Source organism: Amycolatopsis sp. A133 (genome assembly GCF_031082405.1).
Lineage (GTDB): Bacteria > Actinomycetota > Actinomycetes > Mycobacteriales > Pseudonocardiaceae > Amycolatopsis.
Genome location: NZ_JAVHJU010000010.1, coordinates 1 through 54,574, shown reverse-complemented (window position 1 = coordinate 54,574; position 54,574 = coordinate 1). Strand labels below are relative to the sequence as shown.

Here is a 54,574-nt window from a genome sequence, read left to right as displayed (position 1 = left end):
TTCACCCATGCCCAGACCACCACGCCGAGTCCCGACGCCACTTCCTCCCCCACAACCACAACAACCCACACACACACCACCCTCACCAGCCACAACCACGATGAAACAACCCCATTGGGGCGCTTGGGGCGATGGGGAGCGTCGGTCAGCTCGTCGGTCAGTTCGTTGGGCGGGCCGGGTAGCCGCCACGGCGCTGGCCCGGCTGGCGCTGGCCCTCGAAGCCCTGGCCGAGCGAGGTCGCCGTTGCCGTCTGGCCCTCGACCTTGGCCACCACCGTCACGTTCGTGTCGCCCTGCTTCACCTCGCCCGTCTTCTGGGTCGACGAGTCGAGCGTGTACGTCTGCTTGTAGCCGTCCTTGCTGGTCAACGTCACCGAGGTCGCGCTCAGCTCGGTCACGTCGCCCGTCTGCAGGCGCTCGGTCGTGTAGCCGCCGCTGCCGTTCGACACGACGAAGTCGCCGTGCAACGCCTCGCGCAGCGCCGCCACGCCGCCGCCGAAGCCGCCTCCCGGCATCCCCTGGCCGCGGAACTGGCCGCCGCCCGGGCCGCCGAAACCGCCGGGGCCCGGTGCCGAATTGTCGGCGCTGCTCGTGCCCGCCCAGATGGCCGCGCCGCCGCCCGCCGCGATCACCACGGCGATGCCGGCCGCGATCGCCGTCTTCTTGCCGGACCAGGCCTTCTTCGCCGGTGCCGCCGCGGGGTCGCCCCAGTTCGCCGGGGCCGGTTCGCCCCAGGCCGGGGTGTTCGCGGCGGGAGCCGGTTCGCCCTCGGGCGGGGTGTTCGGGGTCGTCATCGTGTCCTCCGGTCGTACCCACACTGGTCCCGCCCAGGTTCACCGCCGCGGCTGTGTTTGAGCTGTGCGGAGCGTCAGCACGCGCTGTGCCTCCCCAGCAGCCTCCAAAGCGGCCCCGAAAGCGGGAACCTTCACAGCGAATGCACAGCCACCGCACAGCGAACACCGACGCCGGGCCGGGAAGGTGGCACCATGACCGCTATGAACGCCACGTCACCGGGCCCTGGCAAGGCCGATCTGCGCCGCGCCGACGGGAGCCCGGTCCGGGTACTCGTCGTCGACGACGAGGCGACGCTGGCCGAGCTCGTGTCGATGGCCCTGCGGATGGAGGGCTGGGAGGTGCGCAGCGCGGGCGACGGCACCGAGGCCGTCCGGATCGCGCGCGACTTCCGCCCCGACGCCGTCGTCCTCGACGTCATGCTCCCCGACTTCAGCGGCCTCGAGGTGCTGCGCCGGATGCGGTCCGAGGCGCCCCACCTGCCGGTGCTGTTCCTGACGGCGAAGGACGCGGTCGAGGACCGCATCGCCGGGCTCACCGCCGGTGGCGACGACTACGTCACCAAGCCGTTCAGCCTCGAAGAAGTGGCGCTGCGCCTGCGCGCGCTGCTGCGCCGGGCCGGCGGGGTCACCGGCGCGAGCGGCTCGACGCTGGTCGTCGGCGACCTCACCCTCGACGAAGACAGCCGCGAGGTGCACCGCGGCGGCGACCTGGTGCCGCTGACCGCGACCGAGTTCGAGCTGCTGCGCTACCTCATGCGCAACCCGAAGCGGGTGCTGTCGAAGGCCCAGATCCTGGACCGCGTGTGGAGCTACGACTTCGGCGGTCAGGCCAACATCGTTGAGCTCTACATCTCGTACCTGCGCAAGAAGATCGACGCCGACCGCGAGCCGATGATCCACACCATGCGGGGCGCCGGGTATGTCCTCAAGCCCGCAGGCTGAACCGAAGCGCGCTTGGATGTCACAGTGGTCGCTGCGGCGGCGGCTGATCGTCCAGCTCGCCGCGCTGCTCGCCCTGGTCTGCGTGGTCGTCGGTGTTGTCACCGAGTTCGCGCTGAGCGAGTTCCTGATCCGCCAGCAGGACGACCGGCTCAAGGCGGCCACCGACCGCGCCGCGCACGGCGGGGAACGGCCGGCGTGGCCGTACGGCGACGCGCCGCCGCCGGACCCGCTGCGCGTGCTCGGCCAGGGCGAGGGCACGCTCGCCGTCGTCCAGACGGGTGCGGTGGTGCAGGCCGGGGTGCTCGACTTCAGCGCGGGGCCGCCGTCGAAGCGCAAGGCGCCGTTCAAGGGCATCACCAAGGACCAGATGCTGGCGCTGCTCGCGCTGCCGTCCGACGGGAAGCAGCGGAGCGTCGACCTCGGCGGCACGCTCGGCGAGTACCGCGTCGTTTCGACGGTGGCGCCGAAGGGCGAGAAGACGGTCATCGGCCTGCCGCTGAAGGACGTCAACGAGACGCTGTGGCAGCTCGGGTTCATCCTCGGCGGTGTTGCGCTCGCCGGGATCCTGCTGGCGGGCGCGGTCGGCGCGGCGACGATCCGGCGCACGATGCAGCCGCTCGACCGGCTGGCCGCGACCGCGACGCGCGTCTCCGAGCTGCCGCTGGACCGCGGCGAAGTCGCGCTCTCCGAACGCGTCCCGGAGGCCGACACCGATCCGAACACCGAGGTCGGCAAGGTCGGCTCGGCGCTGAACCGGATGCTGCAGCACGTCGCGAACGCGCTGACCGCGCGGCACGCGAGCGAGAACCGCGTCCGCCAGTTCGTCGCGGACGCGAGCCACGAGCTGCGCACGCCGCTGGCGGCGATCCGCGGTTACGCGGAGCTGACCCGCCGCGGCGGCGAGCAGGTGCCCCCGGACGTCGCGTTCGCCATGAGCCGCGTCGAGTCCGAGTCGCGCCGGATGACGACGCTGGTCGAGGACCTGCTGCTGCTCGCCCGGCTGGATTCGGGGCGTCCGGTGGTGCACGAGTGGGTGGACCTGTGCCGGCTGGTGGCCGACGCGGTCGCGGACGCGCACGTGGCGGGCCCGGACCACAAGTGGCTGATGGACGTGCCGGGCGAGCCGATCGGCGTCCTCGGCGACGCGGGCCAGCTGCACCAGGTGGTGATCAACGTGCTGGCCAACGCGCGCACGCACACACCGCCGGGGACGACGGTGACGACCACGCTGTCCACATCGGACGGAATCGTCCGGCTCCGGGTGGCCGACGACGGCCCGGGCATCGCACCGGAGATCCTCCCCGACATCTTCGAGCGCTTCGCCCGCGGCGACAATTCCCGTTCGCGCGCGGCGGGCAGCACGGGGCTGGGGCTGGCGATCGTGGCCGCGGTGGTGGGCGTGCACGGCGGCCGGGTCGGCGTGCAGAGCCGGCCGGGACGGACGGAGTTCGCGATCACCTTCCCGGCGGCCCCGGCTCCCTAAGGCCACCCTGGGGGGGATGCACAGGTGACGCACAGCTTCGCCACAAGTTGACCACATGCGGTGCCGACACGGTGGCTCCCATGACGACCACGCTGTCGGCGCCCGAACACGCCCAGCCCCAGCCGCCCGCCGCCGGTCGGGGACCGCGGTGGGTCAAGCCCGCCGTGGCCGCTCTGCTCGTCGGCACCGGCCTGCTCTACCTGTGGGACCTGTCGAAGACGGGCTGGGCCAACGACTTCTACGCCATGGCCGTGCAGGCCGGTACGTGGAGCTGGAAGGCGTGGTTCTTCGGTTCGCTCGATCCGGGCAACGTCGTCACCGTCGACAAACCACCCTTCTCCCTGTGGATCATGGGCTTGTCCGGCCGGATCTTCGGCTTCTCCAGCTGGAGCCTGCTCGTGCCGGACGCGCTCGCGGGTGTGGCATCCGTCGGCCTGCTCTACCTCGCCGTGCGGCGGCTGTCCGGCCCCGGTGCGGGACTGCTGGCCGGGACCGCGCTCGCCCTGACGCCGGTGGCCGCGCTCATGTTCCGCTACGACAACCCCGACTCCTTCCTCGTGCTGCTGCTCGTCGCCGGGGCGTACTGCGTCGTGCGGGCGCTGGCCCACGCGAGCACGACGTGGCTGGTGCTGGCCGGGGTCGCGATCGGCTTCGGCTTCCTCGACAAGATGCTGCAGGCCTTCCTCGTGCTGCCCGCGTTCGTGCTCGCTTACGCCGTCGCCGCGCCGACGTCGCTGGGCCGCCGGATCGGGCAGCTCTTCGCCGCGGCGGGGGCGGTGCTCGTCTCCGCCGGCTGGTGGATCGTGGCCGTCGCGCTGTGGCCGGTCGCGGACCGGCCCTACATCAGCGGTTCGACCGACAACACCGTGCTGGAGCTGGCTTTCGGCTACAACGGGCTCGGCCGGATCTTCGGTGAGGGACGCGGCGGCCAGACCTTCACGCCGCCTGCCGGGATGGAGCTGCCCGCGGGCGGCCGTGGGTTCGGGGGTGGCTTCGGCGGTGAGACCGGCCTGACGCGGCTGTTCGGCGGCGAGTTCGGCGGCGAGGCGTCGTGGCTGCTGCCCGCCGCGGTCATCGGGCTGGCCGCCGGCCTGTGGTTCACGCGCCGCGCGCCCCGCACCGACCGGACGCGGGCGGCGCTGCTGCTGTGGGGCGGCTGGCTGGTCGTCACCGCACTGGTGTTCAGCTACATGAGCGGCATCATCCACCCGTACTACACGGTCGCGCTGGCCCCGGGGATCGCCGCCACGCTGGGGATCTCCGCGCGGGAGCTCTGGCGCGGCCGGGCCAACTTCGCGGCTCGCGCGGTGCTCGCCGTCATGCTCGCGGTGACCGCGGTCTGGGGGTTCGTGCTCCTCGCGCGGACGCCGGACTGGCAGCCGTGGGTCCGCTTCACGCTCTTGGTGCTCGCCGCCGCCGCGGTCGCCGGACTGCTCTTCGGCGCCGACCGGTTCCGGCGGCTCGGTCCGGTCGTGGCCGTGCTGGGCCTGTGCGGGGCGTTGCTCGGGACGACGTCCTTCACGCTGGCCACGGCGGCGGCCGCGCACTCCGGCGGGACGCCGTCGTCCGGCCCGGCCGTCGCGAGTGGACGCGGCGGTCCGCGCGGGTTCGGCGCGGGGGAGACCGACAGCACGGTGATCGACCTGCTGAAGGGCACGACGACGAAGTGGGCGGCGGCGCAGAGCGGCGCGATGCAGTCGGCGGGCCTGGCGCTGGCGAGCGGACGGCCGGTGCTCGCGATCGGCGGCTTCAGCGGCAGCGACCCGGCGCCGACGCTGGAACAGTTCCGGCAGTACGTCGCCGACGGCGACATCCACTACTACGTCGACGGCGGCCGCGGTGGCTTCGGGGGTGGCCGCGGGACCGCCGGCGAGATCCAGGCTTGGGTCGAGCAGAACTTCGCCCCGGTCACCGCCGGGGGGACGACCGTTTACGACCTGACTAAATCTGTCATTTGATCGAAATGCGCGGCACCGGTCGAAATGTTTCGGGCGTGTTAACAGTCGAGGAATCATTCGCGGATCCCGGATCGGTGCGGTATCGGCAGATGCGGACAGGTGTTCGATTCCCGGGGTGGTGACCGGCAGTTCCCGAACGACCGTTCGGATCTGCCGATTCGCACTCGGTGATGATCTCGGCACTCGCTGCGGCCGCGGTGACGATCAGGGGCGATCGGTCGTGCAGTTGCACACGATTGCCGGCCGTGCGCGGGCCCGATTGGCCGGGTGGCCGACAGGAACCAAGGCTCAAGTTGATCTTGAGTGCCCCGGGTCATTGCTGGTTAGCCCAGCTGGTGGTCACTCGTTTGGCTGAACTGGCGGACGTTGTGGGGATCTTGTGCTACTCGCTAGGCTCTCCGCCGGGAGAGGGACAGGGGTGGCTGATCCGGTGCGCTGAGTGCTGGGATTTCACTGGGTGTAGGTACTTCCTGTCCGCGTTCTCTCGCGATGACCCGATCAGGTGCGGCCGGAAGTGAGCAGCGATGACCGTGCGCGGTAGCGCAGCTCGACGTGTTCCCCCTTCCCGTCGTCACCACCGGTAGCCCCGAGCACCGCAATTCCCCCTTTTGGTACGGCACCACTCCACTTCCCCCGCAACCTGGAGTTCGTTGTGATTTCCCGTTCCCGCCCCCGTCTGCTGACGGTGCTCCTGACGTTGCTGACCCTCGCCGGGGTCACCGCGCTTTCGGGGTGCAGCGACAGTTCCGCCTCCGGCAGCGGCAGCAAGATCACCATCGGGTTCAGCGCCTGGCCGGGCTGGTTCCCCTGGCAGGTGGCGCAGGAACAGGGGCTGTTCGCGAAGAACGGCGTGAACGTCGACCTGAAGTACTTCGACAACTACACCGACAGCATCAACGCGCTCTCCAGCGGCGCCATCGACGCCAACAGCCAGACCCTCAACGACACGCTGTCGTCGGTCTCCGGCGGCGCCAAGCTGTCGATCGTGCTGGTGAACGACAACTCCACCGGCAACGACAAGATCATCGCGCGCGACGGCATCACCAGCGTCGCCGACCTCAAGGGCAAGAAGGTCGCCGTCGAGCAGGGTGCGGTCGACCACTACCTGCTGCTGCTGGCGCTGCAGTCGGCGAAACTGACCGAAAAGGACATCCAGCTCGTCAACCTCCCGACCGACGCCGCCGCGGCCGCCTTCGCCGGCGCGCAGGTCGACGCGGTCGCCGCGTTCGCGCCGTTCACCTCGAAGGCGCTGGAGCGCCCGGGCAGCCGCGCGATCTCGACGTCGGCGGAGTTCCCCGGCGCCATCCCGGACCACCTCGTCACGTCGCAGAAGCTGGTCAAGGACCACCCGAAGGACGTGCAGGCGCTGGTCAACACCTGGTTCGAGACGCTGGCCTGGATCAAGAACAACAAGGACGCGGCCGTGCAGATCATGGCCAAGCGCGGTGGTGTGTCCGACGCGGACTACAAGACCTACGACGCGGGCACCACGATCTTCACGCGGCAGCAGAACATCGACGCGTTCACCCCGGGCGTCACCCCGCAGCACCTCGACTTCCAGGCGAACAAGATCATCGACTTCATCGTCGGCACCGGGCTCGCCCAGCAACGGCCCTCGCTCGACGGGCTCTTCGACGACCAGTTCGTGAAGGCCGCGCCCCAGTGACCGGTCCGACCCAGCGCACCACCCCGGCGACCACCGCCGACGCGAAGACCGCCGAGGCACTGGAAGCCGAACAGCAGCTCGCCGAGCGGCAGGAGGCCGGCCGGGCGGGCGGTGGACGACCGGGCTGGTCGCCGCTGCCCCGCCGGGCCGGCCTGAAGCCGTCCGCTTCGCCGCTTTTCTCCTTGCGCGCGCCCATTTCAGCGACGTCCCGCTGGACGCTCGCGGTGCTGTCGTTCGCGATCCCGTTCCTCGCGTGGGTCGTGCTGAGCATCAGCGGGGCCGTCGACTCGACGTTCCTGCCGTCGCCGGTTGCGGTGGTCGAGGCCGGGGCCGACATGGCGAGCAGGGGCGAGCTCTTCGAGGACCTCTGGGCGACGACCCAGCGGGTGCTCGAAGGTTTCGGCCTCGCCGTGCTGGTTTCCGTGCCGCTCGGCATCCTGATGGGCACCTTCACCGCCGGGCAGGCGTTCTTCGAGCCGTTGATCGGGCTGCTGCGCTACCTGCCGGCGAGCGCGTTCATCCCGCTGCTGATCATCTGGCTCGGCCTCGGCGAGCCGTCGAAGATCGCCATCCTGTTCATCGGAACGGTCTTCTTCAACACGCTGATGACCGCCGACGTCGTCCGCAGCGTGCCGAGCTCGCTCATCGACGTCTCCTACACCCTCGGCGCTCGCCGCGGCGAGGTGCTGCGCAAGATCGTCGTGCCGCACTCGCTGCCGGGCATGATCGACGCCGTCCGGGTCAACGCCGCCGCGGCGTGGAACTTCGTGGTCGTAGCCGAGCTGATCAACTCCTCGGCCGGCCTCGGGTACCGGATCGTCCGCGCGCAGCGGTTCCTGCAGACCGACAAGATCTTCGCGGTGCTCGTGGTCATCGGGATCGCCGGGCTCGGAATCGACGTTCTGCTGCGCCTGCTGCGCACGCGGGTCGGGAGGTGGGCGGCATGACGCTGGAACTGCGGAGCGTCGCCAAGGACTACACCGTCCGCGGCCGGGTCACGCGCGCCCTCGACGGCGTCGACCTCGAGGTGCTGCGCGGCGAGTTCGTCTGCGTCGTCGGCGCCAGCGGCTCCGGCAAGTCGACGCTGCTGTCGCTGGTGGCCGGGCTCACCCACCCGACCGAGGGCGAGATCGTGCTCGACGGCGTTCCGGTGACCGGCCCCGGGCCGGACCGCGGGCTCGTCTTCCAGGCCGGTGCGCTCTACCCGTGGCGCAGTGTCGAGAAGAACGTCGCGTTCGGGCTCGAGCTGCTCTCGCTCGACCCGGCCGAGCGCGCCGAGCGCGTCGACTGGTACCTGGCCGAAACCGGGCTCGAAGCCGTGCGCCGGTCGCTGCCGAAGCAGCTTTCCGGCGGTCAGAAGCAACGCGTCGCGATCGCGCGCGCGCTGGCGTGCGAACCGGAAGTTCTGCTGCTCGACGAACCCTTCGGCGCGCTGGACGTCCAGACCAAAGAGGACATGCAGGTGCTGATCCGCCAGGTGTGGGCCGACACCGGCACCACGGTGCTGATGGTCACCCACGACGTCGAGGAAGCGGTGTTCCTGGGCGGCCGGGTGGTGGTACTCGCCTCCGACCCGGGCCGGATCGCCGCCGACGTCGAGGTGGCGCTGCCCGCCGGGCGCGACCTGGCGGTGAAGCGCGAACCGCGGTTCCTCGCGCTGCGCGCCCGGATCGAGGACCTGGTCCGGGAGCAGCACCGCGGCCACGTGAGCCGGGTGGCCGCGGGCGAGTGAGAAGATCGGAAGACGGGGAAGGTGGCGGGATGAGACACGGCAGGTCGGCCGCGGAACGGGCCGGCGGCGGGGGAGTTCTCGCCCGGCTCGGTATTCGCGGCAAGCTGAACCTGCTGCTCCTGCCGCCGCTGGTCGCGGTGGTGCTGGTGTCGGTGCCGTTCGTGCTGACGCAGGCGAACAGCGCCGGCGCGGCGGCGCAGTCGGCCGCCGTGGCGCGCAACGCCCAGCAGCTCGGCGGGCTGATGTGGCAGCTGCAGCGCGAGCGGCTGCTGACGGCCGCGTTCGTGGCGACGCCTTCGGCGAGCCCCGACCAGATGGTCCAGCAGCAGAAGGTGGTCGACAAGACCGTCGCCGACGTCCGCGGTGCGCTGGGGCCCGACGCCCCCGACGAGCTTTCCGCGGCACTGACCCGGATCGGCTCGCTCGGCGAGCTGCGGCAGAACGCCGCTCGCCGCGGTGTCGCGCTCGACAGCGTTGCCCGCACCTACAACGCCGTGGTCGACGCGGTGATCGACTCCGTGCGCCTGGTCCCGCAGCTCACCAGTGACGCCGAGGGCACCCGGGAGCTGACGGCGCTGGACGCGCTGCTGCGGGCGAACGAGGAGAACTCGCTGCGCGCGATGGCCCTCATCGTGACCGCGGTGTCGCCGGAGGCCGGCCGGTCCATCCTGGACGACGCGACCCAGCAGGCACCCATCTTCATCGACCGGTTCGTCAAGCAGGGCGACGACGGTGACGACAGCGAGCGGGCCGCCCTGGTCGTCCGGGTCGAGCAGAGCGACGCCGGACGGCGCGTCGACGAACTCGCCGGCCAGGTCGGCAGCCCGCGTGACGCGGCGGGCACCACGCAGTACGTTTCGGACGTGCTCTCGGCGGCGGACATCCACGCGGGGCAGCGGAAACTCGTGCAGGAACGGGCGATCAACGAGATCGCCGACTCCGCGACCGAACGAGCCGACAGCGCGACCCGGCTGGCCTGGACGGTCGGCCTCGGCGCCGGCGGGCTGTTCCTGCTGGTCGCGTTCCTCGCCGTCGCGGTGTCCCGCTCGATCGCCGGTCCGCTGCGCCAGCTGACCACCGCGGCGACGTCGGTCGCCGACCTCGCCGGCACCGAGCTCGTCCGCGTGACCGACACCGAAGAGGCCGAGGAGCAGATCCCGCGGCTGGCCACCATCGACGTCGTCTCCGACGACGAGCTCGGCAAGCTGGCCGCCGCGTTCAACCGGGTCCAGACCACCGCCGCCGAGCTGGTCGAACGCCAGGCGCTCACCCGCCGCAACACCAGCCTGATGTTCGCGAACGTCGCGAAGCGCACGCAGAACCTCGTCGGCCGCCAGCTCGCCCTGATCGACGAGGTCGAGCGCAACGAGCAGGACACCCGGCTGCTGGCCAGCCTCTACCGGCTCGACCACCTCTCCACCCGCCTGCGCCGGAACGCGGACAACCTGCTCGTGGTGTCCGGCACCCGCGACGAAGCCCGCATCGCCGGCCCGATCGAGCTGTCGACGGCCCTGCGCTCGGCGCTCGCCGAGATCGAGGACTACCAGCGCGTCAAGCTCGGCGTCGTCGCGGAAATCCTGCTGTCGTCGGCGCTCGGCGCCGACCTCGTGCTCGTCTTCGCCGAGCTGCTGGAGAACGCGACGTCGTTCTCGCCGCCGGGCTCGATGGTCGAGGTGGACACCATGCTGCTCGCCGACGGCGCCTGCCTGGTGAGCATCGTCGACCACGGCATCGGCATGACCGCGGAGAAGCTGGCCGAGGAGAACAAGCGGCTCGTCGAGCGCGAACGCCTGGAGCTCGCGCCGACCAGTGTGCTCGGCCTGTTCGTGGTCGGCCGCCTGGCGCGGCGCCACGAGCTGGGGGTCGAGCTGCTCGCGACGCCGACCACCGGCGGCGTGACCGCGCGGCTGACCATCCCGCCGTCGCTGTTCACCCACCGGACCCAGCTGCGTGCGAAACCCGAACAGGCGCCCGCGATCCCGGCGCCGTCGCAGCCCCGGCACGCCGCGCCCAGCACGCTGTCCGACTTGACCGCTTTCCGGCCGCCGGCGCCCGAACCGGCCCGCGACCGGCCCGCCGAACTGCCGGCGCCGGCGATCCCGGCGCTGCTCGGCCACGGCAACGGCTTCCGCTGGTTCCGCGAGCTGGAACCGGTGTGGCCGGCCGCCGAACCCGACGCCGAGCCCGCCGCCGAGACCGAGCCCGAGCCGGAGGTGGTGGCAACGGCGGAATCACGCGGCGGCCTGCGCCGCCGGGTCCGCGGCGCCCAGCTGCCCGAACCGGGCACGTCGGCGCCGGTGGCCGGCAACGACAAGCCGCGTCACGACCCCGAAGCGACCAAGGCCGCGATGGACGGCTTCGCGAGCGCCTTCGCGAAGGCCGCCGAGGTCAGCGCGATGACGACCGAGCCGCCGTCCGCGCCGCCCACCGTCGTGACCGCACCCGTGTCACCTCTCCCGGTCCGCGTCCCCGTAGACGCTGTGGAGGCTTCGCCGGTGGCCACGGCCCCGTTGACGGCCGCCGCGCAGTCGCGCGACGGCCTGATCCGCCGCGTCCCCGGTGCCCAGCTCGCCCCCGGCCTGCGTCAGCAGACCGCCGGGCGGCCGCTCGCCCGCGCCGTCGTCAACCGCACCAAGCGGGACCCGGCGGCCGAGCGGGCGGCGTTCGACGCGTTCGCCGCCGGCCTTGCGAAGGCGGAGGACGTGACGGCAGACAGCCCGCCCCAAGGCGTGGTCGCCGGTCGTGTGATGGAACGAGGAGAAGAGAGCAGGAAATGAGCATCCCCGCACCTGGCGTCAGTGTCGAAGCCCAGAACTTCAACTGGCTGGTGAGCCGCTTCGCGCAGCACACCGCGGGCGCGATAGCCGCCATCGCGGTCTCGGCCGACGGCCTGCTGATCGCGATGTCGACGGAGCTCGAGCGCTCCAACGCCGACCGCCTCGCCGCGATCTCCTCCGCCATGCTCGGCCTCGCCCACGGCGTCTCCGAAAGCCACCCGCTCGGCTCGCCCGACAAGGTGATCATCGAGCTCGAGCACGGGTACCTGCTCGTCTGCACGATCAGCATCGGCTGCTCGCTGGGTGTGCTGGCCAACAAGCAGGCCAGCCTCGGCACGATCGCCTACGAAATGGCGATGTTCGCCAACCGCGCCACTGAGGTTCTGACGCCCGGCCTGATCGAGGAGCTCAAGAACACTGTGGGGTCGTGATGTCCGAAGAACCGGACATCTCGCTGCTGCGGCCGTACCTGATGACCTCGGGGCGGGCCCAGCCGGTCGACCAGAGCCTCGAGATCGAGGCGCAGGTCATGACGTCCCGCCTCGGCGCGGCGTCGCACCCGAAGCTCACGTTCGAACGCCAGGAGATCGTGTCCCTTTGCCGGAACACGATGTCGGTCGCCGAGGTGGCCGCCATGCTCGGCCTGCACATCGGCGTGGCCAGGGTGCTGGTGGCCGACCTCGCCGAGCTGGGTTACGTCGTCGTCCGCCGTCCGGGCACCCACAACTCGCACGACCTCGGCATGATCGAAAGGGTCATTCGTGGACTCGAAGCCATTCACTGAACCGGGCGCCCGGCCGCCAGCCCCGGTCAAGATCGTCATCGCGGGCGGCTTCGGCGTCGGCAAGACCACGGCGGTGTCGTCCATTTCGGAGATCAAGCCGTTGACGACCGAGGCCGCGATCACGTCGGTGGCGGCCTCGGTGGACAGCACCGGCCACGTCCCGGCCAAGACCACGACCACGGTGGCACTGGACTTCGGCTGCATCACGATCGACGAAGAGGTCAAGCTGTACCTGTTCGGCACACCCGGCCAGGACCGCTTCGGCTTCATGTGGCAGGACCTGGTCCACGGCGCACTGGGCGCACTGGTGATCGTGGACACCCGCCGCATGGACGACTGCTACCCGGCGGTCGACTACTTCGAGAACGCGGGCCTCCCGTTCGTGGTGGCGGTGAACATGTTCGACGGATCGCTCGGCCACAACCTCGAAGACGTGCGCTGGGCACTGGCGGTGAGCGACGACGTCCCGCTGATCACGTTCGACGCGCGCCAGAAGCTGTCGGTGCGCGACGCGCTGCTGGCGGTGCTGCACAACACGTTCAAGAAGGCCCGCGCCCAGGCCGGCGCGGGAGCCTGAGCGGGGCCCGGTACACTGATCCACGGACCCCGCGCGGCGTCCACCCTGTGAACCTCCCCAGGGCCGGAAGGCAGCAAGGATAAGCAGGCTCTGACGGGTGCGCGGGGTCCCCTTCTTTTCGGCTCCGGGCTTCGGGGCTTCGCCCCTTCGCCGGGCCTTCACTTCGTTCTTCTGCCCGGGGGCCGAGCCCCCGGACCCCCACGGTGCCTCCGTCGCGACCTGCGAGGTCTGCCGCGGCTTCCTCGCGGCCTGCGGGATCTGCCGCGGCTGCCGCCGTGACCTGGGGGAGCTGCCGCGGCTTCCTCGCGGCTTGCGAGCTCTGCCACGGCTGCCGCCGCGCCTGCGAGGTCTGCCGTGGCTGCCGCGGCGGCCTGGGTGATGCGCCCCAATGTGGCGTTGGGTGCGTTGGATGCACCCAATGTGGCGTTCGGTGCGTTGGATGCACCGAACGCCACATTGGGGCGTTTGAGGTTGGGCTAGAACAGGCCCAGGACGTCCTTTGGGGGCTGGGGCGGTGGGGGTGTGTCCGTGTCCGTTATCGGGGCCGCTCGGCCGGCCAGTTTTTGCAGCTCCGGGCCGTGTACGCACCTTGCCGGGAATGCTGCCGAGGCCGTCCTCCGGGCGATCTCCGCTGTGGGGAGGTTGCTCGCCGAGGCCGCCAGGACCAGGTTGCCGAAGCGGCGGCCGCGCAGCACCGCCGGATCCGCCAGAAGCAGGACCGCCGGGAACACCTCGTGCAGCGTGGCCAGGAAACGGCGGGCGAACGGCAGGCCCGAGCCGTCCGTGATGTTCGCCAGGTAGACGCCGCCGGCTCGCAAGATGTTCGCGATCGCCCTCGTCGCCTCCAGGGTTGCGAGGCCGCCGGCCAGCGTGGCGCGCTCGAACGCGTCGACCACCACCAGGTCCGCCGAATCGTCGCGGCGCGTCGACAGGCCTTCGCGGCCGTCCGTCACCCGGACGCGCAGGCCCGGTACCCGCAGCCCCAGCTGCGTGCGGACCAGCTCCACCAGCTCGCCGTCGGCGTCGAACACCAGCTGCCGCGAGCCCGGCCGCGATGCCGCCACGTACCGCGGCAGCGTGCACGCCGCCCCGCCGATGTGGAGCGCGTCCAGCTGTCCCGGCGGCAGCCGGTCCACCACGTCCCCGAACCGGCGGACGTAGTCGAACTCCAGGTGGGCCGGGTCGTCGAGGTCGACGTACGACTGCGCGACCCCGTCCACCGACACCAGCCACGCGTTGCCGCGGCCGGTGTCGCGGACCAGCTCCGCCGTGCCGAACCGCACCGGGTACCGCCCGGGCACCGGCTCGGCCTTCCGCATACGGCTCACGAAGCCCGAGGTTATCGGAAACATTCCGACCACCCGCGCGATAAGGGAACGGAACGATCATCGATCGAGGGGGTTTTTCCTTGCGTGCGAACGCAGTAATCGTCGCCGCGGCACTCACCGCCGCCGTCTTCGCGACGCCGGCGGCCGCGGACGTCCTGTCCGACCGGGCCCAGGCCGTCTCGCTCCTGGAGACCGGCGGCCCCGGCGTGGCCCGGGCCGCCGAAACGGCGTTGCTCGGCTCATCCGCCGACCTGCAGACCTTCCTGACCACCGGCCGTCAGCGGGCCCAGGACGACGACGACCGGGTCCGCGTCGCCCAGGCCATGAGCACCGGTGGCCCGGTCACCAAGCGCGCCGCCCAGAAGGCGCTCGACGGCACCCAGGCCGACATCCGCGAGTTCCTGGCCACCGGGCTGGCCCAGGCCCGGATCGCCGACGACCGGATCGCCGTCGCCCAGGCCACCAACACCGGCGGCCCGACCGTCAACGCCCGGGCGCAGAAGGCGCTCGACGGCACCCCCGCCGACGTGCGCGCCTTCCTCGAGACCGGCCTGCAGCAGGCGCAGGAGCTCGACGAGCGCATCGCGGCGAACCAGGCTCTGGCCGCCGGCGGTCCCGAGGTCAAGGCCGCCGCGCAGACGGCCCTCGACGGCACCCCCGACGACGTCCGGTACTTCCTCGCGCTCTGGCGGCAGGTCGCCGCGAACAACGACACCGAGCTCACCGCGGTGCAGGGCCGGCTCGACGGGGCCAAGGCGGCCGCGGCCGCCCACCGTCCCCTCGTGGTGAAGCTCGCCGCGGAACAGGCCGCGAAGATCGCTTCGGACGCGCGGAAGGCGAACGCCGACCGGCTCGCCGCCCAGGAGGCCGCGGCCCAGCAGAGCGGCCAGGCCGCCGCGGGTGCCGAGGCCGCCGCGCAGCAGCAGGCCCGCGAAGCCGCGGCACGCGCCGCGCAGGCCAAGACGGACAACAACAAGCTGCTCGCCGACGCGGCCGACCCGGCGCTGACCGTGCCGAACGGCCGTCGCGCGGCCGTCTACCTGCTGCGCAACGGCGGCGCCGCCGTCAAGGACGCCGCCCGCGCCGCGCTGAGCGGATCCGATGACGACGTCGTCGCGTTCGTGCGCGGTGGCCTCGCCGTCGCGCAGGAGTCCGACGACCGCGCCGCCGTCGCGGCGATCGCGGCGGACCCCCAGGCCCGCCCGGGCCTGCGCCAGGCGGCTCGTGACGCGCTCGCCGGGCCGTACGCCGGTGTCGCCGCGCTGCTGCGCACCGGTGACTACCCGGGCCGGGACACCGACGACCGCGTCGAGGTCAACCAGATCATGGCGGCCGGTGGCCCGGCGACGAAGTCGTGGGCGCAGCAGGCCCTCGACGGCAGCGTGGCCGACGTCCGCGCGTTCCTGGCCACCGGCCAGTACACCGCGCACCTGATCGACCTGCGGGTCGAGGTGACCCGGACGCTGTCGGACGGCCCGGAGGTCAACGCCGTCGCGCAGGGCGTCCTGGACGGCCCGGAGTCGGGTCTGGCGCCCTACCTGGAGAAGGACCTGGTCAAGGCCCGGGCGCGGGACGCGTTCACCGCGGAGCACGTCGCCAAGGTGAACGCGCTGCTGGCCCAGCTGCCCTGACCGCACGGCGAAGGTTGTCGGACGTGCCCGGTACTCCATCCATGCCCCCGCCACCGCCCTCAACGGAGACGCTTCGCGTCGCGGTAGATTCACGGGCGTGGCTCTAGCGCTGTACCGCAAGTACCGTCCGGCGACCTTCGCCGAGGTCGTCGGTCAGGAGCATGTGACCGAACCCCTCCGCACGGCGTTGTCCGCCGGGCGGATCAACCACGCCTACCTCTTCTCCGGTCCCCGCGGCTGCGGCAAGACGTCCAGCGCGCGCATCATGGCGCGCTCGCTGAACTGCGCCAAGGGGCCGACGCCGGATCCGTGCGGCGAGTGCAACTCGTGCAAGGCCCTGGCGCCGGAGGGGCCGGGCAGCGTCGACGTCACGGAACTCGACGCCGCCAGCCACGGTGGTGTCGACGACGCCCGCGAGCTGCGCGACAAGGCGTTCTACGCCCCGGCCGAGTCGCGCTACCGCGTGTTCATCATCGACGAGGCGCACATGGTCACCACGCAGGGCTTCAACGCCCTGCTGAAGATCGTGGAAGAGCCGCCGGAACACGTCATCTTCATCTTCGCCACCACCGAGCCGGAGAAGGTGCTCACCACCATCCGCTCGCGCACGCACCACTACCCGTTCCGGCTGATCCCGCCGAGCTCGATGCGCAGCCTGCTGGAGCGCAACATCGCGGCCGAGGGCGTCGAGGTCGAACCGGCGGTGTACCCGCTGGTCATCCGCGCGGGCGGCGGGTCGGCGCGGGACACGCAGTCGGTGCTCGACCAGCTGCTCGCCGGGGCCGGCCCGGAAGGCGTCTCGTACTCGCGGGCCGTCTCGCTGCTGGGCGTCACCGACGTCGCGCTGATCGACGACATGGTCGACGCCCTGTCGACCGAGGACGCCGCGACGGTGTTCGGCACGGTCGAGAAGCTCACCGAGGCCGGCCACGACCCGCGCCGCTTCGCGACCGACCTGCTCGACCGGCTGCGCGACCTGGTGCTGCTGCGCGCCGTGCCCGAGTCCGCGGGCGGGCTGGTGTCCGCGCCGGAGGAGGAGCTGTCGCGGATGGTCGCGCAGGCCGAGCGGATCGGCCTCGGCACCCTCTCGCGCTACTCCGACATCGTCCACAATGGACTTCTGGAGATGCGGGGTGCGACGTCGCCCCGGCTCGTGCTCGAGCTGCTGTGCGCACGGATGCTGCTGCCTTCGGTGACCGACGCGGAAAAGGCGCTGCTGGCCCGGATCGAGCGGCTGGAGCGCCGGGCGACGCTGGCCGGCGGAGGCGGCGCGCCCGCCGAGGGCGGCGTGGAGCCGCCGGTGCGTGCGGCGTCGGACCGCGAGTTTTCGAGGCCTTCGCAGCGGGCGTCGTCGGCGGGCCCGGCACCGGTGCCGGAGCCGGTCAAGCCGCCCGCGCGCCCGGCCGCCGAACCCGCGCGTCCGCCGGCTCCGGCAGCCGCGGCTTCGACGGCCCCGCCGGCCGACGGGGCCGCGGACGACGGCCGGGCCGGCACACCCGCGCAGGCTGCGGACAGCGGGTGGGGAAGCCCGCGGACGCCCGGTGGCGGCACGCCCGCTCCGGCTGCCGCTGCACCCGCGACCCCGCCGTCCGACGGCGGCTGGGGTGCGGTGCGGACCCCCGGTGGCGGCCCGCCCGCCCCCGCGGCCGCCGCCCCCGCGCCGGAAGCCGCGCCCGCCGCGGCCACGACGCCGGGCGGGATGGACGCGGCCGGGATCCGGAACATCTGGCCGCAGCTGATGACCGCGCTGCGCAAGTTCACCGGCGGCCGCAGCATCGAGGCGATGCTGACGCAGGCCACGGTGGCGAGCGTCGAGGGCAACGCCCTGACGCTGACCCACAAGTCCGAGCCGCTGGCCCGCCGCCTGTCCGATCAGGACAACGCCCGCAAGATCGCCGGCGCCCTGACCGACGTCCTGGGCGGCGACTGGCAGGTCCGCTGCGTCCACGGCAACGCCCCGGCGACGCCCGCCGCGCGTCCGCAGCAGGCGGCACCCGCGCCGGAACGGTCGTTCACCCGCCAGTCGGCGGCCGCACCGCCCGCCGCACCGGCCGCCGCGCCGCCCGCCCGCCCGGCGACCCCGCCGCCGGCACCGGCGCGGCCCAAGGTCACGACGACCGAACCGGACATCCCGCTGCCCCCGGAACCCTCCGACGAGGACGACGAGGACCTCTACAACGAGGACGCCAGCCCGGCCCCGCCGCCACCCCCGCCCCCACCGGACAAGGACCCGGACGAGCTGGCCCGCAAACTCCTCTCGGAGCACCTCGGCGCCCGCCCCCTCGACTGACCCGGAGAGTCGGCTCACGTACGCGGACGGTCGGCTGGCGAGCCGACGCTCCACGGACGCGAGCCGACCCTTCGGGACCGGTCAGGACGCCCAGGGGCCGATGCCCGTGACGCGGCCGGCCGTGATCCGCACGATCACGGCCGTCGGGGAGCCCTGGTTGCCCAGCTCGTACTTCTCCACGCCGAGGTAGCGCCGGGCCTGCCGGTCCATCAGCGCCGTGAACTCGTCGGCGATGTCCGGCCCGATCACCCGGGCGGTGCCCCGGACCAGCAGGTACTGCGGCAGCCCGCGCGCGTCGCGCTCGTCGTGGTCCTCGATCAGCACCGTGACGCGCGGGTCGCGCCGGATGTTGCGCACCTTGGGACGGCGGCCTTCCATGCCCATCACGATCTCGTCGCCCTCCCGGCTGGCCCAGACCATCGAGGTCTGTGGCGAGCCGTCCGGGTCGACGGTCGTCAGCACGGCGTTGAACGGCCGCTCGAACAGGCGGTGGCAGCTTTCGGGAAGTTCCATGCCTCCGAGACTAGGAACCCGACAGGTACCGCTCGGTACCTTTGTTCCCATGGGTGACTTCTCCGGCGACGTCTTCCTCGCCGACTGCCCGGCCCGGCTGGCGATCGAGATGATCGCCGACAAGTGGGCGGTCGTCGTCGTGTTCGCGCTCAGCCGCGGCCCGCGGCGGCACGGCGAGCTGGTCGGCCTCATCGGCGGCATCTCCCGCAAGGTCCTCACCCAGACGCTGCGCAAACTCCAGGGCTACGGCCTGGTCGACCGCCGCGCGTACGCCGAAGCGCCGCCGCGCGTCGAGTACTGCCTGACCGAGCTCGGCCGGACGCTCGTCGAGCCGATCGGCATCCTCACGAAGTGGGCGACGCAGCACGGCGAGGCCGTCCTCGAGGCTCAGGAGGCCAGGTAGGCCTCGATCGCCGCGGCGATGGCCGCAGCGAACTCCTGGCGCCCCGCCGCGCTCGTCATGCGGGCCGCCTCGGTCGCGTTGCGCATGTTGCCGCACTCCACCAGCGCGGCCGGGCGCGTCGAGAGGTTGAGGCCGGCCAGGTCCGCGCGGGCCGAAAGGCCGTTCGTGCCGATGTAGTTCGCCGCGCTGAAGCCGCTCGTGCGCATCGTGTCGCGCAACGTCTGCGCCAACCGCGTCGAAGGTGGGCCCTGTGCGGCGTTCAGCGGCGGTGACGAATACGCGACGTGGAAGCCGTTCGCTCCGGCCGCGGTCGAGCCGTCGGCGTGGATGGAGACGACCGCGTCGGCGCCGGCCTCGTTGCCGATCGCCGCCCGGCGGTCGACGCAGGGGCCGACGCCGGTGTCGTTCGCTCGCGTGTAGACGACGCGGATTCCCTTGTCCGCCAGCGCTTTCCCGACTCGCTGGGCGACGTCGAAGGTGAAGGCGTGCTCGGGGTAGCCGGCGTTGGTCGCGGTGCCGGTGGTGTTGCACGGCTTGGTCTGCCCGCGCCCGGCCGGGACCGGGCGGTTGATCTCCGCCGGGTGGGCACCGTTCCCGCCGTTGTGCCCGGGATCGAGTACGACGACCTTCCCGGCCGCCGGCGTGACGGACGGAGGCGACGAAGAAGGCGAAGGCGACGGCGAGGGCGAAGGAGTCGGCGAAGGTGTCGGAGACGCCGTCGGCGTGACCACCGGAGCGGGCGCGGGCGCCGCCGGAGCGTCGTCCGAGCAGCCGGTGAGCAGCAGGGCACCGGCCAGCAGCAGGGGAGCAATCACGCGTCGCACGGCGACCACGGTGCCACAGCCCGCCACCTCGCGTGGCGCGACTACCCTGGTGGGGACACAGGCGTGCAGAGAGGACCGAGTGCGATCATGGTGCAACCCGGCGGCGGCTTCGACATTTCCCAGCTGATGCAGCAGGCGCAGCAGATGCAGCAGAAGCTCGTCGAGGCCCAGGAAGAGCTCGCCAACACCGAGGTCACCGGCAGTGCCGGTGGCGGGCTGGTCACCGCGACCGTCTCCGGTGACAGCCAGCTGAAGAGCCTCCAGATCGACCCGAAGGTCGTCGACCCGGACGACGTCGAGACGCTGTCCGACCTGATCGTCGCGGCGGTCCGCGACGCGTCGGCGAGCGCCCAGAAGCTCACCGAGCAGAAGCTCGGCCCGCTGGCCGGCGGGCTCGGCGGCGGTGGCGGCATGCCGGACCTCGGCAGCCTCGGCTTCGGCGGCTGACGAACTTGTACGAAGGTGTCGTCCAGGACCTGATCGACGAGCTCGGGCGGTTGCCGGGGGTCGGGCCGAAGAGCGCCCAGCGGATCGCGTTCCACCTGCTGGCCACCGACCCGGCCGACATCGCGCGGCTGCAGGACGTGCTCGGCAAGGTCGCCGACGGCGTGCAGTTCTGCGAGATCTGCGGCAACGTCTCCGAGCACCCGAAGTGCCGCATCTGCCGCGACGAGCGCCGCGACCTCACGGTCATCTGCGTGGTCGAGGAGCCGAAGGACGTCTTGGCGGTCGAGCGCACGCGCGAGTTCAAGGGCCGGTACCACGTGCTCGGCGGCGCGCTCGACCCGCTTTCGGGCATCGGCCCGGAGCAGCTGCGGATGCGTGAGCTGCTCAAGCGGATCGGCGAGGCGGACATCAGCGAGATCATCATCGCGACGGACCCCAACACCGAAGGCGAGGCCACGGCGACGTACCTCGTCCGCATGCTGCGCGACTTCCCGGGGCTGTCGGTCACGCGGCTGGCGTCGGGCCTCCCGATGGGCGGTGACCTGGAGTTCGCCGACGAGCTGACCCTGGGCCGCGCCCTCTCGGGCCGCCGGGCGCTCTAGGCGTCACCGCCCTTCGGGGCGACGGACGAACCGGCGGTTTCGGGCACTACACTGGCCCGCGCACAGCCGAGGGGGACAAATCAGATGGCGACTGTCGTGGTCCGTGAACAGCCGGTCGAGCGCAGCTTGCCGGCGCCGCTGTGGTGGGTGGTGCTGTCCGGGACGCTGCTGCTGCTGGCCTTCGCCGGCTACACGGTGTGGGCCGGGGTCTGGACGGCGACGGGGATCTACCTCGAGGACTTCAAGTCCTATGTGGCCACGGGCAGTGCGGTGCGCGCCGGGATGCCGCTGTACGAGCCGGGCGTCTCGCACCTGCCGACGATCGGCGGCACGTTCAAGTACACCCCGTTCGCGGCCGGGGTGTTCGTCCCGCTGACGGTGGTCCCGAAGCTGCTGCTGCCGCTGTTCGCCGTGCTGGTGAACCTGTTCTCGTTGCTGGTCGTCGTCTGGGTGTCGCTGGGGCAGCTGGGGTACGCGCGCGACCACGGCCGGGTCGCGGCGACGGCGGCCCTCTCGGCGCTCGCGCTGCCGCTGCAGCCGGTGCTGATGAACTTCACCGCCGGCCAGGTGAACCTGCTGCTGCTCCTGCTGGTGCTGGTCGACCTGACCGGCCGCAACCGCTGGTGGACCGGCGCCGGCGTCGGCCTGGCGGCCGGCATCAAGCTGACCCCGGCGATCTTCGTGGTGTACCTGCTGGTGACGCGCCGCTTCAAGGCGGCGGGTGTCGCGGTGGCGACGTTCGGCGCGACGGTGCTGGCCGGCTTCGTGGCCTTCCCGCGCGACTCGGCGGCGTTCTGGTCGGCGAACCTGGCGGATCCCTCGCGCATCACGGGTGACAACGACGCGATGTCCCCGGAGAACCAGTCGATCCGCGGCGCACTGGCCCGCCTGCTGGACATCGCGGACGTGCCGGGCAAGATCTGGATCCCGGTGGCCGCGGTGCTCGCGCTGGCCGCCCTGTGGATCGCCGTGCGGGCGCACCGCCAGAACCGCGAACTGCTGGCGCTGAGCGTGGTGGGCGTGGTGATGGTCCTGGTGACGCCCTGGACCTGGACGCACTACTGGGTCTGGTTCATCCCGTTCTTCGTGATGGCGGCGTGCGGCGCCCTCCGCTCCCGCGCGTGGTGGCCGGCGGCGCTGCTGGTCGTGGCCTACCTGCTCGTGCTGCCCTGGAAGGTGGGCTCGGGCCGCTCGGACGTCCCCTTGGTGGGCCTGGTGATCCTCCCGGAGCACTACTCGCCCTTGCTGCAGGCCGTCGCCCACACGCTGTACGTGGCGCTGGCCCTGGGACTGCTGCTGCTCTCGGCGGTCCGCCCGGCCTGGCTCAACCCGGCCACCCCGGACGGCCGGCTCGAGCCGGCCGGGTTCCTCACCGGTCGAACCGGCGCAGGTCGTACAGGTTCACCAGCCTGATCACCTTGTTCGCGTACTCCGGGTCGGTGGCGTACTTCTTCGCCACCGCCCGGATGAACGCGTCGGGGTCCGTGCGCACCGGCAGCGCCGCCGCGTAGTTCGCGCTCGTCGTCAGCAGGCGGCCGTAGTCGCGGAACGAGTCCTCGATCGACGCGTACGAGCGGAAGAACGCGTCCACCGGGTGGCACGGTGCCGGTACGCATTCCGTCGTCGGGTACCGCGCGCAGCGCAGCGCGATCGGCCCCGGGTTCGTCGGCGTCACGCACTTGAAGCCGAAGTGGTTCAGCTCGGCGGTGGACAGCTTGCTGCGGCCCCAGTTCGACTCCAGGATCGCCTGCGCCACCGTGACCGACGCCGGGATGTCGTACGCCGCGTGGATCGCGCGGGCGATCGGGCCCGCCGCGGCGACGTACGCCTCCTGGTAGCCCGCCGCCAGCGCGGCGTCGCGGATGGAGCCCTGGTCGATGGGCGGTGGGCTGACCACCAGCAGCGCCGCCAGTCCGATGTGGATCATGGCGATGCTTTGCCCGGCTGCCTCCCGGAGAAACGGGAGGTCACCCGGACGAAGGACCTAGCAGTAGCCGAGCTGCGCGAGCGTGTTGACGACGATCTCGGACGGGTGGTACTTGTCCATCCAGGACTCGCCGCGGCGGTTCTGGTAGGTGTCGAGGAAGTTCTGCAGCTTGTCGCCGCGCATTTCCGTCAGGACGACCGTCTCGCCGAGGTGCTGCGGCGTCTCCGTGCGCTCGCGGTGCACCGCGCAGGGCAGGCCGAGGTAGTAGCACTCCGCCGAAAGACCACCGGAATCGGTGACGACGTACTCGGCGCGCGCCACCAGCGGCAGGAACTTCAGGTACCGCATCTTCGGCTGGACGATGAACTGGTCGTCGAAGATGTTCCCGATGCCCAGCGAGCGGATCTTCTCGCGCTCCGGCGCGCCGGCCATATACAGGATCGGCATCCGGCGGCTCTGCTCGCGCAGGATCTCCAGCGCCTCGCGGTACTTGTCCGGGCGGGAGACCAGCTCGAAGCGGTGCAGCGTGGCCAGGCCGAACTTCTCCGGCAGGTTCGGCACGTCCAGCGGCTGGTTGATGGCCAGGCGCATCGCGTCGATCGCCGTGTTCGCCTCGGTGTCGACCACAACGCCGCGGGCGTGGCGCAGGTTGTTGACCTCGCGGATGCTCGGCGCGAAGTGGATGTCGACGATCTTCGCCGCGATCTTGCGGTTCAGCTCCTCCGGCAGCGGCGAGAGGATGCTGCCCGACCGCGCGCCCGCCTCGACGTGCCCGACGCGCGACTTGAGGATCCGCTTCCCGATCAGCGAGCCGTACGGCGTGGTGAACGTGTCGCCGTGCACCAGCACCAGCGGCGGGCGGCCGTCCTCGGTCAGCGCCGCGCGCAGTTCGTGGCGGCGGCTCCACGCGGTGCGCAGCACCTGCGCGGCCCAGCCGGGCACCTGCGCCGGCGACTCGAGGTTGTGGGCCTTGTCCTCCGGCACCAGCCAGACGTCCGGCGCCGGCATGTCCAGGTCCGCGAGGACGTCCGCGACCTCGTCGACGTGCTGGGCGGTGAACCAGATCTTCGGCCGCATCCCGCGTTCGCGGATACCGTGGTAGACGGGCGCGATTTTGATCAGTTCCGCGGTGGTGCCGAGAATGAAGGAAATCACCAGAGGAGCCCATTTCCGGTCGGGTGCGGTGGCGTAAGGATACTGGCCGACCCGGCGCGGGGGCCGCCGGGTAGCCTCGGCACGGTGAGTGCGAACCCGCTCCTCCCCTCGCTCAGCGTCGTGATCCCGGTCTACAACGAGCAGGACTGGATCGAACGCAGTGTCGGCGCGCTGCTCGCTTCGGCATCGGCCGCGAGCTGGCCGATCGAGGTCGTCGTGGTCGACGACGGCAGCACCGACGCCACACCCGCGCGGCTCGACGACCTGCGCGAACGCCACGGCATCACGGTGCTCAGCCAGGCCAACGGCGGCCGCTTCGAGGCCCGGCGCGCGGGCATCGCCAAGTCGTCCGGCGAGTGGATCGCGCTGCTCGACAGCCGCGTCATCGTGGACGAGCACACCCTGACGTTCCTGCGCGACCAGCTCGTGGACCACCCCGAGCGCGCGGTCTGGAACGGCCACATCAACGTCGCCTCCGAGCACAACCCGTACGCCGGTTTCATGGCCGGCCTGGTCAAGGTGCCCTGGCGCAAGTACTGCGCGAACCCGCGGCTGATGTCCTACGGCATCGAGGAGTTCGACGTCTACCCGAAGGGGACGACGTTCTTCTGCGCCCGCCGCGGCCTCCTCGAAGGTTCGGTGACGGCGTTCGCGTCGCTGTTCGACGACATCCGGTTCGCCAGCGACGACACCCGCATGCTGCGCTGGATCGCCGAGCGCGAGCGGATCTGGCTGGCCCCGGAGCTGTCGGCGACCTACAACGGGCGCGACTCGTTCAAGAAGTTCACGCAGCAGGCCTACTTCCGCGGCACGACCTACGTGGACTCCTACATCGCTTCGCCCGGGCCGGCCCGCAACGCCCTGTTCGGCGCGCTCGCCGCCGGTGTCGTCGGCCTGTTCTTCGCCGCGAAGAAGCCGAAGACGACGCTGGCCGCCGGTGTCCTCGGCGCGGTCGCCGCGGGCGAGGTCGTCAAGAAGTGCGGCGCGACCGGCCCCGAGGCCCGCGCGGTCACCAAACTGCTGCCGGTGTTCGCCGGCGGCTTCGGCGCCGGTGTCCTGCGGGGACTGGCCATGGCCGTGCGGACCCGGCTCCGCCGCCGATGAGCACCGAAGTGGACGACGCCGCCACGCCGGCCGTGGCCCGCAGCGGACGCACGACCGCGGGCAGCCTCGGTGGCTCGCTGATCGTCTCCATCGGCCTCGGTTACCTGCTCACCGTCGCCTGCCAGCGCCTGCTGCCGCCGCAGGAATACGCCGTCTTCGTCACGTTCTGGGGCCTGGTGATGGGCCTCGGCAGCACCCTGTCGCCGCTCGAGCAGGAGCTCTCGCGCCAGTCCGCGGTCGCCGCGCTCGCCGGTGGCAAGGCGGGCCGGCCGGCGCTGCGGGCGGTCGCGGTCGGCGTGGTCGTCGCGGCCGCGTTCTCCCTCGCCCTGCTGATCCCGCCGGTCAACGACCGGCTGTTCCGCGGCGAGTGGTCGCTGGCGGTCATCGTGCTGGCCGGCGGCGTCGCGTTCGCCTGCCAGTTCGGTACGCGCGGGCTGCTCATCGGGCAGCACAAGGTGAAGTCCTTCTCACTGCTGGTGATCGCCGAACCGGCCGTGCGGGCGCTCATCCTCGGCGTCCTGTTCGTCTCGGTGGCCTACAACGTCGTTTCGCTGGCGATCGCGGTCGCCGCCGGCTCGTTCGCCTGGCTGCTGTTCGCGCGCCCGGCCCGGCAGCTGCTCGACGTCCACGTCGAGGGCGACGGCTGGGGCGTCACCACCCGCCGGATGAGCATGCTGCTGACCGGCGCGGCCCTGACGGCGGCGGTCATCACCGGCTACCCGGCGCTGGTCGGCCTGCTCGCCCCGGGCGGCGACGGCGACCGCGTGGGTGCCCTGTTCGCCGCGCTGGTCATCGCGCGGCTGCCGCTGACGCTGATCGGGCCGGTGCAGTCGCTGGCCGTGCCGTTCGTCGTCCGGCTCTCGGTCACCGAAGAGGGCAGGCACCGGCTGCGCCGCGTGCTCGCCCTCGGCGCGCTCGCGTCGCTGGTGCTGGCCGCGCTCGGCGCGCTGGTCGGGCTGTGGCTCGGCCCGTGGGCCGTGCGGTTCGTCAGCGGCCCCGGCTACGACATCGACGGCTGGTCGGTCGCCGGGCTGGTCTGGTCGTCGGTGCTGCTGGTGCCGATGCAGCTGCTCACGGCCGTGCTCGTGGCCCGCACCCAGGCCAAGCTCGTGCTGGTCACCTGGGCCGTGGTCACCGGCACGGCGTCCCTGCTGCTGGTGCTGCTGCCGGGCGACACCGTGTTCCGCGCGGTCGTCGCGCTGGCCGTCGCGCCGGCGCTGGGCCTGGCCGTGGTGCTCGCGTTCGTCCTGCGGCGGGCTCCGGAAACGATTACCGGGACAACCGCGGGCACCGGTGAAACGTCTCCGTAGCGGCCCAGTAAGGTGCGTTGCGGGCGCGCCGGTGGGGACGGGAAACGGCGTGAAATGCCGGTAAGGTTTGGACAGCGAATTCGATGAACGTTCTACTCGTTTTGCTCGCGTTCTGGCTGCCTGGTCTCGTCTTCGGCGCCGTCATCCGGTTGCGCGGCTGGACGCTGGCCGCCGCCGCGCCCATGCTCACCTTCGGCCTCGTCGCGCTCGGCATCCCGGTGCTGGGCAAGCTCGGCATCCGCTGGACGCTGCTCAACGTCGCCCTGTGGACCCTCGTCCTCTCGGCCGTCGGGTTCGCGTTCGCCTTCGCCGTGACCCGGTTCACGCGGCGGCGCCACCCCGACTGGACCGAGCCGGAGCGGCCGCCGCGCAGCGTGCGCGACCACGTCCTCATCGGCCTCGGCGTCGCCGCCGGCATGGGGATCGGCACCGTCACCTTCCTGCGCGGCGTCCGGAACATCGGCAACGTCCAGCAGGGCTGGGACGCACCGTTCCACGCCAACCTCGTCCGCTGGATCGCCGAGCACGGCGACGCCCGGCCGTCGACCGTCGGCACGATCGCGAACCTGCCGAACGAGACGCACTACTTCTACCCGGACACCTACCACGCGCTGCTCGCCCTGGTCTTCGGCAAGGGCGGCCTGACGATCATGCCGACGCTGAACCTGGCGGCGCTCGCGGTGGTCCTCACCGTGCCGCTCGGCGTCGCCGCGATGTGCCACGCCTGGCGGATGCCGCCGATCGGCGTGGCCGCGGCCGCGGCGGTGTCGGCCTGCTTCACGGTGTTCCCGTACGACTCGCTGTGGCGCGGTCCGCTGTGGCCGTTCGTCGCCGGCGTCGCGCTCATCCCGGCCATGCTCGCGGTCGCCCGGCACCTGCTGGAGCCCCGCGGGATCGCCGGGCCGGTCGGCATCGGCGTCGGGGTCGCCGGGCTTTCCGGCCTGCACACCAGCGTCGTGTTCGTCGTCATCGTGTACTTCCTGCTGATCCTCGTCGCGGTCCTGTTCCGCTTCGAGGCGATCACCTGGCGCCGCTCGCTGCCGTCGCTGGCCGCGACCGTCTTGCTGGCCGCCGCCTTCGGCATCCCGGTGGTGCTCCCGTCGCTGTACAACGCGGGCGGGGTGACCAGCGCGTTCTGGGCGTCGGACGCGACGGTTTCCGGCGCGGTCGGCGAAACGATCACGTTCTCGCCGATGGCCGCGTACCCGCAGTGGTGGATCGGCGTCCCGGCGATCATCGGCGTGTTCATGCTGGTGAAGCACCGCCGGATGATGTGGATGGTCGGCGCGTACATCGTGCTGGGCGCGCTGTTCGCGGCGACCGTGTCGCTCGAAAACGACCTCGTGCACACCCTGAGCAGCCCCTTCTACAACGACAACTGGCGTGTCGCGGCCCTGGTGCCGCTGGCCGGCTGCGTCGCGTTCGGCGAGTTCGTGCACACGGCGTCCGGGCGGTTCGCCGAGAAGGTCGCCCCCCGGCTGCCGAAGCTCCGGCCCGCCACGCTCACCCTGGTCGGCGTGCTCGTGCTCGCCTTGGTCGTCGGCGGCCTGAGCCGCGGCGGCTACATCGGCCGCAACGCCGCCCGCCTGCAGCTCAACTACAGCGGCGGCCCGTCGGTCAGCAAGGACGAGGAAGCCGCGTTCACCTGGCTCGCCCAGCACACCGCACCGGGCGAGCACGTGCTGAACGACAAGGCCGACGGCTCGGTGTGGATGTACGCGCTGGCCGGCGTGATGCCGACGCAGTGGAACTTCTACGGCGCCGAATTCGACACCGACGCGGGCTACCTGAGCGTGTTCGGCAACGACGTCGAGAAGTACCCGAAGGTGCGGAAGCTGCTCACCGACCTGAAGGTCCGGTACGCGTTCGTCGGTGAAGGCAAGGTCACCGCGACGACGCAGAACGACGTCGGGCTCCAGCACCTCGACACCAGCCCCGGCTTCAAGCTGGTCTACCGCAACGGCGGCGTCAAGATCTACGAGATCGAAGGCCAGCAGGGTGTCGTCACCGCCGGTGCCGCGCCCGGGTCCGCGGCCGGTAACGGGCAGTGAAAGGCTAAAGTGATCGCGTGTCTGTGACCTCGGCGACCTCGGTGACCAGCCGCCGCGTGCTCATCGTGATGCCCGCCCTCAACGAGTCGGCGAGCGTCGCGTCGGTCATCGAGCAGGTGAAGCGGGCCCTGCCGGACGGCGACCTGCTCGTCGTCGACGACGGCTCGGTCGACGACACCGCCAAGCTGGCCCGCGCGGCCGGTGCCGAGGTGGCCCGGCTCTCGGTGAACCTGGGTGTCGGCGGCGCGATGCGCACGGGCTTCCGCTACGCCGCCGCCCGCGGGTACGACGTCGTCGTGCAGGTGGACGCGGACGGTCAGCACGACCCGGACGAGCTCGACGCCCTGCTGCGCGGCCTGGACGACGCGGACATCGTGATCGGCTCCCGGTTCGCCGGCAAGGGTTCGTACAAGGCGAGCGGGCCGCGCAAGTACGCCATGGTCGTGCTCTCGCTCGTGTTCTCGCGGCTGGCGAAGACCAAGCTCACCGACGTCACGTCGGGGTTCAAGGCGATGGGCCCGCGCGCCATCCGGCTCTTCGCCGGCTACTACCCGGCGGAGTACCTCGGTGACACCGTCGAGTCGCTGGTGATGGCCATCCGGGCCAAGCTGACCATCAAGGAAATCCCGGTCGTCATGCGGGAGCGGGTGGCCGGCACGCCGAGCCACTCGCCCGTGAAGTCGGCCGTCTACCTGAGCCGGGCCGGGCTCGCACTGCTGCTGGCGCTGGTCCGCCGCCGCCCGGCGGTCGACTCGTCCGACTCGGCGTAAGGGGAAGTGGAAATGGCCGGTTGGCGCATCCTCAGCATCGTCGTCGCCTGCATCGTGCTGTTCGTCGTCCTCGAGATGATGCGGCGGCGCAAGCTGCGTGAGAAGTACGCGGGCGTGTGGCTGATCGTCGCCATCGGTGTCGTGGTGCTGGCCGCGATCCCTTCGGCCGCGCAGTTCCTGGCCCGGCTGACCGGGGTGGAAACCCCGTCGAACTTCGTCTTCCTCCTCGCCGGCGTCGTGCTGGCGCTGGTCTCGCTGCACCTGTCCACCGAGGTGGGGCACCTGGAGGAAGAGGTGCGCACCTCGGTCGAGGAGATCGCGCTGCTGCGCTGCGAGCTCGAGGACAGCCGGCGCGAGCTGGCGGGCCGGATCGCCGAGCTGGAGGCGCGGACGGCGGCTCCCGACGACGTCAAAGGGCTTCCCGAGGTCGAGCGCGTCAGCAAGTGACACCCTGATCGAAGCCCTGCTCGCGGCCCCCGCCCGGCTGGGCCGCGTGCGTGTGCTGGCCATCGACGGCCCGTCGGGCGCCGGGAAGTCCACGCTGGCCGCCCGGGTGGTCGCGGGCCTGCGGGCCCGCGGGTGCCGGACGGTCCTGGTGAGCACCGACGCCTTCGCGACTTGGGACGACCCGGTCGCGTGGTGGCCCCGGCTCGTGGACGGCGTGCTGCGTCCCCTGGCCGACGGCGTGGCGGGCGCGTACCGGTGTGTGGACTGGTCCACCGGAGCACCCCGTCCGGGTGAGCTCGTCCGGGTGGTCGTGCCGGACGTGCTGGTGCTGGAAGGGGTTTCGAGCGGCCGGGCTTCGGTAAGACCCCTGCTTTCCCACCTCTGCTGGCTTTCCGGCGGCTCGGCGGCCGAGCGGCTGGCCAGGACCGTGGCGCGGGACGGCGCGGCCGTGCAGGCCGAATTGGCGCGGTGGCAATGGTTCGAGCGCGGCTGGTTCGCCGTCGACGGGACCCCGGAAGCCGCCGGAACCCGACTTTCGTAGGAGACGGGTCGCTCACGCTGCGTGTGCACCCCACTCCGGATCGATCCAGTGAACCGTCGCCGAAAACACGACTGGGCTAAAGTCGGTACCGCCATCTGAGTTAGTGATCGGGCACTGGGTGCAGCCATCGCACACAAACGGTCACATTCTGTCACGATTTATGGACACATTGCGGTCAAATCGACGCCCACGTAGCGCGATCGTAACCTCACGTGCTTAAGTGCGGGCCGAGTTCCCGCTAGTGTCGGCGAGCACACCGATCGTCCGTCGAGTTCCTGACCGACCGGACGGTGACTTTGAACCCGAACATCTCCCAAGGGGTGCCAGATGCAGCAATTGCGGCTGACCCGAACACGCCGCGTGGCCCTGATCGGGCTCGCCGGCGCGCTCGCGGTTTCGCTGTCCGCTTGTGCGGAATCCAAGCGTGAAGAGGGCGCAGGGGGTGGTTCCGGGGGCACCATGATCTTCGGCGCGGCCGGTAACCCGAAGTTGTTCGACCCGATCTTCAACGACGAGGGCGAAACCTTCCGGATCACGCGCCAGATCTTCGACACGCTGATCCAGAACAAGCCGGGCACCGCCGACCTCGAAGCCTCGCTGGCCGAGAAGTGGGAACCCAGCAACGACGGCAAGACCTGGACCTTCTCCCTCAAGCAGGGCGTGAAGTTCTCGGACGGCTCCGCCTTCGACGCGACCGCGGTCTGCTTCAACTTCGACCGCTGGTACAACATGAAGGGCGCCGCCGCCCAGAGCCAGATGATCTACTACGCCGACGTCTTCGGCGGGTTCGCCAAGAACGAGAGCACCGACTACAGCGACCCGGTCTACAAGAGCTGCGAAGCCAAGGACCCGGCGACCGCGGTCGTGAACCTGAACCGGGCGAAGGGCGCGTTCCCGGCGGCCTTCACCCTGCCGTCGTTCGCGATGCAGAGCCCGACCGCGCTCAAGCAGTACAAGTCCGACGAGGTCACCCAGTCCGGCGACTCGTTCACCTACAGCGAGTACGCGAACAAGCACCCGGTCGGCACCGGCCCGTTCAAGTTCGACAGCTGGGACCAGGGCAAGGGTGAGATCACCCTGTCCAAGAACGACACCAGCCCGACCCAGACGGCCAAGCTCGACAAGCTGATCTTCAAGGTGATCCCGGACGAGAACGCCCGCAAGCAGGCGCTCAAGGCCGGCGACATCCAGGGCTACGACTACCCGGCGCCCGCGGACTACGGCCTGCTGCGCAACGAGGGCGAGCAGGTGCTGGTGCGCCCGCCGTTCAACGTGCTCTACATGGGCATCAACCAGTCCGGCCCGGCCGGCGAGAAGCTGAAGGACGTTCGCGTCCGCCAGGCGCTGGCCTACGGCATCAACCGCGAGCAGTTCGTGAAGAGCAAGCTGCCCGAGGGTGCCGAGGTGGCCACCGAGTTCGTGCCCAAGACGATCTCCGGCTACACCGACGAGGTCACCAAGTACCCGTACGACCCGGAGAAGGCCAAGCAGCTGCTCCAGCAGGCCGGGGCGACGAACCTGACGCTGAAGTTCTACTACCCGACCGAGGTCACCCGTCCGTACATGCCGAACCCGGCGGACGTCTTCACCTCGATGTCGGAGGACCTGAAGGCCATCGGCGTCAAGATCGAACCGGTCGCCAAGCCGTGGAACGGTGGTTACAAGGACGACGTCCAGAAGTTCGGCAAGCAGGACCTCCACCTGCTCGGCTGGACCGGTGACTACAACGACGCCGGGAACTTCGTCGGCACCTTCTTCGGCCGCACGAAGAAGGAGTTCGGGTTCGACAACCCGCAGCTGTTCCAGGCGCTCGCCGCCGCGGACGCTTCGCCCGCCGGCGACGCGCACGCCAAGGCGTACCAGGAAGTCAACAAGCAGATCATGGACTACCTGCCCGCCATCCCGATCTCCTACGGCCCGCCCGCCATCGTGGTCGGACCGAAGGTCAAGGGCCTGGTCGCCAGCCCGCTGACCGACGAGCGGTTCAACACCGTGACTGTTAACTGACAGTTTCACGCCGCGAGGCATGGGGTGGGCGCTACCGCGCCCACCCCATGTTCCGTACTCAGCGGGCTGCCACCTAAGGACTGCAAGTGCTCCGTTTTCTCTTGCGTCGGCTGCTACAAGCGATCCCGACGCTGCTCATCCTGTCCATCCTGGTCTTCGCCTGGCTGCGGTCGCTGCCCGGAGGGCCCGCGGCGGCCCTCCTCGGCGACAAGGCAACGCCGGAGAAGATCGCCAACCTCAACCACGTGCTGGGGCTCGACCAGCCGGTCATCATCCAGTACTTCAAGTTCCTCGGCCGCGCGCTGACCGGTGACTTCGGCGCGTCGCTGATCTCCACCCAGCCGGTGATGTCGGAGATCGGCACGTTCCTGCCGGCCACCATCGAGCTGGGGATCTCCGCGATGATCGTCGCGGTGGTCATCGGCATCCCGGCGGGCTACGTCTCGGCCCGCTACCGCGGCGGCGCCGCCGACAACGTGATCATCGTGCTGACCCTGATCGGCGTTGCGGTTCCGGTCTTCTTCCTCGGCTACATGATGCAGGACCTGCTCGCCGGGCCGCTGGGTCTGCCGTCGCAGGGCAGGCAGACAGCCGGCCTGGACGCCACCGCCATCACCAACTTCGCCATCCTCGACGGCATCATGACGAGCGAATGGGACGCCGTCTGGGACGCGATCAGGCACCTGGTCCTCCCGGCGTTCGCGCTCGCCACCATCCCGCTCGCGGTGATCACCCGGATCACCCGCGCGTCGGTGCTCGAAGTGCTCAACGAGGACTTCATCCGCACGGCCAACTCGAAGGGCCTCACGCAGCCCGTCGTCCGGCGGCGGCACGTACTGCGCAACGGCCTGCTCCCGGTGGTCACCACCATCGGCCTGCAGACCGGCGCGCTGCTCGGCGGCGCGGTACTGACCGAGCGCGTGTTCAACTTCCGCGGCCTCGGGTTCCTGCTGGCCGAAGGCATCGAACGGCGTGACTACCCCCGGCTGCAGGCGCTGCTGCTGTTCGGCGCGTTGGTGTACGTGCTGGTGAACATGCTGGTCGACGTCTCGTACGGGATCATCGACCCGAGGGTGCGTGTGCGATGAACACTCTGCTGAACAAGAAGAAGGAACCGATCGACAAGCTGGCCGCGGCGAGCGGGCACAGCCTCGGCGGCGAAGCGGTGCGGCGGATGCTGCGCAGCCCGGTGGCCATCATCGGCGGCGCGATCACCGCGCTGTTCCTCCTCCTGGCGATCTTCGCGCCGCTGATCGCGCCGAAGGACCCCTACGAGCGCTACCTGCAGGGCCAGGTTTCCCTCGGCCAGGGCGTCATCCCCGGTGCCCAGCCCGGTTTCCCGCTCGGCGTGGACGACTTCGGCCGCGACTACCTTTCGCGGATGCTCGTCGGCGCCCAGCAGACGCTGCTGGTCGGCGTGCTGGCCACGGTGATCGGCGTGCTGATCGGCGTCATCATCGGCGGGCTGGCCGGCGCGTTCGGCGGCTGGGTCGACACCGTCCTCATGCGACTGGTCGACGTCATGCTGTCGGTGCCTTCGCTGCTGCTGGCCATTTCGGTGGCGGCGCTGTTCCAGAAGCCCAGCCAGTGGACGGTGATCCTGGCCGTGTCGATGATCGGCGTGCCGATCTTCGCGCGGCTGCTGCGCGGTTCCATGCTGGTGCAACGCGGCAGCGACCACGTGCTCGCCGCAACGTCGCTGGGTGTGAAGCGGACGTCCATCGTGTTCCGGCACATGCTGCCGAACTCGCTGGGCCCGGTCATCGTGCAGGCGACGCTGACCCTCGCCACCGCGATCCTCGAGGCCGCGGCGCTGTCGTTCCTCGGGCTGGGCGACCCGGACCCGAACCGGGCGGAGTGGGGCATCATGCTGAGCCGCGGGGCCCGGCAGTTCCTCGACGTCCGGCCGGAGCTCGCGTACTACCCGGCCATCGCGATCATCGTGGTCGCGCTCGGGTTCACGCTGCTCGGCGAGTCCCTCCGCGAAGCCCTCGACCCGAAGAACAGGCGGTGAAGCACTGATGGCACTCCTTGAAGTCCGTGATCTCAAGGTCGACTTCGTCCGCCGTGGCGAGCGGTCGTTCACCGCGGTGGACGGCGTGAGCTTCGACGTCGAACCGGGCCAGACGGTCGGCCTGGTCGGCGAGTCCGGCTGCGGCAAGTCCGTGACGTCCCTGGCGATCATGCGGTTGCTCGCCAAGCGCGGCAACCAGGTCAGCGGCTCGGTGCGCTTCGAGGGCACCGACCTGCTCAAGCTGTCCGACCGGGAAATGCGCGACCGCCGCGGCCGCGACCTCGGCATGGTGTTCCAGGACCCGCTGTCCTCGTTGAACCCGGTCATCCCGATCGGGCTGCAGATCACCGAGGTGCTGGAGCGCCACCGCGGGATGTCGCGCAAGGCGGCGTCCGTCGAAGCGGTGGACCTGCTGGACAAGGTCGGCATCCCGGACCCGTCACGACGGCTTTCCGAGTACCCGCACCAGCTTTCCGGCGGGATGCGGCAGCGCGCGCTGATCGCGATCGCGCTGGCGTGCCGCCCGCGGCTGCTCATCGCCGACGAGCCGACGACCGCGCTCGACGTCACCATCCAGGCGCAGATCCTCGCGCTGCTGCGGGAACTGGTGCAGGACACCGGCACCGCGCTGATCATGATCACGCACGACCTCGGTGTTGTCGCCGGGCTCTGCGACGAGGTCAACGTCCTCTACGGCGGCAAGATCGTGGAGCGGGCGCAGCGGCACCAGCTGTTCGCCGAGCCGCGCCACCCGTACACGCACGGCCTGCTCGCGTCGATCCCGCGCCTGGACGCGGGCCGCGGCGAGAAGCTGATCCCCATCCGGGGTTCGGTTTCCGACAACATCCCGTGGGACCACGGGTGCGCCTTCGCGCCGCGCTGTCCGAACGCGCTGCCGGTCTGCCGCGAGGTCCAGCCGCAGCTGGTGCCCGACCGCGCTGGGCTGCTGCGCTGTCACAACCCCGTGCGGCCCGCGGTCGCCGCGGGAGGAGGAACCCGATGACCCGTCCTGCTGGTGACGTGCTGCTCGAGGTCACCGACCTCAAGGTGCACTTCCCGATCAAGAGCGGCGTCGTGTTCGACCGGACGGTCGGGCACGTGTTCGCGGTCGACGGCGTCGACCTGGCCATCCGGCGGGGCGAAACCTACGGCCTGGTGGGCGAATCCGGCTGTGGGAAGTCCACTTTGGGCCGGGCGATCCTGCGGCTCAACGAGCCCACTTCCGGGCACGTGGTGTTCGACGGCACCGACGTCGCCGCCCTCAAGGGAGAAGAACTGCGGAAGGCCCGGCGCCGGATGCAGATGATCTTCCAGGACCCGATGTCCAGTTTGGACCCGCGGCAGTCGGTCGAGTCGATCCTGGTCGAGGGCATGCACGCGCACGGCCTCGACAAGGACAAGGAAGCCACCCAGCGGCGGCTGCGTCAGCTGCTGTCGGCGGTCGGCCTCCCGGAGACGTCGTTGCGGAAGTACCCGCACGAGTTCTCGGGCGGGCAGCGCCAGCGCATCGGCATCGCGCGGGCGCTGGCCGTGGAGCCGGACCTGATCGTCGCCGACGAGCCGGTGTCCGCATTGGACGTTTCGGTGCAGGCCCAGGTGGTGAACCTGCTGGAGGACCTGCAGGACCAGCTCGGCTTGACCTACGTCGTGATCGCGCACGACCTCGCGGTGGTGCGGCACATCTCCGACCGCATCGGCGTGATGTACCTCGGTGCGCTGGTGGAGGAGACCGACGCGGATTCGCTGTACCGGGATCCGCTGCACCCGTACACGCGGGCGCTGCTGTCGGCCATCCCGGTGCCGGACCCGCAGGTCGAGGACACCCGCGAGCAGATCCTGCTCGCCGGTGACCTGCCTTCGCCGGCGAACCCGCCGTCGGGCTGCCGCTTCCACACGCGCTGCCCGTGGCGGCAGGCGAGCCTGTGCGACACCGACCGCCCGCAGCTGCGCGAAATCGGTGGCGGGCACCGGGTGGCGTGCCACTACGCGGAGGACATCCGCGACGGGCGCATCCAGCCGCACGAGGTGGAGCCGGAGCTGGTGGAACTGACCGGGGCGCTCAACCCCGACCTGGGCCCGCCGGACATCGGCACCTCCGCCGAAATCCTGTGACCCGAGCTTTCACGTGAAAGTGATCCGGAGGTAGTCCCTCCAGGTCACTTTCACGTGAAAGTCCGTCAGGGCCCGAGTCCGGCGGCCCGTGACTGCAGGTACGCCTGTTCCGGCAGGCTCAACGTCCGCCGGGCGGCGGCCAGGTACGCCTCCCGCGCCCCGGCCGCGTCGCCGGACTTCTCCAACAGGTGCGCCCGGATCGCGTTGATCCGGTGGTGCTTCGCCAGCGCGGGGTCCTTCGCCGTCTCACCCAGCTCCGCCAGCCCGGCCTCGGGGCCGTGGACCTGCGTGAACGCCACCACCCGGTTCAGGGTGACCATCGGGCCCGGAGCCACCACCCGCAGCAGGTCGTAGAGCGTCAGGATCTGCGCCCAGTCGGTCTCGTCGCCGGTCGCGGCTTCGTCGTGGACCGCGGCGATCGCCGCCTGCAGCTGGTAGGGGCCCACCGGCGCGGTGGCCAGCGCCTTGGTGATCAGCGAGACGCCCTCGTCGATGAACGCCCGGTTCCAGCGGGTCCGGTCCTGCTCGGCGAGCGGGACCAGTGCCCCGGTCTCGTCGACGCGCGCGGGGCGACGCGCGTCGGTCAGGAGCATCAGGGCCAGCAGGCCGGTGACCTCGCCGTCGTCGGAGAGCTCCGCGTACAGCGCCCGGGCCAGGCGGATCGCCTCTGTCGTCAGGTCGACGCGGCTCAGCGCGTCACCCGAGCTGGCCGTGTGGCCCTCGGTGAAGATCAGGTACAGCACCTGCAGCACCGCGGCGAGTCGCTCCGGGCGTTCGTCGCCGGTGAGCCGTTCGCCGCGCAGCTTCTGTTTCGCGCGGCTGATCCGCTGGCCGATCGTGGCCTCCGGGACGAGGAACGCCCGCGCGATCTCGGCCGTGGTCAGGCCGCCGACGGCGCGCAGCGTCAGCGCCACCTGCGACGGCCGCGTCAGCGCGGGGTGGCAGCAGAGCAGCAGCAACGTCAGCGTGTCGTCGACCCCGGTGACCGGCTCGCGATCCGGCGGCTCGGCCAGCGCGACGGTCTCCTCACGCCGCTGCCGGGCCGTCTCACTGCGCCACTGCTCGATGCGGCGCCGGGACGCCGCCGTGATCAGCCAGCCTTTCGGGTGATCCGGGATGCCCTCGGCCGGCCATTGCTGCGCGGCCGCCAGCAGCGCCTCCTGGACGGCGTCCTCGCAGGTGTCGAAGCCGCCGTAGCGCCGGACCAGCGCCGCGAGGACCTGGGGTGCGAGCTCGCGCAGGAGGCTTTCGACGTCGGTCACAGCTCCGGCCCGTGCAACCCCATCACCGGCCGCACTTCGACCACGCCGAAGGAAGCTTCCGGGATCCTCGCGGCGATCTCGAGGGCGCGGTCTTCGCTCTCGCAGTCGAGCAGGTAGAAGCCGGCGAGGAACTCCTTGGCCTCGGCGAACGGGCCATCGGTCGTCATCGGCCCGCCGTCGCCGACGCTCACCCGCTTGGTGAGTTCCGGGAAGGCGAGCCGTTCGGAGACGAGCCGTTCGCCGGAAGCGTCGAGATCGTCGTTGAGCTGCTGGTAGTAGGCGAGCCCGGCGGCCCGCTGCGCGTCGCTCATGCCCTCCCACGCCTTGCGCGAGCCGGGGTTGCCGTAGATCAGGACCACGTATTTCACCGAAGCCTCCTCGGGGATGTCGAAATCGGCCCGGCGGCGCCTACGTCTCTCGTGCAAGCACCGACCTTTGAGGAGAATGTCATGAGTGAGCAGCAGATCCGCGAGTTGATGGCGGCGCGTGAAGTGGCGATGGCGGCCCGTGACGCGGAGACGTTGGGCTCGCACTACGTCTCGGACGTGGTCGCGTTCACGTTGGCGCCCCCGCTGGCACACCGCGGTTCGGAGGTCATCGACGTCGAGGCGCGCCGGGCGTGGTTCGAGTCGTTCGAGGGGCCGATCGAGTACGAGATCCGGGATCTGGAGATCACGATCGGCGGCGACATCGCGTACAGCCACGCGCTGAACCGGTTGGCGACCACGCCGAAGGGCGCACCGGCGGGCTTCGAGCTGTGGTTCCGTTCGACGGTGTGCTTCCGCCGCGAGAACGGCGAGTGGCGGATCACCCACGTCCACGATTCGACGCCGTTCTACATGGACGAGACCTTGCGAGCGGCGGTGGACCTGAAGCCCTGACAGCTCCCCGCCCTTCCCTGGGGGTCCCTATGTGGTTGTCAAGCCGCGGCGGGGACAGGAGCTGGCGGTAGTGGGTGCCGTTGCGGAGCATCGCGTAGAGGCGTCGCAGCGTCGGCGGGCCAGGTAGATCAGGGCGGCGTTGTGGTTCTTGCCCTCGGCTCGTTTGCGGTCTTAGTAAGGGAGCGATGCCCGCGTAGGCCGTCAGAACTGTCCGATCGGCAACCATCCACCGGAGTTGTCCACATGGGGGTGAACCCTGTGGACAACTCCGGCTACGGCCGCAAGGGCCTGACCAAAGTCGTACGCCGGGCCATACCTGAGTAGGCCGCCCCGCGCGGACCGCCCCCGGTACCCTGCGGAAAGCAAACACCAATCGGACGTAGGTACCAGGGGGTACGGCTGTGCACATCGACCAATGGCTGGAGGCGATCCCGCCGCTCTCGGTGTACCTGATCGTCGGTGCGGTGATCATGATCGAGAGCCTCGGCATCCCGCTGCCCGGCGAAATCGTGCTGGTCAGCGCGGCTCTGCTGGCTTCGACGCACGATGCGGTCAACCCCCTCTGGATCGGGGTCCTGGCCAGTGCCGGCGCCATCATCGGCGACAGCATCGGCTACTTCATCGGAAAAACCGGCGGGCAACGGCTGTTCGCCTGGGCGGGCCGGAAATTCCCGAAGCACTTCGGGCCGACGCACCTCGCCAACGCCGAACGGATCTTCAACAAACGCGGCGTGTGGGCGGTCTTCCTCGGCCGGTTCATCGCGTTCCTGCGGATCCTCGCCGGCCCGCTCGCCGGGTCGCTGCGCATGCACTACCCGAAGTTCCTGCTGGCGAACGCCGCGGGCGGCATCGTCTGGGCGGGCGGCACCACCGCGGCGGTCTACTACCTCGGCGTCGTCGCCGAAGAGTGGCTCGGCCGGTTCTCCAAGTTCGGCCTGGTCGCCGCGGTCATCATCGGCGGCGTCGTCTTCTTCGTCATGAAGAAGCGCCTGGGCCGCCAGCACGCGGAAGCGGAAAAGCAGGACGTCTCCGAGCCGACGGCCTAGACCGCGACGAGCTCCGGATCGGGTTTGCGCGCGGTCCGGAGCGAGCCGAGCAGCACACCGCCGATCACCACCGCCGCGGCGCCGATCTCCAGCCCGGTCGGCCGCTCGCCGAGCAGCAGGAACGACGCCGTCAGCCCGACCACCGGCACCAGCAGCGAGAACGGCGAGACGACGCCGGCCGGGTTGCGCCGCATCAGCGTCGTCCACAGGCCCGACCCGACGACGGTGCCGATCAGCACGACGTAGGCCAGCCCGCCGAGCGCGGTCAGCCCGGTCGGGGTGCCGAGCGTCGTCAGCGACCGCCACTGCGCGGCCGGGCCCTCCATGATCAGCGAGAGCGCGAACATCGGCAGCGGGGGCACCACCGACATCCACAGCGTGAAGTGCAGCGGGTTGTCCGGCTCGGCCTTGCGCGTGCTCAGGTTGCCGAACGCCCAGCTCAGCGCGGCCAGCAGCGTCAGGATCATCGGCAGCAGCGCGGCGTGCCCGGACCGCTGCCACGCGATCGCGACCATCCCCGCGACGGCCAGCGCGATACCGGCCAGCTGGTACGGGGTGACGCGTTCGCGCAGGAAGACGGTGCCGAGGAGCACCGTGAACGGCGCCGACGCCTGCAGCACCAGCGACGCGAGCCCGGTCGGCATCCCGGTGTCCATCGCGATGAAGAGGAACGCGAACTGCCCGGTGCCGAAGCCGAGGCCGTAGCCGAGCAGGTGCCGCACCTGCACCCTGGGCCACGGCACGAACAGGATCGTCGGAACGGCGATCACGGCGAACCGCAGCGCGCCCGCGAACACCGGCGGGAACTGGCCGAGCGTGGCGTGGATGGCGAGGAAGTTCAGGCCCCAGAGGACGGCGACGAGCACGGCGAGCAGGCGATCACGGGCGGGCATGCCTCCACTGTGTCAAGGGCGACCGTGAAGGACCAGCGAGAATATCTGCACCGACCATGTAGCTTCGCTTCACAGATCATTCCGGCGTCTCGGGCGTTGCTCACCCCGCCCGCGCGTATTGCCCGGGTTGTCCGATCCGGTGACGATGGGCGGCGTTGCCGACGAATGGGGAAGCCGATGCTGCGAGGCGTACTGCCGCTGACCGGGTTCGCGGCGCTGACCGCGGCCCTCGACGTCTTCGCCGGCAACCAGCTGGAACAGCTGCGCCCGGCGACGGTCGCCGCGCTGTCGTTCACCTTCGCCGCGGTGGCCTTCCTGGTGTTCGCGCTGCTGCGGGACGGCGTCGCCGTGACGTTCCGCCCGCTGCGGGAGCTGCGCGGCGACGTCGTGATGGTCAACGTGACGACCGCCGCGACCTGGCTGTCGATGCTGTACGCGCTGCAGTACCTCGAACCGGCCGTGGTCAACGTCGTCGGCATCGCGCTCGGCCCCGTGCTGACCTTGGTGCTGAACCCGTTGCTGCGCAAGGGCACCGCGATCCTGCGCGGCGAGGCGTGGGTGGCGGTCGGCATCGGCGTGCTGATCGGGCTGCTGGTCTGGGGCTCGTTCACCGGTCACAGCGGGCTCGACCGGACGCCCGGCGAGACGCTCGCCGGGGTGGCGCTCGTGCTCGTCACCGGCGTCGGCTCGGTGGCGAACGTGATCTACTCCAAGCGGCTGAGCGACGCCGAACTGCCGCCGCGGCGGGTGCTCGCCGTGCGGTTCTTCCTCATCCTGGCGATGACGTGGGTGCTCGTCGCGATCGACGACGCACCGGGTGTCGGGGTGGCGCTGGGGCCGTCGGCGCTGATCGCCGCGCTCGGCGTCGCGCTGCCGCTCTACCTGCTCCAGGTCGGGATCAAGCGGACCGAGCCGATCACCGCGTCGATCCTGCTGACGCTTTCGCCGCTGTTCGCCTTCCTGATGCAGCTCGCCGACCACCGCCTCACGCCGTCCGTGCTCACGCTCGGCTGCGTGGCCGGGATCGTGGCGCTGGTCAGCGCCGGCACGATCGTGCGGATGCGCCACGACCGTGAAGCCGTGGCCACCGAAGCCGCGGCCACTGTGTAGCCACGCTTCAACTACGCTGGGGCCCGTGGATCTGGGCCGGCTGCGCACCCTGCGGGAATTCGCCGACCGCGGGAGCGTGACGGCGGCCGCGCGGGCACTGCACTGCACGCCGTCGGCGGTCTCGCAGCAGCTGCGCGCGCTGCAGGGAGAGGTCGGCCTGCCGCTCACCGAACCGGCGGGCCGGGGCCTCCGGCTGACCGACGCGGGCCGCGCGCTGGTCGCCCGCGCCGACGAGGTGCTCGCCGCGCTCGAGCGGGCCGAGTCCGAACTGGACACCTACCGCAGTGCGCCCCGCGGGCGGGTGCGGATCGCGATCTTCCAGTCGGCCGGCCTGATGCTGCTGCCGGGGCTGCTGACCCGCGTCGCCGGGTACGACGGCCTGGAGGTTGACGTCCGGGACGTCGACATGACACCACCGGAGGTGCCGGGCCTGGTCGCGGACTACGACATCGTCGTGGCGCACCGCGACGAGCACGCACCGGAGTTCGATTCGAGCCGCGTCGAGGTGGTGCCGCTGCTGCGGGAACCGCTCGACGTCGCGCTGCCGGCCGGGCACCGGCTGGCGGACCAGCGCCGCGTCGAGCTGTCGGAACTGGCGGACGAACGCTGGATCAGCGTCGACTTCGGCTTCCCGGTGGACGACGTGCTGCGCTCGCTCACCATCCGCACCGGCGTGCGGCCGGTCGTGGTGCAGCGGATCAACGACTTCCGGATCACCGAGCGGCTGGTCGCCGCGGGCCACGGCATCGCGCTGCTGCCGCGGTACACGATGGACACCTACCGCGGCAGCGGGCTGGTCGGGCGGCCGCTGGCCGGCATCCGGGCGGCCCGGCTGGTGGAGGCGGTCTGCCGCACGGGCGCCCTCCAGCGCCCGGCGGTGGCCCAGGTGATCGAGGAGCTGCGCGCGGAGATCGCCCAGCTCACCGCCTCGTGAGTGGTAAGGCGGGTTCTAACCCGCCTTACCACTCACGAGCGTGGGAGCGCAGGTAGGCCAGCGCGATTCCCAGCGCGTCCTCCAGCGCCGTGAGGTCGTGCCGGATGTGCGCCAGCAGCAGTCCACCTTGGACGGACGTCATCGCCGCCTGCGCCAGCCGCGCCGGGTCGGCGCCGGGATCGAGCTCTCCCTTGTCCCGCAACGCGGTCAGCCCACGCACGAGGTGTGACTCCCACGTCCGGTAGGCCTGGTCGACCAATGGCGCGAGCGTCGGGTTGTCGCCCACCTCACCGGCGAGGTTGCCCAGCGGGCAGGCGATCGGACCGCCCGCCCGGCGGTGGACGTCCAGCAGCTGCTCGGTCCACGTCTCGAGGTCGGCCCAGGAGGTGAGGGTGAAGATCGCGGGCTGGTTGCCGAGGATCCGCTCGAGGTAGCGGTCGATCACGGCCTCGACCAGCTGGTTCTTGTTCTTGAAGTAGTGGTACATCTGCGATTTTCCGGCGCCGCTCGCGGCGAGGACCTTGTCGAGGCTCGTGCCCGCGACGCCGTCGACGTACATCAGCTCCGCCGCCGCGTCGACGATCGCGTCGCGGGTCCGCTTGCCGCGCGGGGTCGAGGCCGCTGCTTGCGTCTCCATGTACCGAATAGTACAGTTCGGTTCACTGTACCGATCAGTACAACGAACTAGGGGGATCCATGACGCTCGACAACGCCCTGACCGGCCTGAACGACCACCTCCGGGGCGCACTGCCGCCGGAGATCTCCGAGGTCCTCGAGGAGGACCGGCGCCGGGCCGCCGGGACGAAGTTCGCCGAGGTGGGCGCCGAGGTGGCGGACTTCGAGCTGCCCGGCGCCGACGGGTCGCCGACGAGCCTGGGCGAACTGGTCGCGGCCGGGCCGGCGGTGCTCGTGTTCTACCGCGGCCAGTGGTGCCCGTACTGCAACCTGACCTTGCGCACCTACCAGCAGGAGCTGCTGCCCGAGCTGGCGCGCCTCGAAGCGAGCCTGGTCGCGATCAGCCCGCAGCGGCCGGACGGCTCGCTGCCCGCCGGGGAGCTGGAGTTCCCGGTGCTTTCGGACGTCGGCAGCACCGTCGCGCGGGGGCTCGGGCTGAGCTACCCCGTCTCCGCCCCCGTTCGCGAGGCCATGAAGACCCTCGGCATGGACCTCGAGGAGGTCAACGGTGCTTGGGAGCTGGTCCACCCGGCGGTCGTCGTGGTCGACCGGGCGCGCGTGATCCGCTACCTCGACGTCCACCCGGACTTCGTCACGCGGACCGAGCCGGCGGAGATCCTGGAAGCGGTCAAGTCGCTTTAGCGCTGTGCCGGACGCTGTAGGTGATCACCGAACCCAGGATCAGGGCGACGCCCAGGGAGAGCAGCATGCTGATCCCGGGTTCGGTGACGATCCGGCCGTCCGCGTAGCCGAGGAAGGCCACGTACGACGTCCAGAGTGTGACGCCGACGGCCGAGGCGGCGAAAAACTCCGCCATCGGCCATCGGAGTGATCCGGCGAGTAGGGCGCCCAGAGTTCCGCCCCCGCTGTCTTTTCGGGGGTCCGGGTGGCGGAGCCCCCGGCCCGGGGCGGAGCCCCGGATGTCACGGCAGCCAGCGGGCGACCACCAGCACCGGCCGGGGATGGCGCTGCAGCCGCCCGTCGAGCCAGCCGAGGCCGGCGGCGATCTTCTTCCGCTTGCCCAGCCGGTCCAGCGCCGCCCGGCCACCGAACCGGCCGAGGGCGTAAAGCACCTGGTCGGACGCCAGGCACCCGGCACTCGCCACGGCGATCACCGGTGCCAGCGACGTCCCGCCCTGCGCCGCCGCGACGCCCATGCCGAGGAGGGTCACCTCGGTGGGCAGCAGCGGCACCAGCGAGACGACGAACAGCACCAGCAGTCCCGCCGTCGATCCGTCCACATCTCCATTAACCTTCTGCCGGCCCGGCGCACTCCCGATCACCGGGGACTCACAGCAACCCGACAGGTCGTCCACAGGCTTCGCGAACCATGACAGGAGTTGTCATGGTTCGCCGTGAAGCTGGCGGCATGAACCAACTTTCCGGAAAAGTCGCACTGGTGGCGGGCGGGACGCGCGGCGCGAGCCGGGCGATCGCCGTCGAACTCGGACGGGCGGGTGCCTTCGTGTACGTGACCGGCCGCTCCACCCGCGCCGGACGGTCCGAAGTGGACCGGCCGGAGACGATCGAGGAGACGGCCGAGCTGGTCGAGCGGGCGGGCGGGCGCGCGGAGGCGATCCGCGTCGACCACCTGGTGCCGGACGAGGTCGAGGCGCTGGCCAAGCAGGTCGGCCCGCTCGACATCCTGATCGACGGCCTCTGGGGCGGCGACCACCACCTCGGCTGGGGCAAGCCGGTGTGGGAGCACGACCTGGCGGCGGGCCTGCGCATGATCCGCCTCGGCATCGACGCGCACCTGATCACCAGCCACTTCCTGCTCCCGCAGCTGATCGGGCGCCCGGGCGGCCTGGTCGTCGAGCTGACCGACGGCACGGCCGAGTACAACGCGAAGTACCGCGAAGGCACTTCGCTGCCGTTCTACCTCGCGAAGGCGTCGGCGCACCTGCTGGCGATCGGCGAGGCGGCCGAGCTGGCCGCGCATTCGTGCACGGCGGTGGCGTTCACACCGGGGTACCTGCGGTCGGAGGCGATGCTGGAGATCTACGGGGTGACGGAGGACAACTGGCGCGATGCGTGCGCGCGCGTGCCGCACTTCGCGATCTCGGAGACGCCGACGTTCTGCGGGCGGACGGTGGTGGCGCTGGCGGCGGACCCGGACCGGCACCGGTGGAGCGGGCAGACGGTGAGCAGCGGGCAGCTGGCGAAGGAGTACGAAGTGGACGACGTCGACGGCAGCAGGCCAGACGGCTGGCGGTACATGACGGAGGTGGCCGACGCAGGCAAGCCGGCGGACACGACCGGCTACCGCTGAGCGTTCCGGGCCGCCAGCTCCGCGCCGATCGCGGCGAGCGCCGCCCGCAGTTCCCCCGGCTCGAGCACCTCCACACCGGGGCTCAACGCGACCAGCTGGCCGAGGCCGATCTCCCCGTCTTCCAGGGCGAGTTCGGCCTCGGCCCACCCCTGCTCGTCCGGCGTTCCCAGCGACACCACCGTGTCCGCCAGGTGCTCACCCCCGAACACCCTCCGCAGCTCCCGCACCGCCGTCCGGTTCAGCCGGGCGCGAACCCGCAACGGCCGCGCCACCTGCTCGAACGCCGCCGATGACGAGCGCCACCAGTGGGCCAGGTCGAAGTCCGGTGGGCGGTCGAACGACACCTCCGACAACCGGACGTCGAGGATCCGCGAAACCCGGTAAGTCCGCAGAACGTCGTCCGGCACCACCCGCGCCACCAGGTACCAGACACCCGCCTTCAGCACGAGCCCCAGCGGTTCCAGCTCCCGCGAAGCCACCTTGTCGCGGCGCCGGTAGGAGACCGACACCCGCCGCTGGGTCCAGACCGCCCGGGCCACCGCCGTCAGCGCCGCCGGCTCGTCCGACGAGCCGAACCAGCCCGGTGCGTCCAGGTGGAACCGCCCCGCGACCAGCGCCGCGTGTTCCCGCAGCTCGGCAGGCATCCCCGCGGCCACCTTCGCCCGCGCCGCGCTGCTCGCCGTGTCCAGACCGAGTCCCGCGAGTGCGGAAGGAACCCCCAGCGCGAACAGCGCGACGGCCTCGCGTGCGGTGAGGCCGTCGAGACCCGCGCGCCAGCCGTCGACCAGGCGGAAGCCGCCGTGGCGGCCCTGCTCGGTCCACAGGGGAACACCCGCGTCGCGCAGCGCGGCCAGGTCGCGGTGCATCGTGCGCTCCGAGACCCCCAGTTCGGAAGCGAGCTCAGCGGCGGTCGCGCTGCGTCGCCGTTGCAGCGTGAACAACAGCGCGACCAGCCGCTCGGCCTTCACCGGTTGGCGCGGTTCACCGCCGAGACGACCGCGCGCAGCGACGCCGTGACGATCGACGGGTCGATCCCGATGCCCCAGAACACCCGGTCGGAGATCGCGCACTCGATGTACGACGCGGCGCGCGCGTCGTCGCCCGGCGAGAGCGTGTGCTCGCTGTAGTCCAGCAGGCGCAGGTCGAAGCCCACCGTCGACAGCGCGTCGAAGAACGCCGCGATCGGGCCGTTGCCGCGGCCGGTGACCTCGTGCTCGTCACCCTCCACGCGCACGGTCGCGGTGATGTCGTACTCGCCGTCGCCGTTGTCGCGGACGTGCTGGCGGACCAGCTCCAGCGGCGTTTTCAGCTCCAGGTACTCGGCCGAGAACGCGTTGTACATCGTCGCCGGGTCGACCTCGCCGCCCTCGGTGTCGGTGTAGCGCTGGATGACCTTCGAGAACTCGATCTGCAGCCGCCGCGGCAGGTCGAGCTGGTGCTCGGCCTTCATGATGTAGGCGACGCCGCCCTTGCCGGACTGCGAGTTCACCCGGATCACGGCCTCGTACGTGCGGCCGACGTCCTTCGGGTCGATCGGCAGGTACGGGACCTCCCACGGGTACTCGTCGATCGGTACGCCCTGCTTGTCCGCGGCGTCCTTCAACGCGTCGAGACCCTTGTTGATCGCGTCCTGGTGGCTGCCCGAGAAAGCCGTGAACACCAGGTCGCCGCCCCACGGCGAGCGCTCGCCGACCGGCAGCTGGTTGCAGTACTCGACCGTCCGCTTGATCTCGTCCATGTCGGAGAAGTCGATCTGCGGGTCGATGCCCTGGCTGTAGAGGTTCATGCCCAGCGCGACCAGGTCGACGTTGCCGGTCCGCTCGCCGTTGCCGAACAGGCAGCCCTCGATCCGATCGGCGCCGGCCTGGTAACCGAGCTCGGCGGCGGCGATGCCGGTGCCGCGGTCGTTGTGCGGGTGCAGCGACAGGATCACCGAGTCGCGGCGGGCCAGGTTCCGGCTCATCCACTCGATCGAGTCGGCGTAGACGTTCGGAGTGGCCATTTCGACGGTCGCCGGCAGGTTCAGGATCACCGGCTTCTCCGGCGTCGGCTGCCAGATGTCGGTGACGGCGTTGCAGACCTCGAGCGCGTAGGACAGCTCGGTGCCGGTGTAGGACTCCGGCGAGTACTGGAACCGGAAGTCGGTGTCCGGCTGCTTCGCGGCCAGCTCGACGACCATTTCCGCGGCCTGCGTCGCGATCTTCTTGATGCCTTCGCGCTCCTCGCGGAAGACCACGCGGCGCTGCAGGATCGACGTCGAGTTGTAGATGTGGACGATCGCCCGCGGCGCGCCTTCGAGCGACTTGAAGGTCCGCTCGATCAGCTCGGGACGGCACTGGGTCAGCACCTGGATGCTGACGTCGTCCGGGATGGCGTGCTCTTCGATGATCTCGCGGACGAAGTCGAAGTCCGTCTGGGACGCGGCCGGGAAGCCGACCTCGATCTCCTTGTAGCCCATGCGGACCAGCAGGTCGAAGAACTTGCGCTTGCGCGCCGGCGACATCGGGTCGATCAGGGCCTGGTTGCCGTCCCGCAGGTCGACGGCGCACCACAGCGGCGCGCGGTCGATGCGCTTTTCGGGCCAGGTGCGGTCGGGCAGGTCGATGTTCTCGACCACGTCGTACCAGGGGCGGTAGCGGTGGACCGGCATCGACGTGCCGCGCTGGGTGTTCCAGGCGGGCTGGTCAGCGGGCGCGGGACGAGAAGGTTTGCGGATCTTGCTCATGGGATTTGGGGTGTCTCCAGCTCGACGGGTGCGACCGGCACCACGAAGCCCCGCGACGGGGAGCCGGTCCGGTCAGGCCCCGTCGCGGCAGCGAAGCAGGAGAGCACGCGCCACGGCCCCACCATAACCAGGGAACGCGGGCCGAGGGAAGCCGGGCCGCGATGCAACCGTTACCCACTCGGTTACTTGTGGGTAGCAATCGGCGTACCTCCGTGCGAAACTGCGGGCATGGGTGAGCACGCAGAGTCGTCGGAGGAGACCCGCGTCTCCCGCCGCGCCGCCGTCGACTGGCGCGAGAAGCGGGGCAAGGTGGCCTCGGTGGTGGCGTCGATCGTCCGCTGGGTCGGGCTGATCTTCGCCGCGTTCCTGGTGATCCACGTGATCTTCACGGTCGGCTCGGCCAACCCGGACAACGGCATCGTCTCGTTCGTCAAGTCCTGGGCGGACAGCCTCGCGCTCGGCTTCAGCGACCTGTTCACCCCGAGTGACGGAAAGCTGCGCGTCCTGGTGAACTACGGCATCGCGGCCATCTTCTGGATGGTCGTGTCCGGGATCCTGGCCAAGGTCATCCGCCGCGTGGGCGGGGCTTCTTGACGCCTCGGCCGCCTAGCTTTCGGCGAGTTCGTCGTACACTCGATCGCAGATGTACCGGCGACCGTAGCTTCCTCCGGTGATCTCGCGGAGAAAGCCGGCTCCTCCAGTTTCCTGATCGCGGTGGCGGCGGTCGGGTACGACACGCCAAGGTCCGCCTGCACCTTGGGAATCGTCGTCATCGGGTAGCCGATGAGGTTCACGGCCAGTTCGTGGACGGTGCCGCGGGCGCCCGCGCCCTTCATCGTTTCGATGACCTCCTGGGAGAACGCCTCTTCGATGAGCTGCAGGGTGATGACCAGGCGGCCGATCCGGCCGTTCCCGTCGCTGAACGGGTGCAGTGTTTCGAACAGGTAGTGGCCGAGGGCCACCTTGACCAGTACTGGCATCTCTTGATCGGCATTTATCCACTTTTCCCAGTCGCTCACGCCGTCACGGAGCGAATCTCCGTTGGGCGGCGGGACGAACCTGGACTGCTCGATTCCCCTGCCCCGGTCTCCGATGCAGACGAGCCTTTCGCGGAGCCTGCCCGCGTCGTACGCGTCGCCGCGTGTCCCGGCTACGAGGATCTGCTGGAGTTTGGACACCACCTGCAGGCAGATCGGCAGCTTCTTGACGAGGTCGAGCCCGGCGAACGCGGCCTGGACGTAGTTCTGCACCTCCCGCACTTCTGCCGTCGGCTGATGACTGTCGACGTAGTGGGCTTCCAGCACGTCGGCGTAGGGCGCGTACGTTCCTTCAAGTGCCGAGGTGCTGACCGCTTCCCGGGTCAGCGACGGCCGCACCAGCAGGTCGGGATTGGGCAGCCGGTCGGTGAGGGCGTCCAGCGAGCCGAGAGCGCGGTCGGCTTCGCTGAGGACCTTGTATGTGCCGGGTGAGAGTTCGACTACGCTGGGAAGTGGCGCGGGCACGAACGCGAAGTGGTCGTAGGCCTGCTTGGTCCGGCTGTCGACGCCACGGACCGGCACCAGGTGGCCGGCTGGTGACTGCCTGAACGACTCTGCCTGCCCTTTTAAAGCTTAGCGCAAGAAGCTTTAATCTCATTGCCGGGATCTAAGGGTTCTTGCAGTCCCAAGCTCGGAATGCAAGACATCGGCTTGGACCTTTGAAACTCCGGTCGGCCGCTAGCTCCCGAAGGCCGGCTTGCCCCACTGATCGGTGAACGCGAACTCCGCCAGCGGGAGCCGCACCCGGTCGGCCTTCTCGCGCTCGATCCGCCAGTCCTCCGCCAGTACGTCCGCGGGTGCCGGCGACCCCACCGCGATCGCCACCTTCGGGACGGCGTCGTCCGGGAGCGAGAACGCCGCCCGCACCGCGTCCGGGGAGAAGCCGGCCATCTGGTGCGCGATCAAGCCCAGCTCGACCGCCTGCAGCACGAGGTTCTCCGACGCCAGCCCGAGCCCGTACTCCGCGTAGGGGACGTCGCCCTTCTCGTTCGTCGTCACCATCACGCCGATCATCAGCAGGCTCGCGCGGTGCGCCCAGGCCCGGTTGCCCGAATTGAGCGTCGCGAGGATCGCGTCGAACGCCGGGGTACCGCGGACGCCCACCAGGTAGCGGGCCGGCTGGGTGTTGCCGAACGACGGCGCCCAGCGGGCGGCCTCCAGGAGGGCTCTCACCTGTTCCGGGGAGACGGCCGCCGACTCGTCGAAGGCCCGCGGGCTCCAGCGTTCGGCCATCAAGGAAGCGATCGGGACGCTCGTCACAGCTGGTTTTTGCACGATCCCGACGATACCGACGGAGTGCGCTGCGTCACTCGGGAGGAAGGGCTCCGCGCATTCTGTTGGTGTTGCGGAAGATTTACTTCCACGACACCCACCGGCGGGGTCCGCCCCACGTCAAGAGGGTGGCGAGCCGCCGAAGCCCCGGTAGGCTCCAGGTCAAATCATGGGACGCGGGGGCTCTCCGGTGCCCGCCAGGGAGCCGCCCGGCCCGCGAGGAGGTTCGGGCGTGGCCCTCGTGGTCCAGAAGTACGGCGGATCGTCGCTGGAAAGTGCCGACCGGATCAAGCGCGTGGCGGAGCGGATCGTCGCGACGAAGAAGGCGGGCAACGACGTCGTCGTCGTCTGCTCGGCGATGGGTGACACCACCGACGAGCTGCTCGACCTGGCGCAGCAGGTCAACCCGGCGCCGCCGGAGCGGGAAATGGACATGCTGCTCACCGCCGGTGAGCGCATCTCGAACTCGCTGGTCGCGATGGCGATCGCGGCCCAGGGCGCCGAGGCGTGGTCGTTCACCGGATCGCAGGCCGGCGTCGTCACGACGTCGGTGCACGGCAACGCGCGCATCATCGACGTCACCCCGAGCCGGGTCACCGAGGCGCTCGAGCAGGGCTACATCGCGCTGGTGGCGGGCTTCCAGGGCGTCGCGCAGGACACCAAGGACATCACCACGCTGGGCCGCGGCGGCTCGGACACCACCGCCGTCGCGCTGGCCGCCGCGCTGAACGCCGACGTCTGCGAGATCTACTCCGATGTGGACGGTGTGTACACCTCCGACCCGCGAGTGGTGCCGGACGCGCGCAAGCTCGACACCGTCACGTACGAGGAAATGCTCGAGCTCGCCGCGAGCGGGTCGAAGATCCTGCACCTGCGTTCGGTCGAGTACGCGCGCCGCTACGGCGTCCCGATCCGAGTCCGTTCTTCCTACAGCGACAAGCCGGGCACGACGGTGACCGGTTCTATCGAGGAGATCCCCGTGGAACAAGCCCTGATCACCGGTGTGGCGCACGACCGCTCCGAAGCCAAGATCACGGTGACCGGGGTGCCGGACCACACCGGTGCCGCGGCCCGGATCTTCCGCGTGATCGCCGACGCCGAGATCGACATCGACATGGTGCTGCAGAACGTGTCCAGCACCGTTTCCGGCCGCACCGACATCACGTTCACGCTGTCGAAGGCCAACGGCGCCAAGGCGGTCAAGGAACTGGAGAAGGTCAAGGCGGAGATCGGCTTCGAGTCGGTCCTCTACGACGACCACGTCGGCAAGGTGTCGCTGGTCGGCGCCGGAATGCGCTCGCACCCGGGTGTCACGGCGACGTTCTGCGAGGCGCTCGCCCAGGCCGGCGTCAACATCGAAATCATCAACACCTCGGAGATCCGCATTTCGGTGCTGATCCGGGACGCGCAGCTCGACGAAGCCGTGCGCGCGATCCACGAGGCGTTCGAACTCGGCGGCGACGAAGAAGCCGTCGTCTACGCGGGGAGTGGTCGCTGATGGCGGACGGGCTGCGGGTCGGGGTGGTCGGCGCGACCGGCCAGGTCGGTGCGGTGATGCGCAAGCTGCTGGCGGAGCGGGAATTCCCGATCGCCGAACTGCGCTACTTCGCTTCGGCGCGCTCGGCGGGGTCGAAGCTCCCCTGGCGTGACACGGAAATCACGATCGAAGACGCGTCGACGGCCGATCCGTCCGGTTTGGACATCGCACTGTTCTCGGCGGGCGGCTCGACGTCGAAGGCGCAGGGGCCGCGGTTCGCGGCGGCCGGGGTGACGGTGATCGACAACTCGTCGGCGTTCCGGATGGACCCGGACGTGCCGCTGGTCGTCAGCGAGGTCAACCCGGAGGCCATCAAGGAGGCGCGCAAGGGGATCATCGCGAACCCCAACTGCACCACGATGGCCGCGATGCCGGTGCTGAAGCCGCTGCACGACGAGGCCGGGCTGGTCCGGCTGGTCGCCTCGACGTACCAGGCGGTTTCGGGCAGCGGGCTGGCCGGCGTCGACGAGCTCGCCGGCCAGGTGAAGGCGGCCGCCGAGCACGCGTCGCTGCTGACCCACGACGGCGCGGCGATCCAGTTCCCGAAGCCGGAGAAGTACGTCCGGCCGATCGCGTTCAACGTCCTGCCGATGGCCGGGTCCATTGTGGACGACGGTGAGCTGGAGACGGACGAGGAGAAGAAGTTCCGCAACGAAAGCCGCAAGATCCTGAGCATCCCGGGCCTCGGCGTCTCGTGCACCTGCGTGCGCGTGCCGGTGTTCTCGGGGCACTCGATCTCGGTGAACGCGCAGTTCGAGCGGCCGCTGACGGTCGAGCGCGCGACGGAGCTGCTGGCCCACGCGCCGGGCGTCGAGCTGTCGGAGGTCCCGACCCCGCTGCAGGCGGCGGGCAACGACCCGAGCTACGTCGGCCGGATCCGGGTGGACCAGGGTGTCGAGGGTGGCCACGGGCTGGCGATGTTCATCTCGAGCGACAACCTGCGCAAGGGGGCGGCGCTCAACGCCGTGCAGATCGCGGAGCTGGTGGCGCAGCAGCTGTAGTGACCACAGTGGACAGCTGAAAACTCGCTTGGCCGTTTCGCGGTGCCCGGGGGATCCTGGGCACCGCGAAAGGCTTTTCAAGGGGAGGAAAACATGTACACCGCTGTCGAAGGGGCCCGCGTCCCGATCCGGATGTGGGCGGATCCCGCTTCCGTCGAAGACCAGGCCATGCGGCAGCTGCACAACGTCGCGAACCTGCCGTGGGTGCACGGTGTCGCCGTGATGCCCGACGTCCACTACGGCAAGGGCGCCACCGTCGGCAGCGTCATCGCCATGCGCGACGCCGTCTCGCCGGCCGCGGTCGGGGTCGACATCGGCTGCGGGATGAGCGCCGTCCGGACGTCGCTTACCGCGAGTGACCTGCCCGACGACCTCGGCAAGCTGCGCCGCCGGATCGAGTCCGCCGTGCCGGTGGGCTTCGGCCTGCACAAGACGCCCGTGAACCCGGCGAAGGTGCACGGCGTCGGTGGCTGGGACGCGTTCTGGAAGCAGTTCGGCGACCTCCACACCGGCGTCCAGGAGCTGCACGACCGGGCGGCGCGGCAGATCGGCAGCCTCGGTGGCGGTAACCACTTCATCGAGGTCTGCCTCGAGCAGGGTGGCGCCGACGAGGGCCGGGTCTGGCTGATGCTGCACTCGGGTTCGCGCAACATCGGCAAGGAGCTGGCGGAGCGGCACATGGCCGTCGCGCGCAAGCTCCCGCACAACGCCGACCTGCCCGACCCCGACCTCGCGGTGTTCGTCGCCGGCACGCCGGAGATGCAGGCCTACCGGCGCGACTTGTTCTGGGCGCAGGACTACGCGGCGCGCAACCGCGCCACGATGGTCGCGCTCGTGAAGCTGGCGCTCGCGGACGTCGTGCCGGGCACGACCTTCGACGACGCGATCTCGTGCCACCACAACTACGTCGCCGAGGAGACCTACGACGGCGTCGAGCTGCTCGTCACCCGCAAGGGCGCGATCCGTGCCGGATCGGGTGACCTCGGGATCATCCCGGGCAGCATGGGGACCGGTTCGTACATCGTCCGCGGCCTGGGCAACAACTCGTCGTTCCAGTCGGCGTCGCACGGCGCGGGCCGCCGGATGTCGCGGAACAAGGCGAAGAAGCTGTTCACCGCCGACGACCTGGCGGCCCAGACGGCCGGCGTCGAGTGCCGCAAGGACTCCGGCGTGGTCGACGAGATCCCGGCGGCGTACAAGGACATCGAAACGGTGATCCGCGCGCAGACGGACCTGGTCGAGGTGGTGGCGCACCTCAAGCAGGTGGTCTGCGTCAAGGGCTGACGGTACGTTGGCGCCATGACGAGGGGTGGAACGACGGCCGCGCTGCTGGCCGTGGCGGCCTTGCTGCTGAGCGGGTGCGCCGAGGTCGGCAACGCGGTCGACCAGGGGAGCAGGACGGCGGACAAGGTCGCGGCGTGCACCGAAGCGCTGGGGCTCGCCGACCTGAACCCCCTGGTCGACCCGGCCAAGCTGAAGGCGCGCGCCGAGGACAAGGAGCGGCGGCTGCGCGAGCTCGCGGGCGACGTCCAGGACCAGGACGTCAAGAACGCCCTGCTCGGTATGGCCGATTCCTACGTCGAGGTGCAGAAGGAACGCATCGAGGACGCCGGCGTCGTGGCCCAGTGGGTGCAGCGCAACGTCAAGAAGCTCGACGCCCTCCGCGCCGCCTGCGGCTGACCGGGTCTGCCGCAGCCCGTCGTGAGTGGTAACGCGGGTTCTAACCCGCGTTACCACTCAC

Annotated in this window: 54 protein-coding genes, 1 other RNA gene and 1 pseudogene; 39 read left to right on the top strand and 17 right to left on the bottom strand. The window is 70.7% G+C overall.

Features of this window, described 5'->3' with window-relative positions; genetic code table 11:
- Nucleotides 1–157: 157 nt before the first annotated feature.
- Nucleotides 158–793: a hypothetical protein gene (locus Q5425_RS13515; RefSeq protein WP_308672539.1), complete on the bottom strand. Its 636-nt coding sequence runs from the start codon at nt 791–793 to the stop codon at nt 158–160.
- A gap of 192 nt (nt 794–985) precedes the next feature.
- On the opposite strand from Q5425_RS13515, the gene Q5425_RS13510 reads away from it, so the two are divergent.
- The 11 genes from Q5425_RS13510 (at nt 986) to ffs (ending at nt 12,828) form a co-directional block, all read left to right on the top strand.
- Nucleotides 986–1,735 carry a response regulator transcription factor gene (locus Q5425_RS13510; RefSeq protein WP_043776006.1) on the top strand — a complete coding sequence of 250 codons (750 nt, stop codon included), beginning with the start codon at nt 986–988 and terminating at the stop codon, nt 1,733–1,735.
- A 16-nt stretch (nt 1,736–1,751) separates the two neighbouring features.
- A complete protein-coding gene (locus tag Q5425_RS13505) occupies nt 1,752–3,218 on the top strand; it encodes a sensor histidine kinase (protein ID WP_396135164.1) in 1,467 nt (488 codons plus the stop codon).
- 80 nt (nt 3,219–3,298) lie between these two features.
- Nucleotides 3,299–5,176, top strand: a complete 1,878-nt coding sequence (locus Q5425_RS13500) for a glycosyltransferase family 39 protein (RefSeq protein WP_308672537.1) — start codon at nt 3,299–3,301, stop codon at nt 5,174–5,176.
- A 652-nt stretch (nt 5,177–5,828) separates the two neighbouring features.
- Complete coding sequence (locus Q5425_RS13495; protein ID WP_308672536.1) at nt 5,829–6,842, top strand: ABC transporter substrate-binding protein; 1,014 nt, start codon at nt 5,829–5,831, stop codon at nt 6,840–6,842.
- Entirely contained in the window at nt 6,839–7,789 is a 951-nt protein-coding gene (locus tag Q5425_RS13490; protein ID WP_308672535.1) for an ABC transporter permease, read from the top strand. Before Q5425_RS13495 ends, Q5425_RS13490 begins: the two co-directional genes overlap by 4 nt.
- The gene (locus Q5425_RS13485) at nt 7,786–8,574 is read left to right on the top strand and encodes an ABC transporter ATP-binding protein (protein WP_308672534.1); all 789 of its coding nucleotides are present in this window, start codon (nt 7,786–7,788) and stop codon (nt 8,572–8,574) included. The genes Q5425_RS13490 and Q5425_RS13485 overlap by 4 nt, the downstream gene beginning before the upstream one ends.
- Before the next feature lie 29 nt (nt 8,575–8,603).
- Nucleotides 8,604–11,351, top strand: coding sequence for a nitrate- and nitrite sensing domain-containing protein (locus Q5425_RS13480; RefSeq protein WP_308672533.1), 2,748 nt, complete (start codon nt 8,604–8,606; stop codon nt 11,349–11,351).
- Nucleotides 11,348–11,782: a roadblock/LC7 domain-containing protein gene (locus Q5425_RS13475; protein ID WP_003061341.1), complete on the top strand. Its 435-nt coding sequence runs from the start codon at nt 11,348–11,350 to the stop codon at nt 11,780–11,782. Before Q5425_RS13480 ends, Q5425_RS13475 begins: the two co-directional genes overlap by 4 nt.
- Nucleotides 11,782–12,135 carry a DUF742 domain-containing protein gene (locus tag Q5425_RS13470; protein ID WP_308672532.1) on the top strand — a complete coding sequence of 118 codons (354 nt, stop codon included), beginning with the start codon at nt 11,782–11,784 and terminating at the stop codon, nt 12,133–12,135. The genes Q5425_RS13475 and Q5425_RS13470 overlap by 1 nt, the downstream gene beginning before the upstream one ends.
- Entirely contained in the window at nt 12,113–12,712 is a 600-nt protein-coding gene (locus tag Q5425_RS13465; RefSeq protein WP_308672531.1) for an ATP/GTP-binding protein, read from the top strand. Before Q5425_RS13470 ends, Q5425_RS13465 begins: the two co-directional genes overlap by 23 nt.
- A 21-nt stretch (nt 12,713–12,733) precedes the next feature.
- An RNA gene (gene ffs / locus Q5425_RS13460) (signal recognition particle sRNA small type) lies at nt 12,734–12,828 on the top strand.
- 360 nt (nt 12,829–13,188) lie between these two features.
- Here ffs and Q5425_RS13455 read toward each other — a convergent pair.
- The gene (locus tag Q5425_RS13455; RefSeq protein WP_308672542.1) at nt 13,189–14,031 is read right to left on the bottom strand and encodes a fused MFS/spermidine synthase; all 843 of its coding nucleotides are present in this window, start codon (nt 14,029–14,031) and stop codon (nt 13,189–13,191) included.
- Between the two features lie 89 nt (nt 14,032–14,120).
- Here Q5425_RS13455 and Q5425_RS13450 point away from each other — a divergent pair, with 89 nt between their 5' ends.
- Nucleotides 14,121–15,671, top strand: coding sequence for an ALF repeat-containing protein (locus Q5425_RS13450; RefSeq protein ID WP_308672530.1), 1,551 nt, complete (start codon nt 14,121–14,123; stop codon nt 15,669–15,671).
- A 97-nt stretch (nt 15,672–15,768) separates the two neighbouring features.
- Nucleotides 15,769–17,961: a DNA polymerase III subunit gamma and tau gene (locus Q5425_RS13445; protein WP_308672529.1), complete on the top strand. Its 2,193-nt coding sequence runs from the start codon at nt 15,769–15,771 to the stop codon at nt 17,959–17,961.
- An 81-nt stretch (nt 17,962–18,042) separates the two neighbouring features.
- Here Q5425_RS13445 and Q5425_RS13440 read toward each other — a convergent pair whose 3' ends face one another.
- Nucleotides 18,043–18,474: a TIGR03618 family F420-dependent PPOX class oxidoreductase gene (locus Q5425_RS13440; protein WP_308672528.1), complete on the bottom strand. Its 432-nt coding sequence runs from the start codon at nt 18,472–18,474 to the stop codon at nt 18,043–18,045.
- A gap of 49 nt (nt 18,475–18,523) precedes the next feature.
- On the opposite strand from Q5425_RS13440, the gene Q5425_RS13435 reads away from it, so the two are divergent.
- Complete coding sequence (locus Q5425_RS13435) at nt 18,524–18,877, top strand: helix-turn-helix domain-containing protein (RefSeq protein WP_308672527.1); 354 nt, start codon at nt 18,524–18,526, stop codon at nt 18,875–18,877.
- On the opposite strand, the gene Q5425_RS13430 is transcribed toward Q5425_RS13435, so the two are convergent.
- Nucleotides 18,862–19,710 (bottom strand): N-acetylmuramoyl-L-alanine amidase, encoded by an 849-nt coding sequence (locus Q5425_RS13430; RefSeq protein WP_308672526.1) that lies wholly within the window; start codon nt 19,708–19,710, stop codon nt 18,862–18,864. The two genes, Q5425_RS13435 and Q5425_RS13430, sit on opposite strands and share 16 nt — an antisense overlap.
- 78 nt (nt 19,711–19,788) lie before the next feature.
- On the opposite strand from Q5425_RS13430, the gene Q5425_RS13425 reads away from it, so the two are divergent.
- The 3 genes from Q5425_RS13425 (at nt 19,789) to Q5425_RS13415 (ending at nt 22,163) form a co-directional block, all read left to right on the top strand.
- The gene (locus Q5425_RS13425) at nt 19,789–20,148 is read left to right on the top strand and encodes a YbaB/EbfC family nucleoid-associated protein (RefSeq protein ID WP_125308395.1); all 360 of its coding nucleotides are present in this window, start codon (nt 19,789–19,791) and stop codon (nt 20,146–20,148) included.
- Nucleotides 20,149–20,153: 5 nt separating this feature from the next.
- Nucleotides 20,154–20,750 carry a recombination mediator RecR gene (recR, locus tag Q5425_RS13420; RefSeq protein WP_308672525.1) on the top strand — a complete coding sequence of 199 codons (597 nt, stop codon included), beginning with the start codon at nt 20,154–20,156 and terminating at the stop codon, nt 20,748–20,750.
- 84 nt (nt 20,751–20,834) lie between these two features.
- A complete protein-coding gene (locus Q5425_RS13415; RefSeq protein ID WP_308672524.1) occupies nt 20,835–22,163 on the top strand; it encodes a glycosyltransferase 87 family protein in 1,329 nt (442 codons plus the stop codon).
- Here Q5425_RS13415 and Q5425_RS13410 read toward each other — a convergent pair.
- Both Q5425_RS13410 and Q5425_RS13405 read right to left on the bottom strand, forming a co-directional pair.
- Nucleotides 22,120–22,677, bottom strand: a complete 558-nt coding sequence (locus Q5425_RS13410) for a glucosaminidase domain-containing protein (RefSeq protein ID WP_308672523.1) — start codon at nt 22,675–22,677, stop codon at nt 22,120–22,122. The genes Q5425_RS13415 and Q5425_RS13410 overlap by 44 nt on opposite strands.
- Nucleotides 22,678–22,734: 57 nt before the next feature.
- Nucleotides 22,735–23,832 (bottom strand): UDP-N-acetylglucosamine 2-epimerase, encoded by a 1,098-nt coding sequence (locus Q5425_RS13405; protein WP_308672522.1) that lies wholly within the window; start codon nt 23,830–23,832, stop codon nt 22,735–22,737.
- 84 nt (nt 23,833–23,916) lie between these two features.
- Between Q5425_RS13405 and Q5425_RS13400 the strand changes: the two genes are divergently transcribed.
- The 11 genes from Q5425_RS13400 (at nt 23,917) to Q5425_RS13350 (ending at nt 36,188) form a co-directional block, all read left to right on the top strand.
- A complete protein-coding gene (locus tag Q5425_RS13400; protein ID WP_308672521.1) occupies nt 23,917–24,936 on the top strand; it encodes a glycosyltransferase family A protein in 1,020 nt (339 codons plus the stop codon).
- The gene (locus Q5425_RS13395; protein WP_308672520.1) at nt 24,933–26,246 is read left to right on the top strand and encodes a hypothetical protein; all 1,314 of its coding nucleotides are present in this window, start codon (nt 24,933–24,935) and stop codon (nt 26,244–26,246) included. The genes Q5425_RS13400 and Q5425_RS13395 overlap by 4 nt, the downstream gene beginning before the upstream one ends.
- Before the next feature lie 83 nt (nt 26,247–26,329).
- Entirely contained in the window at nt 26,330–28,297 is a 1,968-nt protein-coding gene (locus Q5425_RS13390) for a DUF6541 family protein (RefSeq protein ID WP_308672519.1), read from the top strand.
- Between the two features lie 68 nt (nt 28,298–28,365).
- Nucleotides 28,366–29,067, top strand: coding sequence for a glycosyltransferase family 2 protein (locus Q5425_RS13385; RefSeq protein ID WP_396135165.1), 702 nt, complete (start codon nt 28,366–28,368; stop codon nt 29,065–29,067).
- Between the two features lie 12 nt (nt 29,068–29,079).
- Nucleotides 29,080–29,514: a DUF2304 domain-containing protein gene (locus Q5425_RS13380; RefSeq protein WP_308672518.1), complete on the top strand. Its 435-nt coding sequence runs from the start codon at nt 29,080–29,082 to the stop codon at nt 29,512–29,514.
- 37 nt (nt 29,515–29,551) lie between these two features.
- On the top strand, nt 29,552–30,055 hold the full coding sequence (locus Q5425_RS13375; RefSeq protein ID WP_308672540.1) for a uridine kinase: 504 nt from the start codon (nt 29,552–29,554) through the stop codon (nt 30,053–30,055).
- Between the two features lie 327 nt (nt 30,056–30,382).
- The gene (locus Q5425_RS13370; protein WP_308672517.1) at nt 30,383–32,062 is read left to right on the top strand and encodes an ABC transporter substrate-binding protein; all 1,680 of its coding nucleotides are present in this window, start codon (nt 30,383–30,385) and stop codon (nt 32,060–32,062) included.
- Nucleotides 32,063–32,148: 86 nt separating this feature from the next.
- Complete coding sequence (locus Q5425_RS13365; protein ID WP_308672516.1) at nt 32,149–33,150, top strand: ABC transporter permease; 1,002 nt, start codon at nt 32,149–32,151, stop codon at nt 33,148–33,150.
- Nucleotides 33,147–34,076 (top strand): ABC transporter permease, encoded by a 930-nt coding sequence (locus tag Q5425_RS13360; RefSeq protein WP_308672515.1) that lies wholly within the window; start codon nt 33,147–33,149, stop codon nt 34,074–34,076. Before Q5425_RS13365 ends, Q5425_RS13360 begins: the two co-directional genes overlap by 4 nt.
- 7 nt (nt 34,077–34,083) lie before the next feature.
- Nucleotides 34,084–35,079: an ABC transporter ATP-binding protein gene (locus Q5425_RS13355; protein WP_308672514.1), complete on the top strand. Its 996-nt coding sequence runs from the start codon at nt 34,084–34,086 to the stop codon at nt 35,077–35,079.
- Complete coding sequence (locus Q5425_RS13350) at nt 35,076–36,188, top strand: oligopeptide/dipeptide ABC transporter ATP-binding protein (RefSeq protein WP_308672513.1); 1,113 nt, start codon at nt 35,076–35,078, stop codon at nt 36,186–36,188. Before Q5425_RS13355 ends, Q5425_RS13350 begins: the two co-directional genes overlap by 4 nt.
- A gap of 65 nt (nt 36,189–36,253) precedes the next feature.
- On the opposite strand, the gene Q5425_RS13345 is transcribed toward Q5425_RS13350, so the two are convergent.
- On the bottom strand, nt 36,254–37,450 hold the full coding sequence (locus Q5425_RS13345; RefSeq protein WP_308672512.1) for a DUF6596 domain-containing protein: 1,197 nt from the start codon (nt 37,448–37,450) through the stop codon (nt 36,254–36,256).
- Nucleotides 37,447–37,818 carry a YciI family protein gene (locus Q5425_RS13340; protein ID WP_308672511.1) on the bottom strand — a complete coding sequence of 124 codons (372 nt, stop codon included), beginning with the start codon at nt 37,816–37,818 and terminating at the stop codon, nt 37,447–37,449. Before Q5425_RS13340 ends, Q5425_RS13345 begins: the two co-directional genes overlap by 4 nt.
- 81 nt (nt 37,819–37,899) lie before the next feature.
- Between Q5425_RS13340 and Q5425_RS13335 the strand changes: the two genes are divergently transcribed.
- On the top strand, nt 37,900–38,331 hold the full coding sequence (locus Q5425_RS13335; RefSeq protein ID WP_308672510.1) for a nuclear transport factor 2 family protein: 432 nt from the start codon (nt 37,900–37,902) through the stop codon (nt 38,329–38,331).
- Nucleotides 38,332–38,369: 38 nt separating this feature from the next.
- On the opposite strand, the pseudogene Q5425_RS13330 reads toward Q5425_RS13335, so the two are convergent.
- Nucleotides 38,370–38,502 (bottom strand): annotated as a pseudogene (locus tag Q5425_RS13330) (IS110 family transposase); the annotation flags it as partial.
- A gap of 230 nt (nt 38,503–38,732) precedes the next feature.
- Between Q5425_RS13330 and Q5425_RS13325 the strand changes: the two are divergent.
- Entirely contained in the window at nt 38,733–39,377 is a 645-nt protein-coding gene (locus tag Q5425_RS13325; protein WP_308672509.1) for a DedA family protein, read from the top strand.
- On the opposite strand, the gene Q5425_RS13320 is transcribed toward Q5425_RS13325, so the two are convergent.
- Entirely contained in the window at nt 39,374–40,270 is an 897-nt protein-coding gene (locus tag Q5425_RS13320; RefSeq protein ID WP_308672508.1) for an EamA family transporter, read from the bottom strand. The genes Q5425_RS13325 and Q5425_RS13320 overlap by 4 nt on opposite strands.
- Before the next feature lie 177 nt (nt 40,271–40,447).
- On the opposite strand from Q5425_RS13320, the gene Q5425_RS13315 reads away from it, so the two are divergent.
- Together Q5425_RS13315 and Q5425_RS13310 are read left to right on the top strand one after the other, a co-directional pair.
- Nucleotides 40,448–41,380 (top strand): DMT family transporter, encoded by a 933-nt coding sequence (locus Q5425_RS13315; RefSeq protein WP_308672507.1) that lies wholly within the window; start codon nt 40,448–40,450, stop codon nt 41,378–41,380.
- 25 nt (nt 41,381–41,405) lie between these two features.
- The gene (locus Q5425_RS13310; protein WP_308672506.1) at nt 41,406–42,314 is read left to right on the top strand and encodes a LysR family transcriptional regulator; all 909 of its coding nucleotides are present in this window, start codon (nt 41,406–41,408) and stop codon (nt 42,312–42,314) included.
- A gap of 25 nt (nt 42,315–42,339) precedes the next feature.
- Here the strand turns inward: Q5425_RS13310 and Q5425_RS13305 are convergent, their stop codons facing one another.
- Nucleotides 42,340–42,951, bottom strand: coding sequence for a TetR/AcrR family transcriptional regulator (locus Q5425_RS13305; protein WP_308672505.1), 612 nt, complete (start codon nt 42,949–42,951; stop codon nt 42,340–42,342).
- A gap of 59 nt (nt 42,952–43,010) precedes the next feature.
- Between Q5425_RS13305 and Q5425_RS13300 the strand changes: the two genes are divergently transcribed.
- Entirely contained in the window at nt 43,011–43,631 is a 621-nt protein-coding gene (locus tag Q5425_RS13300; protein WP_308672504.1) for a peroxiredoxin-like family protein, read from the top strand.
- Here the strand turns inward: Q5425_RS13300 and Q5425_RS45735 are convergent.
- Both Q5425_RS45735 and Q5425_RS45730 read right to left on the bottom strand, forming a co-directional pair.
- A complete protein-coding gene (locus Q5425_RS45735) occupies nt 43,618–43,806 on the bottom strand; it encodes a hypothetical protein (RefSeq protein WP_396135163.1) in 189 nt (62 codons plus the stop codon). The two genes, Q5425_RS13300 and Q5425_RS45735, sit on opposite strands and share 14 nt — an antisense overlap.
- Before the next feature lie 106 nt (nt 43,807–43,912).
- Nucleotides 43,913–44,230 carry a DedA family protein gene (locus tag Q5425_RS45730; protein WP_396135162.1) on the bottom strand — a complete coding sequence of 106 codons (318 nt, stop codon included), beginning with the start codon at nt 44,228–44,230 and terminating at the stop codon, nt 43,913–43,915.
- 128 nt (nt 44,231–44,358) lie between these two features.
- Between Q5425_RS45730 and Q5425_RS13290 the strand changes: the two genes are divergently transcribed.
- Nucleotides 44,359–45,261, top strand: a complete 903-nt coding sequence (locus Q5425_RS13290; RefSeq protein WP_308672503.1) for an SDR family oxidoreductase — start codon at nt 44,359–44,361, stop codon at nt 45,259–45,261.
- Here the strand turns inward: Q5425_RS13290 and Q5425_RS13285 are convergent.
- Nucleotides 45,252–46,229, bottom strand: coding sequence for a WYL domain-containing protein (locus Q5425_RS13285; RefSeq protein ID WP_308672502.1), 978 nt, complete (start codon nt 46,227–46,229; stop codon nt 45,252–45,254). The two genes, Q5425_RS13290 and Q5425_RS13285, sit on opposite strands and share 10 nt — an antisense overlap.
- Nucleotides 46,226–47,986, bottom strand: coding sequence for a 2-isopropylmalate synthase (gene leuA, locus Q5425_RS13280; RefSeq protein WP_308672501.1), 1,761 nt, complete (start codon nt 47,984–47,986; stop codon nt 46,226–46,228). Before leuA ends, Q5425_RS13285 begins: the two co-directional genes overlap by 4 nt.
- 228 nt (nt 47,987–48,214) lie before the next feature.
- Here leuA and Q5425_RS13275 point away from each other — a divergent pair, with 228 nt between their 5' ends.
- Nucleotides 48,215–48,580: a hypothetical protein gene (locus tag Q5425_RS13275; RefSeq protein WP_308672500.1), complete on the top strand. Its 366-nt coding sequence runs from the start codon at nt 48,215–48,217 to the stop codon at nt 48,578–48,580.
- On the opposite strand, the gene Q5425_RS13270 is transcribed toward Q5425_RS13275, so the two are convergent.
- Both Q5425_RS13270 and Q5425_RS13265 read right to left on the bottom strand, forming a co-directional pair.
- Nucleotides 48,499–49,545 carry a Fic/DOC family N-terminal domain-containing protein gene (locus tag Q5425_RS13270; RefSeq protein ID WP_308672499.1) on the bottom strand — a complete coding sequence of 349 codons (1,047 nt, stop codon included), beginning with the start codon at nt 49,543–49,545 and terminating at the stop codon, nt 48,499–48,501. The two genes, Q5425_RS13275 and Q5425_RS13270, sit on opposite strands and share 82 nt — an antisense overlap.
- Before the next feature lie 156 nt (nt 49,546–49,701).
- Nucleotides 49,702–50,298: a nitroreductase family protein gene (locus Q5425_RS13265; RefSeq protein ID WP_308672498.1), complete on the bottom strand. Its 597-nt coding sequence runs from the start codon at nt 50,296–50,298 to the stop codon at nt 49,702–49,704.
- Between the two features lie 229 nt (nt 50,299–50,527).
- Between Q5425_RS13265 and Q5425_RS13260 the strand changes: the two genes are divergently transcribed.
- From Q5425_RS13260 to Q5425_RS13245, 4 genes are all read left to right on the top strand, one after another.
- Nucleotides 50,528–51,793 carry an aspartate kinase gene (locus Q5425_RS13260; protein WP_103355193.1) on the top strand — a complete coding sequence of 422 codons (1,266 nt, stop codon included), beginning with the start codon at nt 50,528–50,530 and terminating at the stop codon, nt 51,791–51,793.
- Nucleotides 51,793–52,833, top strand: coding sequence for an aspartate-semialdehyde dehydrogenase (locus Q5425_RS13255; protein ID WP_308672497.1), 1,041 nt, complete (start codon nt 51,793–51,795; stop codon nt 52,831–52,833). Before Q5425_RS13260 ends, Q5425_RS13255 begins: the two co-directional genes overlap by 1 nt.
- Before the next feature lie 93 nt (nt 52,834–52,926).
- The gene (locus Q5425_RS13250) at nt 52,927–54,117 is read left to right on the top strand and encodes an RtcB family protein (protein ID WP_308672496.1); all 1,191 of its coding nucleotides are present in this window, start codon (nt 52,927–52,929) and stop codon (nt 54,115–54,117) included.
- A 15-nt stretch (nt 54,118–54,132) separates the two neighbouring features.
- Nucleotides 54,133–54,513: a hypothetical protein gene (locus Q5425_RS13245; RefSeq protein WP_308672495.1), complete on the top strand. Its 381-nt coding sequence runs from the start codon at nt 54,133–54,135 to the stop codon at nt 54,511–54,513.
- Nucleotides 54,514–54,574: the final 61 nt, after the last annotated feature.

Coding starts and splice junctions, on each gene's coding strand:
- Q5425_RS13500 (WP_308672537.1), top strand. CDS start 3,299: ATGACGACCACGCTGTCGGCGCCCGAACACGCCCAGCCCCAGCCGCCC.
- Q5425_RS13245 (WP_308672495.1), top strand. CDS start 54,133: ATGACGAGGGGTGGAACGACGGCCGCGCTGCTGGCCGTGGCGGCCTTG.
- Q5425_RS13335 (WP_308672510.1), top strand. CDS start 37,900: ATGAGTGAGCAGCAGATCCGCGAGTTGATGGCGGCGCGTGAAGTGGCG.
- Q5425_RS13290 (WP_308672503.1), top strand. CDS start 44,359: ATGAACCAACTTTCCGGAAAAGTCGCACTGGTGGCGGGCGGGACGCGC.
- Q5425_RS45735 (WP_396135163.1), bottom strand. CDS start 43,806: ATGGCGGAGTTTTTCGCCGCCTCGGCCGTCGGCGTCACACTCTGGACG.
- leuA (WP_308672501.1), bottom strand. CDS start 47,986: ATGAGCAAGATCCGCAAACCTTCTCGTCCCGCGCCCGCTGACCAGCCC.
- Q5425_RS13390 (WP_308672519.1), top strand. CDS start 26,330: ATGAACGTTCTACTCGTTTTGCTCGCGTTCTGGCTGCCTGGTCTCGTC.
- Q5425_RS13485 (WP_308672534.1), top strand. CDS start 7,786: ATGACGCTGGAACTGCGGAGCGTCGCCAAGGACTACACCGTCCGCGGC.
- Q5425_RS13355 (WP_308672514.1), top strand. CDS start 34,084: ATGGCACTCCTTGAAGTCCGTGATCTCAAGGTCGACTTCGTCCGCCGT.
- Q5425_RS13255 (WP_308672497.1), top strand. CDS start 51,793: ATGGCGGACGGGCTGCGGGTCGGGGTGGTCGGCGCGACCGGCCAGGTC.
- Q5425_RS13415 (WP_308672524.1), top strand. CDS start 20,835: ATGGCGACTGTCGTGGTCCGTGAACAGCCGGTCGAGCGCAGCTTGCCG.
- Q5425_RS13385 (WP_396135165.1), top strand. CDS start 28,366: ATGCCCGCCCTCAACGAGTCGGCGAGCGTCGCGTCGGTCATCGAGCAG.
- Q5425_RS13300 (WP_308672504.1), top strand. CDS start 43,011: ATGACGCTCGACAACGCCCTGACCGGCCTGAACGACCACCTCCGGGGC.
- Q5425_RS13505 (WP_396135164.1), top strand. CDS start 1,752: ATGTCACAGTGGTCGCTGCGGCGGCGGCTGATCGTCCAGCTCGCCGCG.
- Q5425_RS13470 (WP_308672532.1), top strand. CDS start 11,782: ATGTCCGAAGAACCGGACATCTCGCTGCTGCGGCCGTACCTGATGACC.
- Q5425_RS13350 (WP_308672513.1), top strand. CDS start 35,076: ATGACCCGTCCTGCTGGTGACGTGCTGCTCGAGGTCACCGACCTCAAG.
- Q5425_RS13380 (WP_308672518.1), top strand. CDS start 29,080: ATGGCCGGTTGGCGCATCCTCAGCATCGTCGTCGCCTGCATCGTGCTG.
- Q5425_RS13275 (WP_308672500.1), top strand. CDS start 48,215: ATGGGTGAGCACGCAGAGTCGTCGGAGGAGACCCGCGTCTCCCGCCGC.
- Q5425_RS13370 (WP_308672517.1), top strand. CDS start 30,383: ATGCAGCAATTGCGGCTGACCCGAACACGCCGCGTGGCCCTGATCGGG.
- Q5425_RS13425 (WP_125308395.1), top strand. CDS start 19,789: ATGGTGCAACCCGGCGGCGGCTTCGACATTTCCCAGCTGATGCAGCAG.
- Q5425_RS13250 (WP_308672496.1), top strand. CDS start 52,927: ATGTACACCGCTGTCGAAGGGGCCCGCGTCCCGATCCGGATGTGGGCG.
- Q5425_RS13510 (WP_043776006.1), top strand. CDS start 986: ATGACCGCTATGAACGCCACGTCACCGGGCCCTGGCAAGGCCGATCTG.
- Q5425_RS13455 (WP_308672542.1), bottom strand. CDS start 14,031: ATGCGGAAGGCCGAGCCGGTGCCCGGGCGGTACCCGGTGCGGTTCGGC.
- Q5425_RS13480 (WP_308672533.1), top strand. CDS start 8,604: ATGAGACACGGCAGGTCGGCCGCGGAACGGGCCGGCGGCGGGGGAGTT.
- Q5425_RS13315 (WP_308672507.1), top strand. CDS start 40,448: ATGCTGCGAGGCGTACTGCCGCTGACCGGGTTCGCGGCGCTGACCGCG.
- Q5425_RS13360 (WP_308672515.1), top strand. CDS start 33,147: ATGAACACTCTGCTGAACAAGAAGAAGGAACCGATCGACAAGCTGGCC.
- Q5425_RS13410 (WP_308672523.1), bottom strand. CDS start 22,677: ATGATCCACATCGGACTGGCGGCGCTGCTGGTGGTCAGCCCACCGCCC.
- Q5425_RS13395 (WP_308672520.1), top strand. CDS start 24,933: ATGAGCACCGAAGTGGACGACGCCGCCACGCCGGCCGTGGCCCGCAGC.
- Q5425_RS13515 (WP_308672539.1), bottom strand. CDS start 793: ATGACGACCCCGAACACCCCGCCCGAGGGCGAACCGGCTCCCGCCGCG.
- Q5425_RS13320 (WP_308672508.1), bottom strand. CDS start 40,270: ATGCCCGCCCGTGATCGCCTGCTCGCCGTGCTCGTCGCCGTCCTCTGG.
- Q5425_RS13305 (WP_308672505.1), bottom strand. CDS start 42,951: ATGGAGACGCAAGCAGCGGCCTCGACCCCGCGCGGCAAGCGGACCCGC.
- Q5425_RS13475 (WP_003061341.1), top strand. CDS start 11,348: ATGAGCATCCCCGCACCTGGCGTCAGTGTCGAAGCCCAGAACTTCAAC.
- Q5425_RS13435 (WP_308672527.1), top strand. CDS start 18,524: ATGGGTGACTTCTCCGGCGACGTCTTCCTCGCCGACTGCCCGGCCCGG.
- Q5425_RS13440 (WP_308672528.1), bottom strand. CDS start 18,474: ATGGAACTTCCCGAAAGCTGCCACCGCCTGTTCGAGCGGCCGTTCAAC.